A 57,671-nucleotide genomic window follows, 5' to 3' on the forward strand; every position below is an offset into this window, starting at 1 on the left:
GTGTGTCGGTTGCGGTTGCAGATGGGTTACCGGCGATATCAATCACCTGTGCGGTGACATCAACATCGGTTGCGCCAGCGGTCACAGGGACTTCAACATCAAAGCCATTATCCAGCATGTCTTGAGTGACAGGGCCGTTAAATAATTCAGTGCCGTTGCCGTCGGTGACAATCAAGGTGTCGCCCACTTGGGTGCCCGTCGCTAAGGTCACGGTCGCGGTCACAGTGCCGTCAGTACCAATTTCATCGCTGTTAAAGATACCGTCAGTGCCCATGCCGCTGAACTCAACAAGCGGTGCTGGTGACGTTATGTCAATAATTCCATCATCAGTATCAGTGGCAGAATTACCAGCAGGATCTGTAACTTCAGCAACGACTGTATAGTCGCCTTCAGCTAGCGGATCTCTTACGTCAACCTCGTAGGTTCCATCTGGCTGAACCGTTGTTGTTATCGTTTGTTCGTTACCTTCACTATCCGTAATAATTAACGTAACAGTACTGCCAACAGGTGCGTCAGTCGTACCAGTAATAGTTGGTGTTGTGTCATTTGTGAGAGCTGGTGCATCAACGGTAATAACTGGTGGAGTGGTATCTAAAATTGCAGAGTCGCTTCCTTCAGGTGATGTATTACCAGTAGAATCAACGATTACAGCAACAACTTCAATTTCTTCACCTTCACCAGGTGCAGGTAAATCGAGATTTACACTCCCAGTATCAATATCTTCTTGTGTTAATACAATTTCAATGCCATTGACAATAAGGGTATCACCGGCTTGAGCACCGGTGTTGTCCAAGCCGATAGTAACGTTTATTTCTGTCGCGCCATTGAGTTCTTCATTACTAATAAAACCATCATCATTAGTATCTGTATTAATAATAACGGTAGGAGCGCCGTCAGCAACTGGCGTGACTTCAATGGTTAACGTAGCAGTGATACCAGTATGGGTGGTGTAAGTGATCACTGGTACGCTGCCGTTCCAGTTTTCATTTGGTGTGAAGGTGTATGAACCGTCAGCGTTTAACACGATCACGCCATTTTCTAAGGTGACTTCAGTGCCAGCATCATAGCTTTGGCCGTTAACTTCGAAGCTCACTACGCTTAAATCTGAATCGACATCGCTGTCATTATCTAACACGTTACCGGTGGCAACGGTATCTTCAACAATGGTATTGCTGTCATTAACTAATACTGACGCATTATCAAGCGGCGTGACTTCAATCGTCAATGTCGCGGTAATACCAGTATTGGTGGTGTAAGTGATCACTGGTACGCTGCCGTTCCAGTTTTCATTTGGTGTGAAGGTGTATGAACCGTCAGCGTTTAACACGATCACGCCATTTTCTAGGGTAACTTCGGTGCCAGCATCATAGCTTTGGCCGTTAACTTCGAAGCTCACAACACTTAAATCTGAATCGACATCGCTGTCATTATCTAATACGTTACCGGTGGCAACGGTATCTTCAACAATGGTATTGCTGTCATTAACTAATACTGACGCATCATCAAGCGGCGTGACTTCAATCGTCAATGTCGCGGTAATACCAGTATTGGTGGTGTAAGTGATCACTGGTACGCTGCCGTTCCAGTTTTCATTTGGTGTGAAGGTGTATGAACCGTCAGCGTTTAACACGATCACGCCATTTTCTAGGGTAACTTCGGTGCCAGCATCATAGCTTTGGCCGTTAACTTCGAAGCTCACAACACTTAAATCTGAATCGACATCGCTGTCATTATCTAACACGTTACCGGTGGCAACGGTATCTTCAACAATGGTATTGCTGTCATTAACTAATACTGACGCATCATCAAGCGGCGTGACTTCAATGGTTAATGTCGCGGTAATACCAGTATTGGTGGTGTAAGTGATCACTGGTACGCTGCCGTTCCAGTTTTCATTTGGCGTGAAAGTATAAGAACCATCAGCATTTAACACGAGCACACCATTTTCGAGGGTGACTTCAGTGCCTGCTGGATAGGTTTCGCCGTTAACTTCGAAGCTCACTACGCTTAAATCTGAATCGACATCGCTGTCGTTATCTAACACGTTACCGGTGGCAACGGTATCTTCAACAATGGTATTGCTGTCATTCACTAATATCGACGCATCATCAAGCGGCGTGACTTCAATGGTTAATGTCGCAGTAATACCAGTGTTGGTGGTGTAAGTGATCACAGGAACAGTGCCGTTCCAGTTTTCATTTGGAGTGAAAGTATAAGAACCATCAGTATTTAACACGATCACGCCATTTTCTAAGGTAACTTCGGTGCCAGCATCATAGCTTTGGCCGTTAACTTCAAAGCTTACGACACTTAAATCTGAATCGACATCGCTGTCGTTATCTAACACGTTACCGGTGGCAACGGTATCTTCAACAATGGTATTGCTGTCATTCACTAATATCGACGCATCATCAAGCGGCGTGACTTCAATGGTTAACGTAGCAGTGATACCAGTATTGGTGGTGTAAGTGATCACTGGTACGCTGCCGTTCCAGTTTTCATTTGGTGTGAAGGTGTATGAACCGTCAGCGTTTAACACGATCACGCCATTTTCTAGGGTAACTTCGGTGCCAGCATCATAGCTTTGGCCGTTAACTTCGAAGCTCACAACACTTAAATCTGAATCGACATCGCTGTCGTTATCTAACACGTTACCGGTGGCAACGGTATCTTCAACAATGGTATTGCTGTCATTAACTAATACGGACGCATCATCAAGCGGCGTGACTTCAATGGTTAATGTCGCGGTAATACCTGTGTTGGTCGTGTAAGTGATCACAGGAACAGTGCCGTTCCAGTTTTCATTTGGCGTGAAAGTATAAGAACCATCAGCATTTAACACGAGCACACCATTTTCGAGGGTGACTTCAGTGCCTGCTGGATAGATTTCGCCGTTAACTTCGAAGCTCACTACGCTCAATGCTGAATCAGCATCAGTGTCATTACTTAATACATTACCTGAAGCAATTTGGTCTTCGCCAACCGTTATTGCATCGTTGACTAAAATTGATGGAGAATCGTTTTCGCCTACACCTTCTTCCTGAATTACAGCTGTTGGGGCAGCCGCTTGTCCAGTTGTATCATAACCATTGTCAGCAAGTGTTTCGCTTCCATCACGTGATACTGCAACATAGCCAAAATCACCCTGGTTGGCAGTTGGGGCGCCAGCAGCGGTTTCAGGTAGTTCTGTTGTTGGATCTTCGCCTGAAGCGATAAGATCTTGTAGCGCTTCAATTTCATCTAAAGCTGTTTGATCTAAAACCTGATCCTCTGCGTTAAGAGCATTGGTAATCGTTTCATCTGTAGGCATATCTTCACTATTGAAAATAGTGCCATCATCAAAAGTAATGACGAAGTTTATGCTTTCGTCACTAGTCACAGTCGCTCCGGTTGGCACAATTTGGCCTAACTTAAGCTCAGTTGTTTGGTTATTGATGGTCATGACTACTTTGCCTTCAGAGGCAGAAAGTATCCCGTTTTGTGATGTTTTAATCGATTCCATTTGAAGCTCCCAACAGCTTTGATATTCAGGTAATTAATACGTAAGTATGCGTGATCTTGGTCAAAGTATTATGAATTTTAAATTAAAAATAATTTAACCGTAATCTAACAATTCTACCATGAATTAGGTATGTGGTCAATTTTTTGACGTCACGGTATGATTGCGTAACTAGTTGATTATTAGTTTATTAAATAGATATTTGTAATGATTAATATTGTAGAGTTTATCAGGGGTTAATGCTTTTACACGGTAAACGTCTTATCGGCACACATGAAATTTTCTGAATAAAAAACCCGCAAGGTAGCGGGTTTGATAACTATCTCGAAGTAAATTCATACTAAAGCATTACATAGAGATTGCTGCTTTACGGTAGCTTTGTGCTGCAGGAGTGTTTTCGCCTAATTGTTCTTGGATTTGTGCTAGTGCTAACCAGGCTTGATGTGACGGTGCAATTCTGCATACGTTTTGCCAATGGATTTTGGCTTGTTTAGCATCACGCTGTTGCATGGCCAGTTTTGCTAAGCACGTTTGATAGTCGGCATCATTCTCATGAGTGCTTTCAAGACGCTCGAGCAACTTACGTATTTCGCTATCATCTGCGCTGACTAAATCTGGCAAGGCGTTAAATAAGAGTGAGGTGGGCTGAGCTTTAAGTTGTTTGCTCAGTAGTTTTAAGGCTTTATCTTGGTGTTTAAATAGATTTAAACCATGAGCATAAGCCACTATCAATTCATCCTGTTTACGCTCAGCTTTACTTAACCAGTGCCAGCATTTTTCCAATTCAGCCTCAGACTCTTGGGCTGCATTGGTTAATAAAATTGCATTGGTTTGTGTCGCTAATCCTAGTTGCTCGCTATCGTTCAGTATTTTACGTTTCGCCACAATAGGGAGCAGTAGTTTAAGTGCTTGCCAGTCTTGTTGTTGTTGATACAAATCCACTGCTAGCCTTAAAACAGGGGCGCTACTTTTGCTGGTTGGGCTGAGCCTATCAACTATAGTTCTGGCCTTAACTAGATCACCTTGCTTAATAAAATAGCGTGCACGAGAGGTCTCTACCGCCGTTTTGGCAATAGGATTTTTCTCTGCTTGCGTTAAGTAGTGGTCGCGCGCTGTGGTTTTACCTTGATAGTGCGCCGCTCGAGCGGCAGCAAACAAGTTTAATAACGGTATTTCACCTTGCTGGGCACCTTTAGCCATTGCTGTTTCTGCTGCTGGCCAATCTTCTTCTGCGATAGCTAAAGCGCCAATAAGAGTCTGTTTTTTAGCCGTTTTTTGTCGCCATTTAGCGGGTAGGTAACGACTGCTTAAAATAATATTAAGCAGTAATACTAATAACCATTCCACTAATTGCAGTGCAAAATAAAAGAAAATTAACCCCACAACAGCGGCAACTAAACTGGTTTCAATTTGATATTCGCCAATCGCAATATAGACATAACCGCTTTGGCCAATAATGAGCGGACTGACACATAATCCAATTAAGATAAGCAACACATACACTAAGGTTTTAATCATTGTGCAAGTTCCTCCACTGGCATGATTTCACCATAGGTAACCAGCTGCTGAAGTAATGGAGATGCCTGGAATTTATTAAGAGTGATTTTCTCAACCTTTACTCTTGCAAGCTTATCTAATGCTTCAACTGTTTCCTTGGTTTTTGCATCTGTTAAATCAAAATATTGCTGTAACCATTTGTCAGCTAATGCAATAGATTGCTGATAATTAACGTGGTCAAATCGGTATAAAGACAGTTGTGCTTGAAGTAATTTATTACGGATGTTTTCCACTAAATACCACTGTTGTTCAGGGGATAAAAGTGGCTCTAAATCTGTGGTTCGTTTGCGAATAGTGACAAAGCCGTCCGTTAAATCATGCCAAGTGCGCACAAGGTTTTGTTGCCAATCGTCGATTGAATCTGTCATTGGCGGAGTCTCTGAATTTTCTTGGAAGTTCTCATTAACTCGGTTTAACGGCAGTAAGGTTAAGCCATTAATCACAGTGTCTAATTCGAAAATAGTATTGGTAATGTCGGTGGTTTTTAATGATTTTACTTTGTTAATGTCATCGGCAAGGGCTTTACGTAAGACCGTTAACGCTGGGTCTTTCATGGCACTAATACGTTCATCTGCAGACTGTAATAGGCCCATAGCGGTTTGCGGGTCGTTTTCTAACCACAATTTTCTGCCGGCCATGCGCACTAGGTATTCAGCTTCAGAGGCCATCCAATGATTAGGGCTACGCTGGGCGATAACTGCTACACGCTCTTGTAATAATTTATTTGATTGCTGAAGTTCAGCAAGCTTTGCATAAGCTTTAGTGTCATTAAGTTGTTGTTGCTCTAATGTCGAGAAGCGTTTGTTGCTTGTCATCTCAACTTGCTGTACTTCATACTTTAATGATTGATTTTGTTTAGCTTGTGCAGTAATTGTTTGCTCTAACTGAACTTGACCACTGTCTTGTTTATCGAGTTGCAGATAAATCCAATAACAAGCCACGATAGCTGCAATGCCAATAATTAAACTCAATAATACGCCAAGCCTTATCCACCAAGAGCTGGCTTTGGTTTTACGGCGTTGATTGTTCATTTGGGTATCGTTATTCTGAGCGTTTTTATTTTTTTTGTCAGTTGACGATGGATTGGGGGTATTGCCTTTTTTGGCCACAGCCGGCTTCTCAACAGGGCTTGGTGTTGGAGAAATGACTTTCTCGTCCTGATTTGCTGGCGAATTTGGATCTTTTTTATTGTTTTCCATGAACAGTCCTTGAAAGCAAAAATACAACCAATAAAAGCAATATTAATTAATGCATGTCGATGCTACATAACAATATCATAACAAATTTAAGCCCAAGCTCGTAAGTGTTGCTTGAGTATTTGCTCCATTTGCATTGGTAATATGGCTTAATCCCATTGCTTTTGCTTGCATTTCGACACGATTACTAGGGACTATGATATGACATGCGCGTAGCCATGCAAATGATTCTTTTGGTACAAGGTCGACTAAGTTGGATAATATTTCACCGCTAGTGACCACAATGGTATCAATACCAAATGATTTCCATTGCTGGCAAATGTCATGTCCATTAAGCGCGGGTGCGATGCGTTGATACACTTGCCAGTAGTCAACTTGGGCACCGCGTGCGGTTAGTTGCGCGGCCAATTCCTCTCGGCCACCGACGCCACGTACAATAACGAAGGTTTGATTTTCGACATTTTGCAGTTGCGGTAAAGACAATAACCCTTCGCTGTCTTGGCTTGTATCGGGTGAGGTATAGGCATGAATGTTAAACTGCGCAAGGCTGTCTGCGGTCGCTTGGCCTACAGCAAAGTAATGGCAGTGTTGTGGAAACTGTTGTCGTAGTTTTTGTGCGGAAAAATCGACTGCATTAGTACTAATAAACAGTAAGTTGTCGGTATGTTTTAAGCTTGAGGAGTCGAGTTCCTCAGTGGTTTCGGCAACCACTAAAAGGGGAGTAACAAAGTAGGCAACATCGCTAAGCGAGAGTTGCTCCTCCATTGCTTGATTGCGCCCGAGCGGGCGCGTTAGCAAGACTTTCATCGTCTGTTATCTTGATGAGCAAAAATTAGCTGGCATAAACAGCATCTAAAATAGTTTTAGCACCGCGACTTAATAAGTCATCTGCCAAAGCTTGGCCCAAACTGACCGCATCAGTTTTAAGACCCGACACTGTGCCAGTAATAATTTGGCTGCCATCAGGGTTACCCACTAATCCGCGTAGGGTTAACTTGTCACCTTCAATTTCAGCAAAAGCGCCAATAGGTACCTGGCATCCGCCTTCTAAGCGGGTGTTCATCGCGCGCTCTGCAAGCACTCGGTAGCGAGTTTCTAAGTGTTCAAGTGGGGCTAATAGCGCCTTAACACGTGCGTCATCAGTACGACATTCAATACCGACTGCACCTTGGCCATTTGCTGGTAATGATTCTTCAGCAGAAATAAAGCTCGCAATACGGTCATTAAGTTTTAAACGAATAAGCCCAGCAGCAGCAAGAATAATGGCATCATAGTCGCCACTGTCGAGTTTGGCTAAGCGCGTACCTACATTGCCACGCAAGTCTTTAATGACTAAATCTGGGCGTGCAGCACGAATTTGACATTGACGACGTAAGCTTGATGTTCCGACTACAGCGCCTTGTGGTAATTCGCTGATTGTTTTGTAGCTATTTGAAACAAATGCATCGCGAGGGTCTTCACGTTCACAAATCACTTGTAAACCCAAACCGTCTGGGAAATCAACCGGCACGTCTTTCATAGAATGCACCGCAATATCGGCACGATTTTCTAGCATAGCGACTTCAAGCTCTTTAACAAACAAGCCTTTGCCACCCACTTTAGCCAATGGCGTATCTAAAATAACATCGCCTTTTGTGCTCATAGGTAGCAGCTCAACCCGCAAACCAGGGTGAATACGTTCTAGCTCAGCTTGCACAAATTCTGCTTGCCACATAGCCAGTGGACTTTTACGTGTTGCAATACGAATTACATTTTCAGACATAGTAGTAGATCCAAGTCAGATAGCCTTAGTTAAGCTAATGCTATCATTGCCCACGCTTTGATGTAACAAATCGATGCTAATTGTTTGAAGTCTGTAGCGCTTATTTACCTTGTTTACATGCATTTAGTGCGAGACAAATTGACACTTAACGCTACAACGATCACAGTTTTGGTAAAATTGTGATGTTCAATCTACTGTAGTTAGTGATAAATTCGAATTATCAAAATTAAAATTGTTAACTCGCAATGTATACATTTAACGTACAGTTATAAGGAAGTAAGCTTTGACTATCGTCACAGCATGTCATCAACAGGAATTAGCACAGCAATTAAATCGTATTCGAGTGGCTCGAGTGCTCAGTGTGCTGCCTCAAATGCAACAAGCATTATTTCATCTCATTCCATTGATGTTGCAAGTTAATCATCCTGATTTGCCTGGCATACTTAACCCTAAAACACCTTGCGGTATCGATTTTTTCTCATTACCAGATCACGCTATTGAAGCTTGTCATGCAATGTCATTGGACGTTCCTGCTGTTATTGAGGCGCACTCAACTGCTTTTGAAGGTGTTTACGCCATGGGCAGTACGGCTAGTTTTGGCCAAAACCCCAAGAGTGATATTGATGTGTGGCTGGTGCATAAAAGTCATCTTACACATGCTGAACTCGCTCTGCTTAATGATAAAAATAAATTGCTGACAGACTGGTTTGCTGGTTTTGATTTTGAGGTCAATTTTTACCTTGTTCATCCGATGCAATTTCGTGACTCTAGTGCATTTGAAAGTAGCCAATCATTAGGTTTGGAGCACAGTGGCACCAGCCAGCATTGGTTATTGCTAGAAGAGTTTTATCGTTCACATATTTGTTTAGCAGGTAAAACCGTTGCGTGGTGGCCAAGCGCCACCCAACAAATAACCGAGCAATATCCGCATTTACTTTATTTAGGTGATATTAACTCTCTCCCTGCAGCAGAATATTTTGGTGCATCATTATGGCAGTTATATAAAGGCTTAAATAAACCACACAAAGCATTATTAAAGGTTTTGTTATTAGAAACCTACGCGTCGGAATATCCCAACACCACGCTCATTACTCAACAACTTTGGCAGTTGTGCGAGCAGCAAAACTTTAGCTGCGATAACGATGCTTACTTATTGCTCTATTATCGCATTGAACGTTATTTACTGACTCAAGAGGACGACAATCGTTTAGAGATTGTTAGGCGGTGTTTTTACCTTAAATCTGGGGTCATGCTGTCACAGCAACCCATCTCAGAAGAACGTGATTGGCGCATTAATAAAATGCGTCATTTAGTCAGCCAGTGGGGCTGGAGTCCAGGCCTTATTGCCACGTTAGATAGCAGCCCTTATTGGCATTCAGGGCAATTAAAATGGTTTAACCAGCAATTAAGCGAATTATTATTAACGAGTTATAAAAACCTGTTGCAGTTTGCCTCTAAGCAAGCGTTAAGCGACCGTATGCGTGTTGAAGAACTGGGTTTACTTGCGCGTAAGTTGCACTCATCGTTTAGTGATGATGACCATATTTTACAACCGCTTAATCGGTTATGGAGCTTATCGACGGCAGAGAAGGTGTTGGTGGTACGTTATTGTGATGCCGCCTCGCGTTTTTACTTATATCGTCAAGCTCAAACCCAAAGTTTAGAGTCGTTAACGGATGCTCGAGCGTCTTTTGTTGGTACCAATGCTAACCAAGTGATCCATGACGCTGACAATGTTTGTAGCCTTGTAGCTTGGTCTGTTTTGAACGGGCTTGCCACGCTAGATACCCAATGGGCTCAAGTCGGCAGAGGTTCTCACCGTGCTGACAAATTGGCGTATTTGAGTCATAAATTAATCCCGATGTTAAATAATGTGCCTATGGTGTCTAAGCGGCATTTATGTGAGCCATGGTTTTATCAAAAAATTATATTCGTGGTGAATGTTGATGATGACCCAACCGTAAAATGGCAGGGACAAGAATTGATGTTCGATTACATCGACTTGAATGTCTTGTCATTTGGGCGTGATAAAATCAACATGCTGTCTTCTGTTGCTGTGGTGTGTTTAAACAGCTGGGGAGAGTGGCAAAGTCACCGTTTTAATGGCGATACTGCATTATTGGAAGCTATCTCGTTTGTGATTTTAGGCCTAAAACGCTCAGATGATAAAGTCGATTTGTCTGTAATAAGTTGCTCTGCAAAACTAAAGCAGCCAATATTTAACCAGCTTAAAGTCTTGTTGTTACGTTGCTATGGCTTGATGAAAAAGGTGAGCCAAACAAGCACGTTAATGCACCAAATCACCATTGGTGAAAACAGATATGGGATGTACTTTAATTCATTGGGCATGATGTATCGTAAAATTGATACTGCAGTAAAAAAAGATCTGGTTGAAAACTTGGTCTTGGCAAGGCCTGAGCTCATCGATGACCCTTACGCCAGCGTACCTTCGATTATTCAACAGTTTGTTGCCACAGGCGCTAAGCAATATTTTTTGCGTGAACGTAATGACATACTCGATGTGTTTATCGTTGATGAGAATAACCAACTAACACAACTGCAATATCCGCATACAAGCATGAAAGAGTTTGTCGGTAAAGAAAGTCACTTATATGTGTTTAACGAGAAAAAACAGCGTTTACCGGTATTTAATATGCCGCAGTTTTTTAAACTGACTCGCATAGAAGGTGTGTTGCAGGTATTACCGTTTGGATTGTCTGATGACGAAATGGGCTCAGCTTTTTAGGTGTGATTAACGTTGCTGATGTGGATGAAAAATATATGGGCTCAGTGTAAGTGCTAAGCCCATTTATTGGATTTTTAAGATTTAATATCTAACTCAATACCGCTTTGCTTTTTGATGGCATCAATCACAAAGGGCATAAACTCTAGGCCGTTACGAGTGTCTAGCCATTTACCATCAGTGTAATTGAAGTGGAAACCGCCAAACTTTGTCGCAATCCAAATCTCATGAAGCGGCTCTTGTTTGTTGATCACTATCTGTGAGCCATCTTCAAATGCCAGTTGTAACACGTTACCGCTCGCATCAATATCGACATCGGCATCTTGGTCGTCAATTGCTCGTTCGACTGCGTTGTCAATCTCGCCAAACATTTCATCTGCTAATCGATGAAACTCAGTATCTGTCATAGTCATGCATTTCTGTCCTTTGCTTTCTGCGTTATGAATGCGATTATAAGACCATTATTCACTAGATGCACAGATGTTGAGAAAAATGAGACTGCTTTTATTTATTATGCTTGCTAGCCTATTCGTAACCGCATGTGGTCAAAAAGGGGTTTTATACAAAACACCGGAACCTGTGGCCAACAAAGTTGCTTCGCAACCAGTAAGCACCAATGTGCCTGATAAAGCAGAAACGACTGAACAACAACCCTCAATATCACAACAAGAATAGCTTTTATAAGGACCTGCATTTTGGATTACTTTTCATATCAAAGTGATGCTTTATTCGCCGAAGAATGCGATGTAGCACAGCTAGCAAAGAAACATGGCACCCCGTTATATATTTATTCTCGCGCCACGTTAGAGCGCCATTGGCATGCATTTAACAATGCAGTAGCCGATCATCCTCATCTTATTTGCTACGCAGTAAAGGCTAATTCAAATTTAGCAGTATTAAATGTGCTGGCTCGTTTAGGCAGTGGTTTTGATATTGTGTCTGGTGGTGAGCTGTCTCGCGTATTGCAAGCTGGCGGCGATCCTAAAAAAGTGGTGTTCTCTGGTGTGGGTAAAACCGTTGCCGAAATGGAGCAAGCGCTGCAATTGGGCATTTATTGTTTTAACGTTGAGTCTAGCGCGGAGCTTGAACAGCTTAATGCCGTCGCTGAACGTTTAGGTAAAGTCGCGCCAGTGTCGCTGCGAATTAACCCAGACGTTGATGCTGGCACGCATCCTTACATTTCAACAGGTCTTAAAGAAAACAAATTCGGTATCGCGATGGAAGAAGCCGAAACCGTGTTTGCCCGTGCAGCGTCACTCGCGCACTTACAGGTAAAAGGGGTCGATTGCCATATTGGTTCTCAGCTAACCGAAATTAAGCCGTTTTTAGATGCTATGGACCGCATGCTAGCGTTAATCGATCGTTTAGCGAGTCAAGGTATTGTAATTGAACACTTCGACGTTGGTGGCGGCTTAGGTGTGACTTATAACAGCGAAACGCCTCCACATCCAGACGCTTATGCTGCGGCTTTGCTTGAACGTTTAGACGGTCGTTCGTTGAAGTTAATTTTTGAGCCTGGACGTGCCATTGCTGCTAACGCAGGTATTTTTGTTACTCAAGTGCTGTATTTGAAAGAAAACAGCGACAAACGTTTTGCAATTGTTGATGGCGCCATGAACGATCTTATTCGCCCATCACTTTACAGTGCTTGGCAAAATATTATTCCTGTACAACAAACAGATGCAGACAAGTTTGCTTATGATATTGTAGGGCCAGTATGTGAAACCGGTGATTTTTTAGGTAAAGACAGGCAGTTAGCGGTAAAAGCGGGTGATTTATTAGCCGTCCGTTCAAGTGGGGCTTATGGCTTTGCGATGTCATCTAATTATAATTCACGCCCACGAGTGGCCGAAATTATGGTTGATGGCGCTAAAGATGTGGTGGTGCGTCAGCGTGAAACCTTAGAGCAACTTTGGCAAGGCGAACACCTACTTCCGTAAATTCACTTGTTGTCGGTATAACGTTTTATAAGGAAACTTTCGTGATCCATTTCACCAAAATGCATGGGCTAGGTAACGATTTTATGGTCGTTGATGGCGTAACACAGAACGTGTTTTTTTCGCCTGAGCAAATTCGACGTCTTGCCGATCGTAATTTTGGGATTGGTTTTGATCAATTGTTATTGGTTGAGCCGCCTTATGATCCGGATCTCGATTTTCATTATCGTATTTTTAATGCCGACGGCAGCGAAGTTGAGCAGTGTGGTAACGGTGCCCGCTGCTTTGCTCGGTTTGTGCGAAACAAAGGCTTGACCCAAAAAAATAAAATTCGCGTGAGCACCAGTTCGGGCAAAATTACTTTACGTATTGAACGAGATGGCCATATCACCGTCAATATGGGCGTGCCCGTCACTGAGCCAAGCCAGATACCCTTTAAAGCCAAAAGAAGTGAAAAAACTTATTTGCTGCAAACGCCAATGCAAACGTACTTATGTGGTGCAATCTCAATGGGTAATCCTCATTGTGTCATTGAAGTGGAAGATGTCGACGCGGTCAATGTTGACGAAATTGGTCGCAGCTTGACCCGCCATGAACGTTTTCCAAAAGGCGTCAATGTGGGCTTTATGCAAATAGTAACGCCTAGCCATATCAAATTACGCGTGTATGAGCGTGGTGCAGCAGAAACGTTAGCCTGCGGAACCGGTGCCTGTGCAGCGGCAGCGATAGGGCAATTACAAGATAAACTCGATAAGCAAGTTAGGGTAGACCTACCGGGCGGCAGTTTAGTGATAAATTGGGAAGGCGAGGGCAAACCATTATGGATGACTGGCCCCGCTGAACACGTATACGATGGGCATATTCAACTATGAGTGACATTACCTCAGAAGCAGTAACTAAAAATGACATCAATGTCGACAGCGTGAGCAGTGCCAACGCGAAAGACATTAATACTCTCGGCCATGATTTAGGTGCAGAAATGCTCAGTAACATACAGGAACTTCCTTTTGATGAAGTGCTAATCCGCGAGTATTTATTGGATAATCCTGACTTTTTTAATCGCTATCCTGAACTGCTTATCGCGATGCGTGTGCCGCATGCAGAGCGCGGCGCGGTGTCGTTGGTTGAGCGTCGTCAAGAATTACTGCGACAACGCGTGAGCGAGCTAGAAGAAGAAATTACTTCGTTGATGAAAATTGCCACTCACAATGAAAAAATATTCAATTTTAATAATGAGTTATCCTTTAAGTTGCTGGCAAGTAAAGACTTAGGCGAGCTGCGACAAGCTTTGTCTGAAGGCTTAAAAGGTGAGTTTGGTTTTAGTCATGTCAGGTTGATTACGGTGCATGATATTGATAGCGAATTAGCCAATATTTGGCGTCATCGTTTGCAAAGTGGTTATTATTTTGGCCGCTTAACTCAGTCTGAATCATCGCGCTTATTTGGCCGCGAAGTTGGCTCTGTGGCCTTAACTAAGTTGTCTGATAACAACGGCCAGGTGATTTTTGCCATTGCCAGCAAAGACCCGACTCATTTCCATCCAGACATGGACTCATTGTTATTTAGCCAGCTACGCCATCTGTTAGACCATATATTACCGCAATTATAATTGAGGGCTCGCGCCATGAAGCAAACCGACTGGCAGGCGGTATTTAGCCAATATTTGACTTCTGAGCGGCAGTTATCGGCATACACAGTGCGTAATTATTTATTTGAATTACGCCGTGTCGCCACTCAATTGGGCGAAGATGCCGCCTTGATTAGCGTAACTCGAGAGCAGCTGCAATCTGTTATCGCAGGCTTACATCGTAAAGGGCTAAGTCCGCGCTCTTTGTCTTTGTGTTTGTCTGCGCTTAAACAGTTTTTCGACTTTTTACTCCACGAAGGTGCGGTAAAGGTTAATCCTGCCCATACGCTTAGCGCTCCTAAGCAAAACAAACCCTTGCCCAAAAATATGGATGTCGATGCGGTGAGTCATTTGTTGTCAATTGATGGCACCGACCCTTTAAGCCTGCGCGACAAAGCCATGATGGAGTTGTTTTACTCAAGCGGTTTACGTTTAGCGGAGCTCGCGAGCCTAGATTGTGCAGACATTAAGTTTGATCAAAGTGAAGTTAAAGTGACGGGTAAAGGCAGCAAGCAGCGCGTTGTGCCCATTGGCCAAGTTGCGCTATTAGCGATACAAACGTGGCTTGGATGCCGTGAACAATTACCTCTGGCAGAGGCTGGTGATGCTTTGTTTGTGAGCAGCCAAGGGAAACGTTTATCGCATCGAAGCATTCAAGCGCGTATGGCTAAATGGGGCCAAGAGCAGGCCATGTCAGTAAAAGTTCATCCGCATAAGTTGCGTCATTCGTTTGCAACTCATATGCTTGAATCAAGTCAAGATTTACGCGCTGTACAAGAGTTGCTGGGTCACGCAAACTTGTCGACCACACAAATTTATACCAGTTTAGACTTTCAACACCTTGCTAAAGTGTACGACGGCGCGCATCCAAGAGCGAAAAAAGATAGGGGAAAATAATGACATATCAACAACCAGCTGCTTCTATTACCCAGTATCAACGCCTACACCCTTTTAAAGCCATTAGTTTCGATTTAGATGACACCCTTTATAATAATCTTCCTTATGTTGTCCATGCGAGTGAACAATTATTTGAATTGATCAATCGTCGTTATCCGGCTACAACGGCGTGGAACAGCAACCAGTGGCAACAGCTTAAGCACCATTTATTTGCCTTAAAACCCGAACTTGCGCACGACACCAGTGCCGCGCGTTATGCCATGTTGCATCAGGGTTTATTGCATTTTGGTTACTCTGAAATAGACGCCAGTCAGGGTGCACAAGTGGGCATGGATTGTTTTCATCATCATCGCAGTGACTTTACTATCGCGCCTGAGGTGTTGGCCGTGTTGCAAACACTCGGGCAACACTATCCGTTAATTGGGATCACCAATGGCAATGTAGACGCCAAGCGCATTGGCTTACATGATGTGATGCAATTTGTACTGCACCCAGGCAACGGCATTAAAATGAAACCGCACAGTGATATGTTTACGTTAGCTTGCAAGCAGCTTGCGATTACACCTGCACAATTGCTGCATATAGGCGATCATCCATCGTCGGATGTTGCAGGGGCTAAAATGGCAGGGTGTCAGAGTGTTTGGCTTAACCCATGTATGCAACAACGGCACAAAAAAGCGCAAACAGTGTTACCGCATGTTGAAATTAATCAATTAGATTTACTGCTTGAATTACTCTAATTTACTGCTTGAATGACTTTAGCGTGCTGATTAAACAACCTTAATTTACGCTTATTAGAGCGTCAAAGCGATGTCGTAATGAATGATTTATTAATCTAATGCTTTGTGATTATTTGTGGTTCGTTGGCTTAAGGTGATTTCTGCTTTGAGACTCATTTGTTCAACTTGCTCACGGCTGGCATGCATATCGGCATCGCCTACGCGGAAATACGTGCCGCTGTAGGGATCGGTGCCAACATAAATGGGTCTGAGTTTTACATCAACACTCGGCACGTGAATACGGATGAGTTTTTTTGCCAAGATTTCGATTATTTGCACATCGGTTGGCGCTAAAATGTTGTGACTGATTTTTTTAGGGTCATTTAGAATGGTCCAAATTTCACTCAACATTGGCATAGGATTCACTATCCCTTCGATAGTAAATTGCCCTTGTTGTTCTTTCACGCCTAAAATGATCTCGCCGCCCAACGTGTTAGCAAATGCACTGTAGCTTTCCCACATGCCTTCGGGCAGTTTACCGTTGCCATCACGGCCGCCGGCTAATTTAAATTCTACCTGCGCAGACTCTTGTAAGTTGGCAATATCGTCTAAGGCAAATGTTGGGTAATGGTGAGGCGACATAAAGACTCCCTTGTTGCGATACTACGTGTTAATAATATTACTTTAAGAAGTTTCGCTAAAAAAAGGAAGTAAATCCGCAAGGGAGAGCACGGAGTTACTTCTTAAAATATACCGTTGGGGCTCGGTATAAAGCGGATAAAAAATACGTGAGTAGATTTGTTAAGCCACACTAGGCCACAACAGTGACCTCATTGTCTGCTTTGATTAATGGCGCAAGATTATATAGCCAGTGCTTTTGGGAAAAGCAGCGTATTCTCAACATCAATATGATTTTGTAAATCGGCATCAAACTCTGCCAATGTGCGATAACAGGTTTGCCACGTATTACATGCACCGGCAGGTGGCGTGTAATTATTCGTTAGACTTCTGATGGTATGTAATATCTGGTCGGCATTATCGTGCTCATGCAGCATCATATTAATGGGATTGCTAATGTGACCAAAACAGCCATGAGCAGGTTCGCCTAAGCTGAGTGATTTTATGGCTGGAAATAAAATGCGTTCTTCTTTCATTAAGTGTGGCATTAATTCGGCAATAAGTGCGTTAACAGCTTGTGCCAGTGGTTTGATTTCGCTGTGATCATCCCCATGTGCTCTAACCATTTTTTCAGTATATTCGGCTAATAATGGCGCCGTGTCGCGGATGTACTGATGGTGAGTCGCTTCAATATAATCAATTAAATCGATTAGCGATAACTGCTGTAATGCGGGTGACGCGTGTTCAGTTAACATCGTTTTTCCAAAGGTACACATAAGTTACATGTATATTATGTGCATCTTTAGAGGTTCTCAAATGTTAAAGTCAAAGTTGCTAGCTAACTCACATAAGCACGTTATTAATCGACAGCGCAGGTTTCATTGGCATTGAGTGTGGTTGTTAATACGTGGTTACTCACATTTTGCTTTACAAGCATACCGCCAACACGCAGCAAAGTAGTTTGCCAACACAGTAACCCGCGATGATCCATACTCGGTTGCGCTAAGGCTTGTGGCGTTAACCATTGCTTACTGACGAGGTCAAAACGATATTGTTGACCACTGGGTTCACTCGGCTGACCGTTATAACCAATACCTGAATAATTGTACGGGTTATCACTGCCCCCTAAAAAGACGATTTGACCGCCTTTTGGCGTCATAATACCAGTTGCTGCCATTCGGTAATGTGCTGTTGGCGCATGTGATTGGGTTTCGGTTTGCTTCGCAACTGATGAGTAGTGCGGCAATAATTGCCAATCAATGCGTAAGTGATTTTCAGGGCTGATTTCCCCAAATAAACACACTGGTGATGCCTGGTAACTACGACGTGCATTGATATTAGGCTGCACTTTGACCCCATCACACAGCACTAACTGATTACCGACTATGCCTACCGCTTGGCCAAACACCGCAGGTGCAGGGATTGGACTGGCTTGTGCCCACGTGTTGGTTTGGGTGTCATACACTTGGACTAAATTGACGTTACCGTCGTTGTGCCAGCCGCCAAACAGATAAATATAGCGTTGTTGGTATGTGGCGGCAGTGGTGTCATCTACAGCCACAGGCATGTCAGCAATACGCTGATAGCTGTTGGTACTGATGGAGTATTGATAGTTGTCTACAGTGCTTATTTCATCATGATTTTCTGCAACAGTATAACCGCCAAATACATATGCATGCTCTTTTATACCCACTGCAATAGCCGCTAAGCGACCAGAAAGCGGCGCCACATGCGGTACCGCTTTTATCGATTGCCAATGAGGATTGGTATTATCGATGGCTAATGCCCAGGCGAGATTATGTACATCTTGATAATCTTTATCTTTTCCTAGACCCATAAAGCTCAGTAAATACGTTTGTTTATTAGCATGCACCATGGCAACTGCGTTATTACTCACCGCCTGTGGTAAAGGTGCGATGTTGGTTGCAGCAAAAGTGGGTGTCGCGCCGAATAGAAATCCTAACAATATTAATATCGTACTATGACGTGGTGATGTAGTTGTTATATCACCAATATTGGAGATTGAAAGCTTAATCGAAAGGCGCAGGTGCGAAAAGATAAACTCGATTAAACGAGGCATGTATAAATCCTTCATATGTACTTTATTAGCTTGATAATAGTGTAAACCAAGTTACGGTTTAACACCTATTTCTATGTGTATTCAAATGGTTTTCAATATGAAATGGGGAGTTTATTGAGATTGTAATAGCGAGATTACAGGTGCTATTTCATTTATGTTGGTAAAAATAATAACAAGTAACATTTGTATATGAACTTGTATTTAGGCCGTCTCTGTTAAGAGAGTTTTTAGACAGTGTTAATCCTTCAAAAGTTGAAATTAGTATACCAAACATTACATTTACAACAGTTTTAAATACAATGCTTAAGTGTTTGGTTCCTTGTGTAATTAAAAACAAAACGGGCTTATCATTGCTGATAAGCCCGTTTCATTACAATCACTTAGACGTTAAGTCTTAGTTCATGCCGTACAATCACTTTTAGTGTTTTTCGTTGTTTGCCTTACTTTTCCTAAGTTTACATAATGTATTTCAAAACATAGGCTTACATCATATTTTTGTTGTATGTTGTTTATCTATGTTTAGGGTTAGACTATCAAGTGTGTGCCCCCATGCGTGCCCCCCTGAGAGGAAATATGAGTGGTAAAGGAAAACTAACTGATACAGCTTTGAAGCGGCTACAGAAGCAAGCTATCACCAAAGAAGTGAGCCAAAGTGATGGTCAAGGCTTGAGTGTGCGAGCAAGACCTTCTGGAAATGATGAGCTAAATAATGTGAGTTGGCTTTTCCGATATCGAGTAGGTGATAGGAGCACAAACCCCACCAAGCTGGTATTGGGTAGTTACCCTGATTTGTCATTGGCAAAGGCGCGTAAGAAGCGTGATGAATGTCGGGCATGGCTGGCAGATGGTAAAGATCCCAAATTTGAAATCGTTCTCGCCCTTGATAAAACAATCAAACCGATAACCGTTGCCGATGCGCTTAACTTCTGGATTGATGAATACGCCATTGAAAAAAGGACTAATGCGCTTAAACATAGGCAGCAATTCAATAAATGGTTAGTACCAGAGTTAGGCCATTTACCCCTTGCCAGCATCCAAAAGCCTCACTGGATTAAAACAATTCGCAAGCGCTCAAAACAGTATCCTGTGGCGGCTGGCTACGTGCTTAGGAACTTACAGCAAGCCCTTAAGTTTTGTAATAAACGAGGCTATGAGATAGACCGCAGCGTGTTTGATATTGATTTTGATGACATAGATGCCAAGAAACAAAATAAACGCTCACAGCGGCTGGTGGAGGATGATAGCTGGCAAAGGTTAGAGGACTTAGTTAAGTGGCTTGATGAGGGCAGAATGATGCCTTATTACCGCCATTTAACCTTGTTGTTAATTTCGTTTGGTTGTCGCTCTCAAGAGTTAAGGCTTGCCGAAACCAAAGAATTTAACTTTGAAACTCAAGTGTGGACGGTTCCCGCAGCACATAACAAAACCCGCGATAAAGACCAAGCTAAAGGCCAAAGCGGTGAGATTAAGCGTCCAATACCTACAGCGCTACTGCCTATGCTGAAAGCATTATGTGATCAGCATAAAGGCGGCTATTTGCTAGGTGAGTTGAAAAATGCCGAAGCGGTGAGTGGTTGGGGGCGAACGATTTATAAATTACTAGGCCATGAGGAATCATGGAGCCTGCACGATTTAAGGCGCACTGTTGCCACTGGCTTGAATGATATGGGCATAGCGCCCCATGTGGTCGAAGCTTTGTTAGGTCACTCACTACAGGGCGTGGCAGGTATTTATAATCGCAGTCAGTATTTACCTGAAAAGCTTGATGCGTTGAACAAGTGGCAAGATAGGTTAGAGTTGTTGCGCGGTGACACCAATAACATAGTTGTTTTAGGGAGAAGGAATGACTTCAAAGGCTAAAGCAGGTACTGAGATTATTGAAATACTTGAAGAGAACAGGCAGCTTTTAGAGAACTGGGCAAAGGTTGTAACTCGATGGGGGAGTGTCGAGGCTTTGGCCGAATATCAAAAACACGCTTGCACTTTTCCTACTACAACTTTTGAATCAGCAGTAATGTGGAATAAAGGCGTTGCTGAGCAACTAATTGTTTTTATTGAAAAGTTAGACTCAGTAAAACGGCAGTCAAGACCTGCAACAAAGCGTAAAAGTTATTACAAAACTTGGTATCTTTATATTCAGAATGATAAAAGCCCTACTAAAACAGCTAAAAAATTAGGTCTCTTTCATTCTGATCAAACTCCAAATACAAAAGAAATCAGAGATAGGTTAAAAATAATTTGGGAAGACATGAAGGCCGCTTATCCTGAACATAATTTTTCTAGTAATTACATGATAGATATGAAATTGGAAGGAGAATCTGAAATTTTGAATGCAACATTTAAACATTTAGAGACTCACTTAGAGGGATCACTTGATAGTTTAGATAAGTGAAATTTAACGGGGGGAAATTGATATTGTTTTTCCCCCATTTTCAGATTTTCAACCATTGATATTATCAACCTACTATAAACAAAGATGAAGGTTGATTAATATGTTTTTACAAAGTGAAAAACTTGTAGATTTTAAATATGTAAAGCAGATGACGAGTTTATCTAGAACTCGAATTTGGCAACTTGAAAAAGCAGGCCAGTTTCCAAGAGGTAGAAGATTAACTCAACGCTGCTGTCGTTGGCTAGAGTCAGAAGTGCAAGCTTGGGTTCGTGGTGAATGGGAGGGCGTGTAATGAACTTCATCCAAACATTACTGAAAACCAATGCTCAGCGTTTTACAGCGAAAGAATATCAAGCATTGATGACGATAGCGGCTAGTGGCGGTTACGACTACCGCAAAGCATATGAAACGCAAGATCATCGAATACCTTACTTACCTTCATTTGCACAACGTGTTGAACCCAAACTGGCTGCAATAGGGCTATCTATTGACTCAAGACCTGCCAATGATGGTTCAAGGCGGAAGATTTACTCTATCGTCACCTTAAAAGAAAACGCCCCTGACCAGTAAGCCAAGGGCATTTCGTAAACTTGCTGGTGGTGTGAAGTTTGGCGATCAAGCGCCACCAGCGTTTAAAGAGTAAGCCTATTATGTGTGCATATCAAGCAGAAAACTCATCTAGCAAAGTCACTCAAATGTTAGCGCCTACTATCGCTAAAAGCATTGCTAGTATTGAAGTGAACAAGGTTAAACAACCCTCACCACTTTGTTACCCCCATAATGTGAGTGAGCACTATCGGTGCAATGTCTTACTAGCAAAGGATTGTAATCAAGTGGAATGGGCTATTTTTGCTCGGTTATTAATAATATCTATTACAGCGGTATTCTTTAAATGAAATACATAAGCTATCAAGAGTGGATAGAGCATGGTGGACAAGTTTATGAGGTACAGGCAAAGCCATCAGGCATTCATACGCAGCCGTTTAAGACTTTCCTTGATGAGTTCAATTGGATGATCAATACCCATTCCAAGGTGTTTTTATTTAGGTTTGATTTGAGGTTTGCCGATGATAACGTTTGCTTAGATAACTCAAAACCAATGAGGATATTGTTTAGAAGGTTAGTGCAGCGACTTGGGAGGCATTACAAAACAAAGGATATTGCTTATACATGGTCAAGAGAGCAAGAAAAAGCCAAGAAGCAGCATTATCATTGTATTTTAATGATGGACGGGAACCGAATTAGACTGGCTCATAAATTGTGTGAAAAAATCAGGGAAATATGGCTACAAATTTCAGGCGGCAGCCCGTATTGGTCTGAGGAGTATCACTTCCATCGTTCGGACTTAAATACGCAATCTGAAGCTATTCGTCATTGTTCGTACATTTTCAAGGCTAGAGGTAAAGGTTACAAGCCTCAATATGCTAAAGATTATGGTCATTCAAATTTAAGGAAAAAAGCAAAATGATGACATACACAAAGATACTGCTAGTGAGCGTTTTATCCATGAGTGCTTATGCAGAGGATAATCAAATTGTGGCTCTATGCGATAGCGTGAGCGCTCAAGCGTTAGTGGCTGCTAGGCTTATGGCAAGTGGTGCCCCTTTTATCGAGACGGTACAGCGAGACGATGATTCTGAATGGCGTTATCTAGTGGGTAAGGTTTATCGGCATCAATCCTTAGTCACTAGCGTAAGCGAAAAGAATAAAGAGGAATATGCTAAAGGGTTTGCTCAGCGTGAATTACTTAGATGCCATAAGGAAAATCAACTTCCCTAAAATAAGTGCCAATATTAAAGGTATTTCGTATGAGTGGATGCTTTGCAAGTGCGCGAACTAGGCGCTACATAGAGGGTAAAGAGCGTATTGATGCTAAGGCATTTAAAGCCTGCATAACCGATTTTGGCAGCAAGTTTACCTTTAACTCTGACAAATACCCAAACCAGTTTACCATTTCTAAACATGATGATTATGCCGCTATCGCGTGGTTTGAATCTGCTAAGTACCCATTATTTCCTGTTCCACTGATTTGGGATAATACCCGCTACCCACGATTAATTTTTATCTGCCCATGTTGCGAACTCAAGCGGCTTTATCTTTACGGTGTGCCTAACGGTTGGGCGTGCCGTCATTGCATAGGCTTGCATTACTCGGTTCAATCAATGGGGACAGAGGAAAGACTCCGTAAGCGGATCAGGAAGATAAGGCGCAATATTTGGGGGAATGATGCCTCTATGGATACGTTTGAAATGTCTTATCCATTTGGTAAGCCAAAGGGAGTTAGATTTGATAAATTTAACAACGAGGTACAGTTGCTAAATAGCCTAGAGGTTAGGTATTTGAGGCTAGCTGAAAAAAGGTTTTTAACCTTAGATGTGAAAATTTCGAAATTAGCGGCTAAGGTTTTCGGTTGATTCTAACCGTTAAATTAAAGCCAAATAAAAAACTAACTCAAGGAATTAGAATGGCTGACTATCTCTATCAGTATGCAACGCTCGAAAAACACATAAAAAATTACATTAAGACAAAGCAATATGAACTGGCGTGGACTAAAACTTTCAACCTTGATGAAATAGCACTGAAGCATGTTGCTACCTTTATTAAACCACCACTAGATTGGGTTCTTTGTTTTACAAACAATGGTTCTGAGTATCGGGCTGTAATTTTATCAAAAGAAGGGAAGCACATAGACGCACTGTTCAACGGGACATTAAGAGCGTTGGTTGAACATAGACCAATCGCTAAATATGAGCAAAAGATGATGGTCTACTTTCGTAAAGCAAAGTTGAAATGCACTGAAGCTTCATTCTTAGAAATGTTTGAGCAATCAAAAAAGAGTCGCGATATTAAAGTATTTGAGAAATTGTTTCGTGAGTTGATAGGCAGATAGAGTTTTTTGGATGACTATTTCTAATGAATGAAATTAAGGTGTGTGCCCCCATGCGTGCCCCTATAAAACAAAACGGGCTTATCATTGCTGATAAGCCCGTTTCATTACAATCACTTAGACGTTAAGTCTTAGTTCATGCCGTATTTCTTTAATTTCTTACGTAAAGTACCACGGTTGATACCTAACATATTAGCAGCGCGCGTTTGGTTGCCACGAGTGTGTTGCATAATGATGTCTAGTAAAGGAGCTTCAACTTCGCTCAATACCATTTCATATACTTCAGAAGCTTCCTGACCGTCTAACTGAGAGAAGAAGTTAGTTACGGCACGTTTAACTGCGTCACGTAATAACTGCGGCTTGATAGTGCCGTTTGCTGTTTCGATTTTGCCTACGGTAAGCTGGTGAACTTCTGTGTTAGTTGTCTGATCAAACATTCTATTCTGCTCTTTATTAAATTCTAAACTAATTCATCAAAATAACATTCCACTAGGGAATGTTGCTGGGCAGCGGTTTCAAGCCGATTGAAGTCAGCACGAAATTGGCGCTGTTCCTCATGGTTTAGGTACCACCCGACGTGCTTTCTAGCAAATCGGACACCTTTGTATTCGCCATATAAGTCGTAAAGTTTGTTAAGGTGTTCAAGCATCACTGCGCGTTGCTCGTCCGCCTTAATTGGCGCTAACTTTTTACCTGTTTCCAGATAATGTAGGATTTCTTTAAAAATCCAGGGCCTTCCTTGTGCACCTCTTCCTATCATCAGGGCATCGGCGCCGGTGTAGTCAAGCACAAACTTGGCTTTTTCCGGAGTGTCAATGTCCCCATTGGCGACAACAGGAATTGAGACATTCTGTTTGATTGCTTTAATCGTGTCGTACTCGGCAAAACCTTTGTACATGCATTGTCTTGTGCGGCCGTGAACAGCTAACGAAACAATGCCACTTTGTTCGGCAATCTTGGCTATTTCAACACCATTACGATGTTCAGGTTCCCAACCTGTTCGAATCTTTAACGTTACTGGCACATCAACAGCAGATACCACGGCTTGTAAAATCTCTTTTACTAAATCGGGGCTTTGCATGAGTGCTGAGCCAGCAAACTTTTTATTCACTTTCTTGGCGGGGCAGCCCATATTGATGTCAATGATGTGCGCGCCTTGTTCAACGTTGAACCGTGCGGCATTGGCCATTAACTCAGGATCTGCACCTGCTATTTGTACGGAGCGAACACCTTCTTCACCAGAATGCATCATGCGCTGGCGGCTTTTATCGCTGTCCCAAACTTCAGGATTTGATGAAAGCATTTCTGATACCGCTAAGGCAGCGCCGTAGCGTAAACAGAGATTTCGAAAGGCCTGATCGGTGACACCTGCCATTGGTGCCACAATCAGCTGATTAGACAGTTGATACGGGCCAATTTGCATTGCGAACTTCACCTTGCTCTTCAAAGGGGCGCTATAGTAGCCCTTTTTGGCGGTCATGAAAAGGTCAATAAATGACCTAGACGCAACTTTTTTGCTTGACTTTTATTGGCTGTCACATCTTTGACTAATAATTGGCATTTTTACATGGTGCTTGAGGGCTGGTGCGAGCTGTAGGTCAACTTTTTTATTGACGCTGGGAGTTTTGAGGGTTGTTAATAAGCTGTAAAAAAATATTCAGTGGGTTATTTTGGTGATAAAACAACCCACTGTTAGCTTAATGTTGAGGCGAGTTCGGTATTATTTACGTATACCGCTGAGTCGACTCCAGTCTTCTTTATGGCAAGCTGGATCCATATCAAACCATTGGCTGTAAAAGTCTGATACATCTTGCGCTTGTTCTTGTAATAAACCCGATAAAGCCAGTTTACCACCGGTTTTGACTTTTTCGGCTATCAGCGGTGCGAGCTCTTTTAATGGACCCGCTAAAATGTTGGCGACCAGTACATCGGCTTGTAAGTTAGCGGGTTGGTCTTCTGGTAAATATAACGCTAATTGATCGACAACGTCATTTCGTTCAGCATTTGCGGTTGAGGCATCAATGGCTTGGTAGTCAATATCAACACCGGTCACTTTTTTAGCACCCAGTTTGATGGCCGCAATAGCTAAAATACCTGAACCACAACCAAAATCGATCACTTCTTTGTTGGTTAAGTCGAGACTGTCTAACCACTCTAAACATAACGCAGTAGTTGGGTGGGTACCCGTACCAAAGGCAAGACCGGGATCAAGAATAACGTTAACGGCTGTTGGATCTGGTATTTCACGCCAGCTTGGACATATCCACAAGCGTTGGCCAAATTTAATAGGGTGGAAGCTGTCCATCCATTCACGTACCCAGTCTTTCTCTTCAACTTGCTCAATTTTATGGGTAAATCCTTTACCTAAAAATGGCATCGTTTCTAAAAATTCGATAGTCGGTGCTAAATCTGTTTCTGCATCAAACAAAGCGATTAAGATGGTGTCCTGCCATAACGGAGTCTCACCCAATTTAGGCTCAAAAATAGGCTCGTCTTGGCCATCTTCATAAGTAATGGAAACTGAACCGTGATCCATTAATAAGTCACCAAGCATGTCTGCGTGGTCGCGATGGGTGTGAATGCGCAATTGGATCCAAGCCATGGAATGTTCCTAATCGATAAAATTAATACAAGTATTGTTGGGCGCCATTATACCCAAACCGCCTACATTTGTGCGTTTTCGTCGACACTTTATCGTGCTTATTTGTAAAACTTGCCCTGTGGGAGTTTCACCGTGTACCTCTGATTTTGAAATTAAGGGCGTTGTTACGCTAATTTATAAGGTGTCTACATTACCGCGCCTTGTATTAAAAACACGCTGAAGCTTTGAAATATGCATATTCAAGTTGATTGGGTATATGTGATCGGCTTCTAACAAACCAGTAAATATAGGTGAGCGCAGTCACGGATTGTTTTGTGCTCAGTGCAGTTGTTGCCGAACTCTTGCTATGGTCAATGTCTCTCATTGTGTCAGCACAGGATGTAATAATTTATGGCCGCGAACCCTTTGCCAGCAAAAGCTGTCTTGAGTAGCACTAATGTAAAAGGATTTAGTCATCCTATTTGGGCTGCTAGGGCAGATAGATTACAAAGTGCGACTGGCGTGTTGCTAGGGCTTTTTTTAATTATGCATCTGCACTTTGAGTCGAGTATTTTATTCGGCAAGGAGGCATTTTATCAGGTTGCACAGTTTCTTGAAGGCGGTATTTTCAGCGAAACTGGCCATGGATTCCCTATCCTGACCCAAATATTTTCTGCATTTATGCTGCTGATTGTGATTGTTCATGCGGTATTTGCTTTACGGCGCTTTCCTACACAAATTGGCCAGTGGCGAGCCCTGCGCCAACAGATGCAGTTTCTACCTCATGAAGATACTAAGATTTGGTTTTGGCAAATGGTCAGTGGTTTTTTACTGTTTTTCTTAGTGCCAGTTCACCTTTTTGCCATGATGACGAATCCTGAGATTGGCCCACACTTATCGGCTGAACGCGTGGTGCATCAAAATGTGTGGATGTTATATGTACTGCTATTACCCGCTGTTACCGTACATGCCATTTTTGGTTTATATCGCGTATCGATTAAATGGAGATTAACAACCCAACGCTTTGCGTTATTAAAGTTAGCGAAAGTGCTTTTGGCGTATTTAATGGTGCTGGGCGTAGCAAGTTTAGTGGCATATATCATTATTGGTCGCTCATTGAGCTTACCTGTGGTGCCTTTTGTACCTGGTTTGTAATAAGGATATGTTGTGAAAATTATATATACCGATTCCTTAGTGGTTGGGGCAGGACTTGCAGGCCTTAGGGTTGCTATAGCGTCTAAAGAACGCGGTCTCGACACTATTGTATTATCACTTATTCCGGCTAAACGCTCCCACTCAGTGGCGGCTCAGGGTGGTATGCAAGCCAGTTTAGCCAATACCGTTAGCGGTATGGGCGACAATGAAGATGTGCATTTTCAAGACACCGTAAAAGGCTCTGACTGGGGCTGCGACCAACAGGTGGCAAGAATGTTTACGCATTGTGCGCCAAAAGCCGTACGCGAGTTAGCGCATTGGGGCGTACCATGGAGCCGTGTCACCGAAGGTGACCGTGAGGTCATTGTTAATGCACAAAAAGTCACCTTAACCGAGGCAAAAGAGGCTCACGGGTTAATTAATGCCCGTGATTTTGGCGGTACTCAAAAGTGGCGAACGTGCTACACAGCCGATGGCACAGGGCATTCATTATTATATGCCGTCGATAATCGCGCTATTTCTATGGGCATTCCGGTCCATGAGCGCATGGAAGCCTTGAAAATTATCCATGATGGTAAGCGTTGTCATGGTGTGATTGCTCGCTGTTTAATTACCGGTGAAATACGTGCATATGTGGCTAAATCGACAACCATGGCGACAGGGGGATATGGTCGCATTTATGAAGTGTCGACCAATGCCATTATTTGCGAAGGGATTGGGCAAGCATTGGCGCTGGAAACGGGCGTGGCCACATTAGGCAATATGGAAGCGGTACAGTTTCACCCAACAGCTATTGTCCCAGTAGGGATTTTAACCACAGAAGGATGTCGAGGTGATGGGGGAGTATTGCGTGATAAAGACGGCCACCGCTTTATGCCTGACTACGAGCCCGATAAAAAAGAGTTGGCATCACGCGACGTAGTCTCACGACGTATGACTGAACACATGCGCAAAGGCAAAGGCGTGAATAGTCCTTACGGTCCGCATTTATGGCTAGATATTACTTTGTTAGGGCAAAAGCACATTGATACTAATTTGCGTGAAGTCAAAGAGATTTGTCAGCACTTTTTAGGCATTGACCCTGTGACAGAGTGGATCCCTGTGAGGCCCACCCAGCATTACTCTATGGGCGGGATCCGCACTAAGCATAATGGCGAAAGCCCGCAGTTATCTGGACTCTTTAGTGTCGGTGAAGCCGCGTGTTGGGATATGCACGGCTTTAATCGCTTAGGCGGTAATTCTTTAGCCGAGGCCGTGGTTGGCGGGATGATCATTGGTCAATATGTTGCTGACTTTTGTGAACAAACTACTTTGAGTATTGATACTCAATTAATTGAAGGTTTTGGCCAACAAATTGAGGCAGAAATACACCAGTTAATTGACGGTAATGGCACTGAAAAAGCCATTACGTTGAAGCAACAAATGCAAAAGATAATGATGGATTATGTGGGGATCTTCCGCAATGGTACTCAACTGGAGCAAGCGGTAAAAGAGCTTAGCGAATTATTGCTGCGCTCACGAAACATTGGCTTAACGTGTAAGAAACGTCATGCAAACCCCGAACTAGTTGATGCATTAAGAGTCAAGAGAATGCTCAAAGTTGCCTTAACCGTAGCGAGTGGTGCTAATGCCCGTACCGAAAGCCGTGGCGCGCATTCACGTGAAGATTTTCCTGAGCGAAATGATAAAGACTGGCTTAATAGAACCTTGAGCTCTTGGCCAGATGATGCAGCATTAACGCCGACACTCTCTTATGAAGCAATCGATGTCATGAGCATGGAGTTACCACCAGGCTACCGAGGCTACGGTACCAATAACGCCATTGCTCACCCAGATACCCAAAAGCGCCAACAACAAATTGAACAAATACTGGCAGGGCTTACTGAGCCACACGATCGCCATGCAAAACAAGCGGCGTTGATGTCATATGAACTTCCCGAGCAATTTATGCCTGCTAATCAAAGGCTGTTTGATAACGTTGATGTTAAAGGAGATCAAGCCAAATGAGCCAAGCCCGTGAATTGACGTTTTCGATTTTTCGTTACGATCCGCAAGACCCTAACGATAAACCGCAAATGGTCCGTTATGTCATTACCGAAACCCCAGGTATGACAGTATTTATTGCATTAAATCAATTACGCGATAAACAAGACCCATCGCTGCAATTTGATTTTGTTTGTCGTGCGGGTATTTGTGGTAGTTGCGCCATGGTCATTAATGGTAAGCCAACGTTGGCTTGTCGCACGCTGACAGCCAATTTCCCTACTGCAGAAATTCGGTTAATGCCATTACCTGGGTTTGAGCTAATTGGCGACTTATCGGTTAATACCGGTAAGTTTATGCGTGAATTAGCAGAACGTTTACAGTTATGGTTACAGCCAAGCGATACCGAGATGGACATTCATCGCATTGAAGCGCCTATGGCGCCAGAAGAAGCCGCTAAGCTTTATGAGCTTGAGCGCTGCGTTGAATGCGGTGTGTGTGTGTCGGCGTGTGCAACTAAGCAAATGCGTGATACGTTTGTGGGTGCTGTAGGGTTGATGAAAATAGCCCGTTTTGAGTTAGACAGCCGTGACAGTCGCAGTAGTGAAGATTTTTATCATGTGATTGGTAATCAAGACGGCGTGTTTGGTTGTATGACGTTACTGGGCTGCCAAGATGCTTGCCCTAAAGATTTACCTCATATGCAGCAAATTGCTTACCTTCGCCGAAAAATGACCATCAGCGTGACTAATTTATAATAGAATTAATGGATATTAATCCAGGCTAATATTTTTTATGACCAATAAAATAGCCGTTTACTGAGTTTGTAAATTCAGTAAGCGGCTATTTTCATTTTAGGGCGTTATACAGTATTGTTGGCTTGTAGATTCTAATCTGCAATGATTCGCGACATATAGCGATAAAAAAGGAGTTTAACAATGCAAGCTCAGTTTACTGTTCAAATCGGTTCATTTCATAAAATTAGTAAAATCCCTAACGCCTGGTCAAATGATGATTATTTACATCTTATGGCATTAATGGGCCTTGATGATGGCTTAGAAGGCATGGATTCTGCTGAGTTGCGAGAAATGTGCATGATGTCGCTTAATGACTTGGGCGACGTCGAAGCTGCGAAGATTGTGTTGAGTCATTTGTTTATTGACGACGTTACCGAAGGCAAAATAGACCAACTTGCAAATGACATGGTAGGCGACAGAATGTGGGAAGAGTATTCTGATTGCCTGTTCCATGAACGCTTTTTCAGTGCTTACGCCTTATTGCGTGAAGCCTTTAATGGTGTGTTTGCCCAGCCTACAGGGGTTGAGTTTAGCGTTAACATAACCGCTAAAGATGCCGATGATTTAACCCTGTTCGATGAATCGTTGCATGCCGCAATGGTGCGACTATTATCTGCAGGCTTAAGTCCTGATGCCTTAATGCACCGTTTGTACGAAGATCAAATTAAAGGCACCCATTTTCCTGAGTCAGAAGGAATTTTATGGCAACTTGAGCTTGTAGCAAGTGAAGGTTTATCGCGCCAATATAAAATGGTCAGCTCGGCATTTTGGTTTGAGCAATTTGCCAATGTTGAACAGTTTGATGCTAATAGCCATGCCGACACTGTTGATGAAGATGAATAGATTCAATATTAGCGTTCGCTGAATAATAAATTATTGCTTTTAGCTAACGGTGTTTTATACCATTGCACGTTAATAAATGATCTGAGTAGCCACTTATTAATGCGCATTGGTATTACCATAAAAAGCACAAAAAAATGCCGCTAATTTAGCGGCATTTTTTTACGATTGTTTTGCGTACAAGTTAATATTACTTGGCGCGCTTCATCGCAGTAAAGAATTCTTCATTGGTTTTGGTCATAGCCAATTTATCAATTAAGAATTCCATTGCAGAAACTTCATCCATTGGATGGAGGATTTTACGTAAAATCCACATTTTCTGAAGTTCTTCAGTTGTTGTCAGCTTCTCTTCACGACGAGTTCCAGAGCGGTTAAAGTCAATCGCTGGGAATACACGCTTTTCAGCAGCTTTACGAGAAAGGTGTAACTCTTGGTTACCAGTACCTTTAAATTCTTCGTAAATCACTTCATCCATTTTCGAGCCAGTATCAACTAACGCGGTAGCGATAATGGTTAAGCTGCCACCGTGTTCAATGTTACGTGCAGCACCAAAGAAACGCTTCGGACGGTGCAGGGCGTTAGCATCAACACCACCGGTTAATACCTTACCCGATGATGGGATTACGGTGTTGTATGCACGTGCCAAACGAGTGATAGAGTCTAGCAAAATCACTACGTCTTTTTTGTGCTCAACTAAGCGTTTAGCTTTTTCGATAACCATCTCAGCAACTTGAACGTGACGGCTTGCTGGTTCATCAAAGGTAGAAGCAATAACTTCGCCTTTAACCATGCGCTGCATTTCGGTTACTTCTTCAGGACGTTCATCGATAAGCAATACCATCAACACCACATCTGGGTTGTTGTAAGTAATACTTTGGGCAATGCTTTGCAGTAATAATGTTTTACCCGCTTTAGGCGGAGCAACAATCAAACCACGCTGACCTTTACCGATAGGAGAACACAGATCAAGTATACGAGAGGTGATGTCTTCTGTTGAACCGTTACCGCGTTCCATGCGAAGGCGTTCTTCGGCATGTAATGGCGTTAAGTTTTCAAACAAGATTTTATTACGAGAGCTTTCTGGCTTATCAAAGTTAACTTCACTGACTTTTAACAGTGCAAAGTATCTTTCGCCTTCTTTAGGCGGTCTGATTTTACCAAAAATACTGTCTCCAGTACGCATGTTAAAGCGACGAATTTGACTTGGAGAAACATAAATATCGTCAGGACCCGCAAGGTATGAGCCATCTGAACTTCTTAAAAATCCAAATCCGTCTTGGAGGATTTCTAATACACCGCCACCGAAGATGTCTTCTCCGCTTTTAGCGTGAGCTTTCAAAATTGAGAAGATGATATCTTGCTTACGAGTACGAGCCATGTTTTCCAGCTTCATGCTTTCAGCAAGCGAAACTAGATCCGAAATGGGCGTGTCTTTTAATTCTGTTAAATTCATGTATGGGAGTCTTGTATTGCGCGACGAAGCTTACCGCAATCAATCAGTAAGGTTGAAAAGAAATTTTATGATTGATAAACGAGAAGAAGTTAATTGAAAAAAATCTGATGAATAAATTAGCACTTTATAGATGGGGCGTCCAGAAATTTAGGTTTAATTTGATCTAAAAACGGCACAAATTGTTTAAAAGTTGTGCCGTTTAACATTTTTAGCTTACTTGATGCTTAGATCTGAGCGTCAATAAACTCTTTTAATTGTGTCTTAGAAAGCGCGCCAACCTTAGTTGCTACTAATTCGCCGCCTTTAAACATAAGCAATGTAGGAATACCACGTACGCCGTACTTTGCTGGTGAAACGTTATTTTGGTCAACGTTTAATTTAGCCACAACCAACTTGCCAGCATACTCTTCAGCAACATCGTTTAAGATTGGGGCAATCATTTTACAAGGACCACACCACTCAGCCCAGAAGTCTACTAAAATAGGCGTTTCAGACTTTAGTACGTCGTTTTCAAAGCTGTCATCGCTTAGGTATACAATTTTATCGCTCATGTTGTTCTCCAGATTTGGTTCCATTGCTAGTTTATTAATGGCTTACCATGTATATTGGGTCTGTTAAATAGCTTTTCAAGAGACCGTTTTAATAATGTAGCTATTTCAAACGATCGAATCTTTTTTTGCAACCCCTACAGGTATGCTTGTGCTATGAGCCAAACACATTTATCGACCCAAAAATTCGCCGACTTCCTTTTAAAGCCCGAAGTACTCGCGGCATTAAATGAAAACGGGTTTGAGTTTTGCACGCCAATTCAGGCGTTATCTTTACCGATTTTACTGAAAGCAAAAGACATCGCCGGACAAGCCCAAACCGGTACCGGTAAAACCATGGCGTTTTTAGTTGCCACGTTTAACCATTTGCTTACCGTTGCAGCGCCAGAGGGCCGCAAAGCAACCGAACCACGCGCTATTATCATGGCGCCAACCCGTGAGTTGGCAATACAAATCGCCAAAGATGCTAATTTACTTGCTAAACATACAGGCCTTAAAGTCGGTATTGTTTACGGTGGTGAAAGCTACGAAACACAGCGAGAAGTACTAGACAAAGGTGTTGATATTTTAATCGGCACCACCGGGCGTATTATTGATTATGTTCGTCAAGGTGTGATCAGTTTAAATCACATTCAAGCGGTTGTGCTTGATGAAGCTGACCGCATGTTCGACTTAGGCTTTATTAAAGACATTCGCTTTTTATTCCGCAGAATGCCTGATGCTCAGTCACGATTAAATATGTTGTTTTCTGCCACTTTGTCAATGAAAGTGCAGGAATTAGCTTATGATCACATGAACGATCCGGAAAAAGTTGAAATCGAACCGTTAGAAAAAACCTCTAAGAATATTAAAGAGGAAATTTTCTACCCGTCGATGGAAGACAAAATGCGCTTACTGCTAAGCCTAATTGAAGAAGACTGGCCAGACAAAGCTATCGTGTTTTCGAACACGAAACACTGCTGTGAAAAGCTATGGTCTTATTTAGAAGGTGATGGTCATCGTGTCGGTTTGTTAACTGGCGATGTACCGCAAAAGAAACGAATTCGTATTCTTGAACAATTTACTACCGGTGATTTAGATATTTTAGTCGCAACAGATGTTGCTGCTCGCGGATTGCATATCTCTGATGTGTCACACGTGTATAACTATGATTTACCTGATGATTGTGAAGATTATGTGCATCGTATTGGCCGTACTGGCCGCGCGGGTAAAACTGGTGTGTCAATCAGTTTTGCGTGTGAAGAATACGCGCTAAACTTACCCGCTATTGAAACTTATATAAACCATTCAATTCCGGTGTCAAACTACGATCAAGATGGATTATTGGATGATATTCCTGCGCCAGTGCGTATCCATCGCAAACATCCTACATCACGTACCCGTGATGGTGGTGCAAGCAAAGGCGCACATCGTAGCGGTGGCGCTAGCCGTCCGCCACGTCCTAGGACTCGCAGACCATAGTCAATGCCATTGTCAAACGTATCTCAACCTTATGCGGCGATAACATTAGGCTCGAACAGTTTTAATATGTTGGTGGCTAATACAGTAGGTAATAAACCTACTGTTATCGCTAAATATAAACGTAAAGTCCGCCTTGCAGAAGGCATAGGCGACGATGGCATATTGTCTGAAGACGTTATTTTGCGTGGTTTAGATTGTTTGTCTATGTTTGCCTCAATGCTTAAACAGCACCATATTGCGACTGAAAATGTTGCGGTATTTGCAACTGCAACATTGCGGGTGATCAGTAACGCCGATGAGTTTCATCGACGCGCATTGCCGATTTTACAGCATGAAATTGAAGTGATTTCAGGCTTGCGAGAAGCTGAATTGATCTATCAAGGCATGGTCGCTACGACACAAGGTGACGGTCGTCGCTTAGTGATTGATATTGGCGGAGCTAGCACAGAGTTTATTATTGGTGATGGCTGTAACGTTCTGTTTAAAACCAGTGTGCCCATGGGGTGCGTGTTGTTTAATCAACGTTTTTTTACTCAGTATCCTTTACAACATGTCGATTTTACTCAAGCGATTGAATATGTCGGCACGATGTTAGCCGAATATCGAGAACAACTATTAACCCTTGGTTGGCAGAATGTTCTTGGTGCATCTGGTGCGGTGCAATCTGTGGTGTCGGTGTTACAACATCGACAATGCGCTGAAATTATCACTGTCGATATTTTAAACAGCTTTCGTGATGATATTTTGTCACAACAGGATGCAAGCTTGAGTGGTATTACGGGATTAACTGCTGAGCAGGCACCGACTTTTGCGGCTGGTGTAGCGATTCTTATCGCCTTATTCGAATGCTTATCGATTGAAAGCTTATACCTTGCTGGCGGCGCGTTACGTGAAGGTGTATTACAACTCTTGGCCGATCGCATTGCCAATGCTTAGCAAATAAGCTTTTGTATATACCACATAAAAATAGGTCGCCTAGGCGACCTATTTTTTTATTTAAATGTTTACATCATTAAGATCATCATTAAACAAATTGAATTGAGATTATTTTAGGATCTCGACAAGATCAGACTCTAAAGTGGCTTTTGGACGCTCAACAATACGGCCTAATTCATTACCTTGCTGCTTAACAATAAAGGTAGGGATACGGCTAAATGCATACTTAGCGGCTAATCCTTCAGGGTCTTGTTTAGCCCGGTCAACGCCAATGTATTCCACTTGAATATTAGGATTACCAGCGGCTTCAAGTACTCGCATAAAATGCGGCGTTTCACGGTGACAGTCAGGACACCAAGTGCCGATAATCACCACAATTTGGGTGGGTACATCAATCGAGCTAAGTACAGCAACAGCTTGCGCATCAACTTGATAATTAGCAAAGCCATCAGCGTAGCCTGGTAATGTGCTGGTGAGCGTTTGTGGTTCAATTACGCCGGTTAAAATCACTTCTTGTTTCTCCTCGCTGCATGTCGCAATAAAGCCTTGCTGCTCTTCTTCAAATCCGCATCCAGAATTAGCCGATACGGTCATTGGTAACATTTGAACACTGAAAAAGAGTGCGGTAGTGGCCAATAATGTTTTAACGTTATTGTGCATGATAATGCCTCGCTTAAGAAGGGAATACTTAGAAATATGCTTGTGTGTATTCAATCATGCTAATAAGGATCTGTTAAGGCTAAGATGGTTTTGATGCTAAGTAGATCACTAAAAAATAAAGCCAATCATAAGGTGATTGGCTTTATTTTTAATAATTGCAACTAAATTGAACAATTGATACTAATTGTGTTCTTTTAGCCATTGCGCTGCACGTTTAGCAAAGTAAGTTAAAATGCCGTCGGCACCAGCGCGTTTAAAGCAAAGTAGTGACTCCATTACAATGGCTTTTTCTGCTAACCAACCGTTTTGGATTGCTGCCATGTGCATGGCATATTCACCACTGACTTGATAAGCAAATGTTGGCACAGCAAGTTCTGTTTTGACACGGCGTACAATGTCTAAATAAGGCATGCCGGGCTTTACCATTACCATGTCAGCCCCTTCTTGGATATCTAGAGCGACTTCATGCAATGCTTCATCACTATTTGCAGGGTCCATTTGATAGCTATGTTTATTGCCACCTTTTAAGTTGCCTGCTGAGCCGACTGCATCACGGAAAGGTCCGTAGTAGCTTGAAGAGTATTTAGCTGAATAAGCCATGATTTGGGTGTTCACAAACCCCTTTTCTTCTAATGCTTGGCGGATAGCACCAATACGGCCGTCCATCATATCTGATGGTGCAACAATGTCGGCGCCAGCTTCTGCGTGAGATAAGGCTTGCTTAACTAATATTTCAGTCGTGATGTCGTTAAGGATATAACCGGTATCATCGATAATGCCATCTTGGCCATGGGTGGTGAATGGGTCTAACGCGACGTCAGTCATAATCCCTAGCTGTGGGAAAGCTTGTTTTAGTTCGCGAACGGCACGTTGAACTAAGCCATCTGGATTGTATGACTCTTCGGCTAATAAGCTTTTCTTGTCCACTGGCGTTACGGGAAATAAAGCAATGAGTGGAATCCCTAACTCAACTAATTCAGCGGCTTCTTTTAATAATAAATCAATCGAGTAGCGCTCAACACCTGGCATAGAGGCGACTTTTTCTGAGCGCTGAAACCCTTCTAGTACAAACATCGGGTATATCAGATCATTGACCGTTAGGGTGTTTTCAGACATCAAACGACGACTAAAGTCATGTTTACGCATGCGGCGCATTCTGCGCTGTGGGAAGGCACTAGTAATAATATTCAATTTCGACTCCTGGGTTAAATCTGGTCTGCTTTGAGTGCGTAATAGCACACTTTATTTCTGCCACTGCGTTTAGCTTGATACAGTGCTTTATCTGCTTGTTCAAGTAATAACATTGGATGCTCATCACTGTCGATGATATCGGCACTAACACCAATACTGACGGTTAATGGGATATGTTGACCGTTATGAGTAATGTCTTGTTCACTGATTGCTTGGCGAATTTGCTCGGCAACTAATAGGGCTCCTTCGCTATCAGTGCTAGGTAGAATGATAGCAAACTCTTCACCGCCAAAACGTGATACGAGATCGGTTGGCCGTTTTAAAAATTCAGTCAGTGTGTGGGCTATCATTTTGATTGAGTAGTCACCGGTAAGGTGACCATATTGATCGTTAATATTTTTAAATTTATCGATATCAATCATTAATAATGCCATCGGGGTTTGTTGTCTACGGCTAATACGGCCTTCTGCGATTAAGCGGCGATCAAATGCACTACGATTTTTTACACCGGTGAGACTGTCGATGGTGTTTTGCTCAGTCAGTTTTTGATTCACTTCATGCAGTTCACGCAAGGTAACCTCTAATTCTAGAGTGCGTTCTTGAACCATCTGTTCAAGTTTTTCACTGTTCTCCGCTTCCGCCTGCAATGCTTCTTCACGGACTTCTCTGATCCGTTGTGCTTGTTCGAGTGTTTGTTGCTGAATTTTAAACTTAGCTTTGCGTTCATCGCTGTAACGTAATGCGAGTACCGCAGCCATAGTGAAGACCTCAAACATCAGGCCTATCATGGTGGGTATTTGCGGCGCGATATCCAGTTTGATCATACCAATATATAACAGTCCAGTAAGAATGCAGCCTATTAATAAAGCCAGACGGCCTAAAGCATATAAAGTGGCATTACGTTGGCCTACAAAAGCTTGAATGAGTGAGAATGTGACGAGAATGGTGCTCACAGTTAATACAACAAACACCATAATATAAAGTGCCGAGCTGTAATTAATAAAGGGCATTATTACCGCTAAAGAAAACGAGATAACAGCCATGACCCGGCAAATCCGCAGCATCTTTAAGTTGTGATATTTGAGCTGTAATGCTTTTTCAGTAAACATTAATGAGAATCCCAACGTTAGCGGGATGATAATGGTAAATATGTACTGCTGCATAATGGGCCATTGCGGCCATAAATAGCGAAATGACACGCCGTATATACTTGCTGTGAGTATGGTGAGTCCAACAACATAACCGCAGTAGTAGCTATAACTGTATGAGTTAGAGGCTATTGCAATAAACAAACTAAATAAGCTAATGGCGATTAGCAGGCCTATTTGCAGGCCAATATATAAATTTTTGGTTTCTGTTAATTGAGTTAAGTCGTTCGACGACCATAAAACAAGCGGCAAGCTAATGCTGCCAAGGCTGTCAATTTTGATATAAAACTTGTGAGTATCACCGGGCTGTAATTCGATAGGATATAAAAAAATATTACTCAAAAGGGGTCGCTGTTTAAACGGTAATGAGTCACCCATTTGTTGTGCACTAACAAGCTCACCGTTAATAAAGTGGTATATGACCACGCTGTCAAGGAGTGGGTTATCTAGCGCTATTATTCGTGAGAGGTAATCGTCTGGGTTGTATATGCTGAATGTGACCCAATAATTTTCTACGCCAATACGCTGCGGCTGATCCTCTTCAAATTTCTTCCATGTACTTTCAGGTTGCTCTAACAGCTTGGTCAATTGACTGATATTTTTACTTTTATTGATGTAAATCCAATCTTGTAAATCAATTTTAGTAATAGAATCTGAGGTTAGCCGGAGTGGAACAGTTTGTAAGGTATTGGCCCAACTGAGTTGGCTTACAAGGAGCAAGCAGAGCCCTAAAAACAGACTGAAACAGTATGTTAGTTTTGATGGTAAACCCGCAAGGTTAAGAATGTTCATCATTCCTCAATCCTATGCTGAGTAATAGGTAACCCAAAAAAATCACAGCTGTTTTGAAAACAATATTGCGCCAGTTCAGTTTCAGATTGCTGGCGGAGTTGTGCCATAACTTGAACGATATAGGGTAAATATTGCGGTAAGTTTTTGCTAGATTTGGGCTTAGGGCGCATGCTGCGAGGTAATAAATATGGACTATCAGTTTCAGCCATAATGCGGTTATTAGGGATAAGCGGCACTAACTGTGCGAGCTCTTGTCCACGGCGCTCATCACATATCCACCCCGTTATACCAATGTATAAATCGGCGGCTAAACAAGCTTCTAGTTCATCTTGAGTGCCTGTAAAACAATGAAGTAAGCCTTTAGGTAAGGCGCTTCTATATTCATTTACAATGGCAATAAAGTCTTGATGAGCATCGCGGCAGTGCATTAATACCGGCATATTAAGCTCGCAGGCCAAAGCTAACTGCGCGGAAAATGCTTGTCTTTGGGCCTGTCTCGGCGAAAAGTCACGGTTATAGTCAAGGCCGCATTCACCTATGGCAACAACACTCGGCTGTAAGGCCAATTGTTTCAGTTTATCGCAGCTTTGTGCGTTCCAGCTCGATGCTTGATGAGGGTGGACACCCGCAGTGCTAAACAGTTGCAGTGGGTATTGTTGACTAACCGCGCAGGCTTCAGCACTTTCATCTAAATCGCTACCAATAACAATTAACGGCGAAACATGGTGTTTCGCCGCATCATTAATGATCGAGTCAATGTCGTGTTTTAACCTTTCGCTGAGCAGGTTAACCGCGATGTCGATATATTGAGTCATAGGAAGTGAATAGCCTGGGCTATTTTAGTCGTTTAACTCGGGTCGTGGCATTTCGATCATCACTGCCCATTAAAAATGAGTTTAACGCACCCTTTTCAATAAATAATTTAGCACCCTTTTTAACTTTAAAGCGTTCAGCGCTTGTTTGTTTCCAAATCTGCCCGTTATCAAAGGTAATTATTAACTTGTTAAAAGGTCCTTTATTTACTTCAGAAGCAATAAAATAAAGGCGATCAACTTCATCTTCAATAACTCTTTTATGTAAACCAAAATCTTCTACTCTAAGTTCTGGTTCCACTTTGGTTGTTGTAATGGGTGACGCTGGAGTTGTTTGAGTTACAACAGGTGCTTGGACTATTTCTGTTGCTTCAACCGCTGTTGGCGTTATTTGGCGTTGGGTGATTGGTTTTACATTGGCCGCGAGTTGGTCATAACAACTTAAGCGTTCAGCATTATTGGATTTGACAGCACAAACCGACAGTTGATCGACGAGTTGAGTATTGGCTTGTGCATTAACTGACATCAATAAGATACCAGTGGCAATTAAACATAAACGCATTGTTTCTTCCTTATTATTTGTCTAGCAAAAAAATGGCCAATTAAGGCCATTTTTATTTAGCTATCAGCGTGCTCGTTCTCTGGCACGTCATCTTCTTCTTTTTTACTGTAAAAACGTGCAGCAATCAAGCCACCTTCAAACAATAACAGCATTGGTATCGCTAGCATAGTCTGAGAAATAATATCGGGTGGTGTTAACAACATACCAATCACAAACGCACCTACCACAATATAAGGACGTTTTTGACGCAGTTCATCTGGTGTCGTGACGCCAGCCCAACATAATAGAACTACGGCCACTGGAATTTCAAAGGCTAAACCAAAGGCAAAAAATAACTTCAGAATAAAGCTTAAGTAACTGCTGATATCCGTTGCGACTTGCACACCTTCAGGAGCAACACTGGTGAAGAAACCAAATACAACCGGAAACACAATGTAATAAGCAAATGCGATACCCAAATAAAATAGCAAGGTGCTACTCGTCAGTAGTGGAATCACTAAACGCTTTTCATGCTTATATAATCCCGGTGCTACAAATGACCAAATTTGATAAAGCACATAAGGAATCGCAATAAAAAATGCGAGTACTAATGTCAGTTTAAAAGGCGCAAAAAACGGTGCCGCTACGTCTGTTGCAATCATGCTGCCCGTTTCAGGCAGTGAGCGCATTAACGGTAGTGCGATATAGTGATAAATATCATTTGCCCAATACACAATCGTAATGAATACGAGTAACACACTGCCAATGGCTTTGAGCAATTTGTTGCGTAATTCAAGCAAATGGCTGATAAGCGGTTGCTGTTGTGACATGAATTATCCGTTTGATTTAGGAAGTGAACTGTTTTCGGATGTTTTTTCGGCTGCTTTTTCCGTTGTTGTATTCGATGCCGCTGGTGTTTCGGTGGTCGATGCAACAGGTGAAACATCTTCGACCTTGTAAGGTCTATTGACTGATTCTGCAGCTTGTTTTAACTGTTCTATCGACTCTTTTAATTCAGGCGATAAATTGGCTAAGCCTTTGCTCTCTGCTTTTTTTAAGTCAGAGTGTAGTTGCTCAATTTTTAGTTCTTGTTCGAGTTCATCTTTAACAGAGTTAGCCATACGCTTTAGGGCGCGGATCCAACCTGTCACTGAACGTACCGCAACCGGTAGTCTTTCGGGGCCGAGTACCACAAGCCCCAAAACACCAATCAGCAGCAGCTCCATAAAGCCGATACCGTCAAACATAATAAATTACGCCTGTTTATCTTTAGATTCAGGTTGCTTTTCAGCGGCCTGTTGCGAAGTCGCTGCTGTCTGGTCTGTTTCGAGATCTTTGTCTTCTATCGATTTCTTTTCGTCTTCTGGAGACATGGCATTTTTAAAGCCTTTAACTGCTCCACCTAAATCACCGCCCAATGAGCGTAATTTTTTAGTACCAAATAATAAAATGACAATTAACGCAACGATTAGAAGCTGCCAAATACTGATGCCGCCCATGAAGATTATCCTCTTTAAATAAAAAATGGTTTTTGTAAAACGTTATCTTAGGAGTACACAATACCATCCAATTCTTTAAGTATTATGACTGTCTAATAAATTAGTGCTAGCTAAAATTTACGATTCTTTGGCCTAGATCGCCATCCAACTGCCCAAATCAATACACCAACACCAATGCAGGTGTATGCAGGCCATAGTGTAGCGTTTTGAGATAATAAAATTGTGCCACAGATCAACAATATTGCAGATGTGATCAGCAGGTAATTACTCTTGTGGGATTTTTGTTGATAGCGCAGATACTTATCTAACATCTGTTGCTGGGTGCCGAGTAGTTTTCGTCCCAGTTTTAAGTTGTCGTAAATCAGCTCTGGGAACTCAGGTAATTTGTCTGCCCAAAATGGTGCATTAGACTTTACTTTGTTGAACATGGCTTTAGGGCCAACTTGTTCAGACATCCAATTTTCAAGAAACGGTTTGGCTGTTTGCCATAAGTCGAGTTGCGGGTATAACTGACGACCTAACCCTTCAATGTAAAGAAGGGTTTTTTCCAGTAATACCAGTTGTGGTTGCACTACAATGTCAAAATGGCGTGCGGTGCGAAACAGTTCCAGCAATACATGGCCAAACGAAATTTCGTCTAATGGCTTATTAAACATCGGCTCACACACTACTTTTACGGCCTGTTCAAAGGCAATGATATCGGTGTGTTCAGATACCCAGCCAGACTCAATATACAGCTGTGCGATGCGATGATAGTCACGATTGAAAAAGGCTAAAAAATTCTCCGCAAGATAGCGTTTATCGACTTCCGTTAGCGTGCCCATAATTCCGCAGTCTAAGCCGATATAAAATGGGTCGTCAGGGTGTTCACGGCTGATAAAAATGTTACCAGGGTGCATGTCGGCATGGAAAAAGTTATCGCGAAACACTTGAGTGAAAAACAGCTCTACACCACGTTCTGCCAATAGTTTAAAATTAGTGCCTTGAGCTCGCAGCGCTTCGGTGTCGGATACTGGAATACCGTAAATCCGCTCCATGACCATTAAGCGCTCGTAGCTGTGTTCTTCGTAAACAAAAGGCACATAAAGCGCATTTGAATCGATAAAGTTATTACGCAGTTTTATCGCATTAAGTGCTTCAAGTTTAAGGTTGAGCTCGCCTAAAATGGTGGTTTGGTAATCTTCAATAACTTCAGCAGGGCGAAGGCGATTGCCTTCACCGAGTATTGCCTCAAGCAGATTGGCGGTTTGAGTCATCAATTGCAAATCCGCTAAGATTTGCTGCTCCACATTAGGGCGCAGTACCTTGAGTACCACGTCTTTACCGTTGGATTTTAAAATGGCAGTGTGCACTTGCGAGATAGACGCTGATGCTAACGGGGTATCATCAAAATCATCAAAATAGGTGTCGATAGGTGCGCCAAGTTCGGCTTCTATTGCCTCTCGAGCCAAGGCCGAATCAAACGGCGGCACCCTGTCTTGTAGCATGGCGAGTTGATAAGCCCATTCATCGTCGAGTAAATCTCGACGAGTCGATAGCATTTGCCCCAGCTTGATATAAACCGGACCTAACTCTTGCATGGCTAATTTTAAACGTTCGGCAGGGGACTTGGTTTTGTGTTTGTTACGCACCCAAAATAAGCCGTTACGTAAAATGGAAAAATACCAAGGCTTTTTGTGTCGAGGAATGAGGTCATCTAAGCCATAATGCAATATGGTTTTAATGACATGGTAACCACGCCTGATACTTGCAAATGTCATTGAATTATTTGCTCTCTTAATTTGGCTATTTTAGCTTCGATACGTTCAGTTTGGCTCACCAGCTCTTCGAGATTATCACGAAAATGTAGCATCTCAATTTTATGCGGTGCTAGGCGATACTCTTCTGTTGTCAATTGGCTGATATGCGAGCGAGTTTTGTGCATGACTTGCTTCATCTCTTGACCGAATTGCTTTATGCCAGTGACTAACTTATGAGTTGGAGCATCACCAATATAGCGTGACAAAGGTTCAGCAAAATCGAAATGAATATTGTGTAAGTAGTGGCTAAGGGTTTGCAAAAGCTGGATATCACCGTCGAGACTGAGCTTATCTTGTTTAATCAACTCAGTTAAATTGGCCCCTTCGGTTAATTGGTAAAGAGTTGATGCATCGGCATTAACGGTCACCGCGACATCACCTTCGTAATAACTCATGACCTGAATTTGCTTGGCAAAGATGAGGTAAATAGGCCAGCTTAACTGGCTTAACTGAATACAAATCACCTTGCCATGCAATGATTTCTGACGGGCATAATCATCTTTAGCGTTTGGCGGTAATCGATTAAAACCGGTTTCGATAGCCGCGCACACTAACAAAGCAAACTGATTGGGTACCATTAGAACTTATAACCTTTGTGCAATGCCACAACACCATCGGTCATGTTGGTGTAGTCAACTTGTTCAAATCCAGCATCAACCATCATCTGTTTAAGGGTTTCTTGATCAGGATGCATGCGAATTGACTCTGCTAGGTATTCATAACTGTCGGCATCTTTGGTGATTAATGCGCCCATTTTAGGTAACACCTTAAAGCTATACATGTCGTAAACTTTACGCATTAATTCATGCTTAGGCGTTGAAAATTCAAGCACTAACAGTTTGCCACCTGGCTTTAACACTCGGTGCATTGAACGCAAAGCAGCGTCTTTATCGGTGACATTACGCAAACCAAAGGCAATGGTAATAATGTCGAAGTGGTTATCTGGAAACGGCAATGCTTCAGCATTGGCTTGCACATAACTGACGTTATTCACTATGCCTTTATCGCGCAGTTTAGTACGGCCCACTTTAAGCATCGAATCGTTAATATCAGCCAGTACCACCTGGCCGCGATCGCCGACTAGATTCGAAAATTTAGCGGTTAAATCACCAGTACCACCAGCGAGATCTAATACCTTCATTCCTGGGCGCGCTGCTGCCGTTTCAATCGTGTGACGCTTCCAAAAGCGGTGAATACCAAAAGACATCACGTCATTCATAATGTCGTATTTAGCCGCGACAGAGTGAAACACATCCGCGACTAAATCAGCCTTTTTATCCGCTTCGACGGTTTTATATCCAAAATGAGTGTTCTTTGGTTCGCCCTCAGACATCGGTATATTCCTATAATGTGCGATTATTCATTGCGAGTGTAAGTAATAGCGAGTGTAAGTCATTGCGAATGATTGCTGAAACACTGTAGTGCTAGAGTGTGACAACAATCAATTAGTTGTCATGCATACACGTTCAGTGGTTCACATCATCTTAACACGCCGCAATGCTCTCGCGTCGATTAACCCTGATTAACGTCGCTATCAAAGGCTAAAAAATTGCCCTGCATTAGAGCATAAAATTAGCCTTTAATGAATAGCTTCAGGGGATTCTAATTCAAGCGCGCTAGTCGCCCTTGAATATAAGCGTAAATTAACTCACTAAGGCCTTGGCCAACATCTCGATAACCCGCGATTTGCCCCGAGTGATGGCATGCTGGTGCAGCTTCAGCAAAATGCACATAACTGCATGGGCAATGTTTGGCGATATAGTGGACATAATGGCAGGCATCGAGTAGCGGAATACCGGCAAATGTGGCGGCGCTGCTTGGCATATTGGCAATCGCGTCAACATCGATTTCTAATGCTACCGGTAATTGGGTTTGATTTAACCCTTTGGCAATGTGTTTTAACGCTGTTTCGAGTGGCAGCTCACGGCGTACCCAAATTTGTTGAAAACTATGCCATGTGGCCCCAAAAAGGCTTAATTGCTCAAGTGTTGCTTCGGTGTTTTTCAGTTCATGCAATCCTAAAATATGATAGTGGTCTAGCGCGCCGCTTGCGGCAGCATAACTAAACCCGTTACCGCTATGGCGTCCTTCTCGCGGTCTGAAATCACTGTGAGGGTCTAGATTTACCGCTGCAACCGGTAAGCCGTTATAGGCTTTGGTGGCCATTAATAAACCATATGCATTGTTGTGACCGCCGCCAATCACTATGGGTTCTAATCCGGCTTGCAATATATGGGTTGTTGCTTCGATGACTAATTGGTCTAGCTCTGCCGTTGCTTGGCGAAGCTCATCAATACTGGCTGTTGATTCTGGTGACGAGGCGAGGCTAATCTGCCCGAGGATGACGCATTCATTTCCGTCTAAAAACCGATTAGATTGCAAATTAACAAATTGGCTGACACTCGCATTAAAGGCATCGTTGGCGCCACCTCGGCCTAGATTAGCCCGAGGACCAACATCTTCGGCTATTGCAAGAATGGCAAAGCGGGCGCCGTGCGACGCAGCATATTGTGCATTTTGCTCAAGCGATAGATCCGCGTTAGCCAGTAACACTCGTTGGCCTAATTTAGTCTCATTGGCTCTGGTATTGAGCAATTCCTGACAATGTTGTTCAGTAAATGCAGTAAACATAATGTGCCTCACTGTAAAATAGTCCTGAAATCGGCATAAAAAAACCAGCATAGCTGGTTTTTTAAAGTAGTTGTCGACCAGCTAAAACAAAGTGTTTAGCAACGACTTGATAGCCGTTAGGTATTATTCAATATCTAAAGGTTCTGGAGATAAAATCACGCCAGTATTATCAGCATAGATATGGTCACCAGGTAAGAACGTCACACCGCCAAAGTTAACCGGAATTTCAACTTCACCTACACCGTTACCTTCTGCGCCAACAGGAATAGATGCAATGGCTTGAATACCAATATCTAGTTCTTCAAGTGCATCAACATCGCGCACAGAACCATAAATAATAATGCCTTCCCAGTTGTTTGCGACAGCAAGCTCAGCAATTCTACCGTCTAGAAGTGCACGTCTTAATGATCCACCGCCGTCAACTAACAGTACTTTGCCTTCGCCATCTTCTTCTAAAGCGTCAGCAATCAGGCCGTTATCTTCAAAACACTTAATGGTACTGATTGAGCCACCGAAAGAGCTGCAACCACCGTAGTTACTGAACATTGGTTCTACGACATCAACTACATCAATATACATGTCGCAAAGTTCTGAGGTGTTGTATTCCATATTTAACTCCTGTTAGGCAGCAAGGGGAATTGCTGGGTCAAGCAAAGATAAATGAATTATATGAGCTTTTTACGAAAATAAAAGCCTTATCAATCACGCGATTGTTGTAAATCAACATTTTGTGTAAATGCTTGAAATGAGCTGATTAACCTAAATACAGAACAAGGATCAATTTTGGAAGTAATTTTCTTTCAATTTGAACCAATTAGTCGATATATGTTGATTTAGGTCATCCTAATACGTTTTTTAATTACATTTCTGCTCAACATTTTGTTAGCATATTACGTAGATTATTAATGTTAGTTTAAATTTTTTGCTAGCTTTAGGGGCACGGATCCCCCGTTACGCTTACGGAAGGCAGAGAGCCTGAAATTGAGGTTCTTATGGAAAATATCGATTTGATTGAAGTCTTAGGGTATGCAGCATCAGTTATGGTTGCGATTTCTTTGATGATGAAAGACATCGTCTTTTTAAGATGTTTAAATTTTCTTGGTTGTTCTTTCTTTGTTGCTTACGGGTATTCAATCGAAGCGTGGCCAGTGGCGGGCATGAATGCCTTCGTTGCCTGTATTAACATTTATCACTTAGCTAAAATTTACCGTAATAAGCAGTTGCAAACTCAAACTGCCTAGATTGCTGTTTAGCGAAGTGAGTCGCACTCACTTAAGTCGCACTAACTAAGTCAGACTAAGTCGATAATAAAACCTCTCAAGCTTCTGTTTGAGAGGTTTTTTGTTTTAATCACCTCATTCAAAGCCATTGTTAATATGGATCACGATTTACCGTTCACTATTTCACTGTCATAAAACTTTAGGCTAACTGTCACTTCGCATTCATTGCGGCTCTTTATTATTTGACTTATTAACAAATAAATAACCTTGCTCGGGTTGAAGATGTCCCAGCGTTTGGCATGGAGTCAAGCATGAAGATAAGTATCAGTGAGTTAGATAAATATTGGTTTTATTGGATAGTGCAATTTAGTCGAGACAATCAATTAAGCCAGGCGGCTAAGCGGGTGTCGGCAACTGGCGATGGTCAGTACTATGTTTACTGTTCTGTCGCATTATTATTTTTTCATCCTCATGGTCAACCATTTTTCAATTTAGTGCTCGGCAGTTTTATTGTCGAATTTCCGCTGTATTTATTGCTAAAAAATAGCATTCGACGTCATCGTCCCTGTCATGCATTGGCCAATTTTGATTCATGTTTTGAACCGTCAGACAAATTCAGCTTACCGTCTGGGCACACTGCAGGAGCATTTCTGTTCGCTAGTGTGGTGAATGTGATTTTTCCATCGCTAGCTCCTATTGTCTTTGCTTGGGCGTGTTTTGTGGGGGCATCACGAATTGGCCTTGGCGTGCATTATCCGTTAGATATTATTGCTGGTGCAGGACTAGGAATGGGCTCGGTTATGCTGGTTGAGCAATTAATGTTGTAACTGAATATGGATATTAAGTGCTGTTTTACAGCACCTATTCACTCAACCACAGAGGATATTAAGGCGATATGAAAATTTTGTACGGGGTTCAAGGCACGGGGAATGGTCATATTAGTCGTGCGCGAGTGATGGCTAAAGCCCTTGGCCAACATAATATTGATGTCGATTTTTTATTTTCTGGTCGCCCATCTGAGCAGTACTTTGATATGCAATGTTTTGGCGATTACCAAACACGTAACGGCATGACATTCATGACTGAAAATGGTCGGGTTAATGTGTCTAAAACCGCCAAGCAAAATCTAGTGACTAATATTTTTTCTGAAATTAAACAATTAGAGTTAACGGGTTATGACCTGGTATTAAATGATTTTGAACCTATTACGGCTTGGGCTGCACGTCAGCAAAATGTGCCGTCGATTGCCATTAGTCATCAAGCTGCATTGCAATACGATGTACCGAAGCAAGGCACAAATTGGTTTAATGAACTGCTCCTAAACCGTTTTGCGCCAGTGGACATTTCACTTGGCTGTCATTGGCATCATTTTGGGTTTCCTATATTACCGCCTTTAGTTGAGGTGTCTGCGAGTTGTGGCGATCATAGCCACCAAATACTAGTGTATTTACCGTTTGAGGATCCCGACCTGATTGCCGAGTTTTTAGCACCGTTCGACCAGTATCAATTTTTTGTTTATCACAGCACTAAACCGCTAAAAGGTATTGGGGCGCATATTCATTGGCATGGTTTTAACCGAGAAGGGTTTAAGCAACATATGTCGCAATGTGGTGGTGTGATTGGTAATGCAGGCTTTGAATTAGCCAGTGAGGCGATGACGTTAGGTAAAAAGCTGCTGGTTAAACCATTGATGGGGCAATTTGAGCAACTCGCTAATGTCGCTGCACTGCAATTATTGGCCGCTGCCGAGAGTATGGACAGTTTAGATTCTGTAATATTAAAGCGCTGGCTTAAATCGTCGTCGCCTAAGCCCATTGCGTATCCGCAAGTGGGTAACGCGTTAGTTGATTGGTTAAAAAAGGGCGATTGGCATCAGCCTGAAATACTCTGCCAAGACTTATGGTCGCAAGTTGAATTGCCCGAAAACTGGCATAAAAAACAATAGACTCTTTTGACAGAGAGCAAAAATTATAAACAGAAAGCAAAAAAGTGCGAGTATTTGTACTTTTTATCTAGGCTGAATAAGGCGACTGCGTCATGTTGATTACGAGTGGCGGTTGTGTAGCACTTCTAATAGCTGATCTTCTAACTCGAAACGTGATTCCAGGGCTTGAGCCAATTTCGATAGATCGGTGTCTAACTGATACAAGATGTTTTCGTCGGCGGCTTCGGTGTATTTATCGTTAAAGTCCAAGGCTGTATCGGTACTGTCACTAATTAGCGGCAATAAACCTTTGGCTGTATCTGTGCTTGACTCGCCAAATTTCTCACAAGCTTTTACTACGTTGTTGTAAACCTCAAAGTGGCCTTCAGACACATAGTCGACTAATTGATCGCAAAAGTCTTTAACTTGTTCAAGGCTTGGTAGCGACTTTTCTGTCCGAGAATAGGGTGCGAGACCTGCAACAATAAAATACTGGATCAATAATTTTCTGCGGTGATTAAGCCACTGATCGATTAATTTGTTGGCGCCGCCCCAGCGTTTTTCTGCTTTTTCTAATTTTGTTAGCATGTGTTTTCTCTAATCAGCAACCTTTATATAACACCTAATGTATTGGACAAAGTGTATTGTGATCAACTGTTTTATTTATATTTTCAGGACCAACCAGCTAGAGGTGGTGAATATAGAGGGCGGGGGAGAATAGAGAATAAAAAACCCCGTGATGGCAAGCCATCACGGGGTAACGAAGTTTTCAAAGGCTCGATTTATCGGGCTTCTTGATTGTTCTTGCTAGCGCACACTTTTTATACCAAACGACTCACTGTGGCGCAACGTTTAATCCAATAATTTGCGATTTACGCGTCAGTATTGTGTATTTTGTGAGCAGGGAAGTGGATATGTTAAAAAAATAGTCATCAGATTTAGGAATAGCTCACATATCTCTTGCATGGGTGGTTACATTAATCGCGTAAGTGCTAAACTACCGCCCAGCAGAAATCATAACAGTCTAGGAAGAAAGCCCACATGGCAGAATTAAAGAATGATCGTTATTTACGTGCGTTGCTAAAGCAGCCAGTTGATGTCACTCCTGTATGGATGATGCGCCAAGCAGGCCGTTATTTACCAGAATACAAAGCCACTCGAGCGCAGGCAGGCGACTTTATGTCTTTGTGCCGCAATGCTGAATTGGCTTGTGAAGTAACGTTACAACCGTTACGTCGTTATGATTTAGATGCTGCGATTTTATTCTCAGATATTTTGACGGTACCCGATGCGATGGGTCTTGGATTGTATTTTGAAGAGGGCGAAGGTCCACGTTTTCAACGTCCAACAGATACGATAGATGCCATCAAAAAGCTTTGCATCCCAGATCCAGAAGACGAATTAGGTTACGTAATGCGTGCAGTGAGCACCATTCGTCGTGAACTTAATGGCGCTGTACCGTTAATTGGCTTTTCAGGTTCACCTTGGACATTAGCCACTTATATGGTTGAAGGCGGTTCAAGCAAAACGTTTGAAAAAATCAAACGTATGGCATATGCAGAACCTGCAGCACTTCACATGTTACTAGACAAGTTGGCCGACTCAGTTGTGTTATACCTTAACGCTCAGGTGGCTAACGGCGCACAATCGTTAATGATTTTCGACTCGTGGGGCGGTGCATTATCGCATCACGCTTACCGCGAATTCTCATTACGTTATATGCAAAAAATTGTTGATGGTTTAACCCGTTTTGCCGATGGCCGTAAAGTGCCAGTGACCTTGTTCACTAAAGGTGGCGGATTATGGTTAGAGTCTATGGCTGAAACCGGTTGTGATGCACTTGGTTTAGATTGGACTGTTGATATTGGTGATGCTCGTCGTCGTGTAGGTCATAAAGTGGCATTACAAGGCAACATGGACCCATCAATGTTGTATGCATCGCCTGAGCGTATTCATCAGGAAGTGGATCAAATTCTTGCAAGCTACGGTGAAGGTACCGGCCATGTATTTAACTTAGGCCATGGTATTCATCAACATGTTGACCCTGAACATGCTGGTGCATTTATCAATTCTGTGCATGAGTTATCGGGTAAATACCACAAGTAATTGAGTGGTATGAGCTAACAAAAGCGAACCTTCGGGTTCGCTTTTTTGTTTTATAATAGCCGTTTGTTGTATTGGTCTCTTTGTGCGATCTAACGAGTTGCATCCCACATTATTCACTTCTGTCTATTCGTTTTATGTTTGAACCTTTTCATTTATCTATTGGCTAATATCGACGCTGTATCTGCAATTAAAATGTGATTTTTAAAAGTTGAATTTTTGCTGTTTTTTTGAGTAATAAAGGCATATTGTTAATCATATAGGTGAGTGAAAAACACACAGGTTATAATGGGTTGGCTAATTATTGATCTGGATCAAGTGCAAGATGGTTTTAGCATTTAATTTGCAATAGTTGATTCAATTTTTGATGTTAGCGACTAAAGATTCAGTTATTGGTTTTTTTTCTAACCTTGAAGTGAATGGTTTAGTGAATGTTAAATCACAATCATAAACGGTGTAAATGGAGGTTTATATGAAATGTAACATAGGTAAAACCGATCGGATGATAAGGATATTTCTTGGAGCATGTATTATTGCAGTTGGCTTTTATAATCAGTCTTGGTGGGGAGTCGTCGGGATTATTCCATTGTTCACCGCAACGTTTGGCTGGTGCCCTGCTTATGTACCTTTTGGCATATCAACTTGCGAAACTAAGAAATAAACTTAAGACTTTAAATATTATTGTGGGGTATGCCGTCAAAGGATGACTTGTACCCTTCAAATTTAACCATTGATATGTAGGGTGTGCACAGCTAACTTTGTGCGTTGTATATATTGGTTGTTGAGGCTAGGTGTTAATTAGCTTGAATGTAGGAGTGTTGATGTGGGATCAAAGATATAACCAAGCAGGCTTTGTATATGGCGTTGAGCCTAATGATTTTTTAAAGTCTGAGTGTTCTCGTATTCCTAAAGGTGGTCGAGTACTGTGCTTAGCTGAAGGTGAAGGCCGAAATGCGGTGTTTTTAGCGAAGCAAGGCTACAAGGTTACCGCTGTCGATCAATCTGCAGTCGGCCTTAAAAAAGCACAAGCCCTTGCAGTAGAATGTGGTGTAGAGATAACAACCGTGGTTGCCGATTTAAGTCATTATGATTTAGGGCAAAATATTTGGGATGGTATCGTCTCAATCTCTGCACATGTTCCGCCTTCATTACGTAAAGATCTCCACCGCCAAGCGGTAAGTGCACTGAAAATTAACGGTGTGTTTATTTTAGAAGCCTTTACAGAGCGCCATATTTATATGACAGGCATAGGCGGACCGCCTCCGTCGAGCAAAGAGTTATTTATGTCTTTGGAAGCATTAGAATCCGAGCTTAACGGGCTCGAATTTTTGATTGGTATTGAAGTCGAAAGGCATATCTCTGAAGGTAAATATCATCAGGGAGACAGTGCTGTAGTGCAAATCGTGGGTTGCAAAGCGGCTTAATGTTTTTCGGAGTTGTGGCGATTTTCACTAATATTTTTTTATGGGTATGACCTACGGCCGCTAACGCCGTGGCGCTTCGCCCACACCAGACCAAGAGGAAACCAACGGCGGTTCCCTCTTGGATCTCCCAGCCGTCATATCAAAATTATCTCATGCAATTTAAGTAATAGATGCGATAATTTCGCGTCGTGGTTGAATCCATCTTTTAACCGTGTTTGTAGTCTGCTTCTGCCCATCTTCTAATAAAAAATGAAAATACTAACGATTCCGATGGTACATCCTGTAACGCGAAAGCTAGTCAGACAACCACGTCTGGACTCACGCTATAACCAATGTAGGAATATTTCTCCTAGCCCATCAGTAGAAACAAAGAAAGAAATGCTCACCAAAAAACATCATAGAGTCCCATGATGTTTTTTATTGGGTTTTCACTTGTAGAAAGCCATGATGCTAAATCGAAGAGAGTCGAATGACAGGTGCAGATGAGTCAGCGAGTATCCAAAACAGGGATGTTTTGGTTAAGCCCACATGGAGGTGCTTGCGGCGTCTCGCTGAATTATCTGCACGATAGCCTGCTGCAGGCAATTAGTTATCATGACGCTTAATGATAGATAAACCTTAGTCAGTACCAATTTTAGATATGAAGAAATCGTTATTCATTTGCGATTCAAAAATGAGATTAACTTTGTGTCACCAGCTCTATCTTAAACTCACTTCCCACCCCTGGTTGGCTGTCGATTTCAATTTTGCACTTTAATAACCCCAATAATTGCCTGACGATGGCGAGTCCGACGCCGAGTTGTGGCAGGCTTTGATTAGGCTCAAAAGACAGCGTGGTCATCGACAATTGTTTGAGGGCGTCGACTTCATGTTTGTGCATGCCTGCGCCGGTATCACGCACGGTTAACCATTGCTGGTTATTGTGGAGTACATTGATGATTTGAATCTTGCCGCCGGCGGGAGTGTAGCGCAGCGCGTTGTCGACTAAGTTATTGAGTATGCGGCGCATTAACGTGGGGTCGGTATAAATTTGGCTTGTATGGTTGATGTCAAAATCCAGCTGAACCCCGAGTTTTTTAGCCCGTGGAGTAAAAGTTTGTTCAATCTCGCTAAGCAATTCACTTAAGTTGACTTGTTGTAATTGGGCGTCGATTTGACCATTTTCTAATGCGGCTAATTCTAATAGCTGTGCCAATAACTGTTGTAAGGTTTGGCCAGAGTTGGCCGCATATTGGATCAATGCCTCGTCGCGCTCATTTTCAGGCAAAATAAGCCAGGTGTCGATATAGCCTAACAGTGCAGTAAGCGGGGTTTTTAAGTCATGCGACAGGTGCAATAAAAAGTCATGTTTAGCTTGTTGTTGGCGTTTAACTTGCTGTTGTTGCAGTTGGATTTCTTGCAGTAAATGATTGATATGATGACTTAGCTGGCTTATTTCTAAACTGCCGCGATAACGCTGCGGTAGCATCAGATTGTCTGACATAGGGTTATCTTTTAGCTCGGTTAAATCCTGGGCTAACTTTTGGACCGGACGAGTAAAATAGCGCAATAAAATCACAAAGAGCACTAAGGCAAAAATGATCCAAAATCCGATAGTGGCGCCCCATATTTTTGGTTGGTTTTCGGCATTAATCAGTGCTTGCCAGCTGTCGTAATCTTCGCCACCAATAATCACGTACAAATAGCCGCTGTGAAGTCCATCTACGTTAATTAATTTACTCACCGAAAATATCTTTTGGGTGTCTTCACTGCGCGGATCTGTGCCAAGCACAGGCAGGTTTTCGCCGGCTAAAAATTGCTGAATGATATTAGTATCAACACGGTGGGTTTTAATTTTTTCGTCTTTGGCATCATAAGCAATCACTTGGCCATTTGGATCTAGAGTGTAAATTTCAAAACTTGGGCCTAACAGCATAAAGTCATGAAAGGCTTCTTTAAGCGCTGCATCAGAGGTGATGCCTTGCGACAGCAAAGGATTGATGTGGGCCATGTGTTCAGCCAATTCGCGATGCAGTGATTGTTGTATTTGGTTGCGGCTAAACTCATGGTTGAGTTGCAACCATTGCCATAAGGCGACAAATAACAATAATGCAATGAGTGTAGCGGTTAGAAATAGTCGGTTAAATAGGCGATTCATTAGTGGGTTTGCACCTCTGGTGGTGAAAATTTATAGCCTACGCCCCATACGGTTTTCACTAAGTCATGTTCGGGTGAACACTGCGACAATTTATTGCGTAATCGATTGATATGACTATTAACAGTGTGCTCGTAACCGTCATAGTTGTAACCCCACACGGCTTCGAGTAATTGCATTCGGCTGAAAACTTGTAGCGGATGTTTGGCTAAAAACAGCAGTAAATCAAACTCGCGGGCGGTGAGGGTGAGCGCTTTGTTAAATGCGGTGACTTCGCGGGTGCTGGAGTTAATGGTAACGCTATTAAATTCAATTTGTTGGGTTTGCTCTTGATGGGCTTTACCGCGTCTTAGTAAGGCTTTTACACGGGCGCGCAGTTCTAATACGCTAAAAGGCTTCACCAGATAATCATCGGCTCCGGCCTCAAGGCCTAATACGACATCTGCTTCTGAGTCTTTGGCGGTTAACAGCATCAGCGGCACTTCCTTACCTGCTTGGCGTAATTGCTCACACAACATTATGCCATCACCATCGGGGAGCATGCGGTCCATTAATATGAGGTCGAGCTTTTTATGCTCGATAATGTGCATGGCTTGCTTCAAGGTAGTGGCGTGATCGACGCTGTAGTTGAGTGCTTTGAGGTTAAGTATGATTAATTTAGCCAGGTCTTGTTCGTCTTCAACGAGCAAAATATGTTGCGGACAAACATGGCCGTTATGTTTAGCGGTTCCATTCATGGTGACTTCCTCAAAGCAAATCCAGTAGTTGCATTAATACTTAGACCTGCTTTAAGGAGAATAAATTTCAACCTGGTTAACATTTATTCAGTCGACACGAGCGATTAAGCTTATTCAGTCCGCATAATAGTGACGGCTAACACGGGGTTATCAAAACGATGTGATGCATCCAGTACCGAATCGGCTAAACCGTCGTACATTGAAATAACACCTGGATGAATATGGACAAAGTCGACATCATCACGCGCAGCATTAAAGCCTTCGCCGCCATCAGCGGGTCCTGGCATAGTGCCTTTGGCTTCGCTGTTGGCTTCAGTGCCTGCATCATAAGCCATAAACTTCATCGCGGTTGTTGCATCGATTTGCATACCGGCAATGGCATAACTGTTAATGCCAGTAAAGGCATCGTTAGTGTTAACCAGCATGGTCGCTAAGCTAATACTCGCCACATCGGCTTCATCTAAGGTCAAGGTTAGGGTTTCTGACATACCAGGCATTAATAAGCCTGTGCCGTTAACGCTGCTATTGATCACGCCTAGCGCGGCTATATCGGCAGTATCACCACCTTCAGCCATTTTCTCTATCGCTTCGCTGGCCATTTCACCGGCGTTCCATAACATCGCATCGCTAGCATGAGCGGCTAAAATTACCGGCGACATGGGTTGATTAGCGGTTAAGTTAGTCACTGTCACCGTGAAGGTTTGCATCACAGGGGCTGGCGGAGTCTCGTCAACGGTATCGTTGTCGTCATTACCACACGCGGTTAATAGGGTGGCTGTTGCCAGCATGGCGAGTAAACTGGGCTTTAATGTAAAGTCAGTGAGTTTCATGGGCTACCTCCTTATTTTACTGTCACCACAACTTTGGCTACAGGGTTCAACCAGCGATGTACGCGGCTGTCTAGGTCACTCATGCCACCAGCAGGGTCCATGTCACCTAAAACGCCTGGATGGGTATGTACATTACTGTTTTCAGAATTGTCCATTACACCCGTACCATTGGCTCCGCCGTCACCACCAGGAGCTGCAGGGATGCCCGGTACGCCTGACATGCCGCCACCATTAATGATTTCATCATTGGCTTCGGTGCCAGCATCATAAGCATTTACGTACATAGTATAAGTGCCCGCTTCTGTTGGTATTTCCCAACCATCTAGCCCAACAAAAGCATCGTTAGTAGGTAACACCATCGCAACAATCGATAAATGGGTATTATCGCCAGTATCCAGCATCACTTCGCTCACGCTTGCACCGGCGGCCAGTAATCCCATTGCTGGGTTGGCTGATGTGACTCCCGCATTACCGGTAACGGCAGCATCTAAATCGGCAATGTCACCACCTTCAGCCATTTTCTGCAATGCTGCAGAGGCTTCGGTACCTACTTGAAAC

The 57,671-nt window shown here is 42.7% G+C and carries 59 protein-coding genes (1 of these 59 running past the window's edge); 27 read left to right on the forward strand and 32 right to left on the reverse strand.

Going from position 1 to position 57,671, the window contains the following annotated elements:
* The 5 genes from ACROAE_RS17815 to hemC form a co-directional block, all read right to left on the reverse strand.
* Positions 1-3,502, reverse strand: a 3,502-nt coding sequence (locus ACROAE_RS17815; RefSeq protein WP_432404489.1) for a retention module-containing protein, incomplete at its 3' end; no start/stop codon positions are given.
* Between the two features lie 345 nt (positions 3,503-3,847).
* Positions 3,848-5,017 carry a heme biosynthesis HemY N-terminal domain-containing protein gene (locus ACROAE_RS17820; RefSeq protein ID WP_432404492.1) on the reverse strand — a complete coding sequence of 390 codons (1,170 nt, stop codon included), beginning with the start codon at positions 5,015-5,017 and terminating at the stop codon, positions 3,848-3,850.
* Complete coding sequence (locus tag ACROAE_RS17825) at positions 5,014-6,255, reverse strand: uroporphyrinogen-III C-methyltransferase (RefSeq protein ID WP_432404496.1); 1,242 nt, start codon at positions 6,253-6,255, stop codon at positions 5,014-5,016. The genes ACROAE_RS17820 and ACROAE_RS17825 overlap by 4 nt, the downstream gene beginning before the upstream one ends.
* A 75-nt stretch (positions 6,256-6,330) precedes the next feature.
* Complete coding sequence (locus ACROAE_RS17830; protein ID WP_432404499.1) at positions 6,331-7,059, reverse strand: uroporphyrinogen-III synthase; 729 nt, start codon at positions 7,057-7,059, stop codon at positions 6,331-6,333.
* 25 nt (positions 7,060-7,084) lie between these two features.
* A complete protein-coding gene (gene hemC / locus ACROAE_RS17835) occupies positions 7,085-8,014 on the reverse strand; it encodes a hydroxymethylbilane synthase (protein WP_432404502.1) in 930 nt (309 codons plus the stop codon).
* 283 nt (positions 8,015-8,297) lie between these two features.
* Between hemC and ACROAE_RS17840 the strand changes: the two genes are divergently transcribed.
* Entirely contained in the window at positions 8,298-10,760 is a 2,463-nt protein-coding gene (locus ACROAE_RS17840; RefSeq protein ID WP_432404505.1) for a class I adenylate cyclase, read from the forward strand.
* Between the two features lie 74 nt (positions 10,761-10,834).
* Here the strand turns inward: ACROAE_RS17840 and cyaY are convergent, their stop codons facing one another.
* Positions 10,835-11,170: an iron donor protein CyaY gene (gene cyaY, locus ACROAE_RS17845; RefSeq protein WP_432404508.1), complete on the reverse strand. Its 336-nt coding sequence runs from the start codon at positions 11,168-11,170 to the stop codon at positions 10,835-10,837.
* Positions 11,171-11,249: 79 nt separating this feature from the next.
* On the opposite strand from cyaY, the gene lptM reads away from it, so the two are divergent.
* The 6 genes from lptM to ACROAE_RS17875 all read left to right on the forward strand — a co-directional run bounded on the left by lptM (position 11,250) and on the right by ACROAE_RS17875 (position 15,958).
* Positions 11,250-11,432: an LPS translocon maturation chaperone LptM gene (gene lptM / locus ACROAE_RS17850; protein WP_432404511.1), complete on the forward strand. Its 183-nt coding sequence runs from the start codon at positions 11,250-11,252 to the stop codon at positions 11,430-11,432.
* Between the two features lie 20 nt (positions 11,433-11,452).
* Positions 11,453-12,697: a diaminopimelate decarboxylase gene (lysA, locus tag ACROAE_RS17855; RefSeq protein ID WP_432404514.1), complete on the forward strand. Its 1,245-nt coding sequence runs from the start codon at positions 11,453-11,455 to the stop codon at positions 12,695-12,697.
* A gap of 41 nt (positions 12,698-12,738) precedes the next feature.
* Positions 12,739-13,566: a diaminopimelate epimerase gene (dapF, locus tag ACROAE_RS17860; RefSeq protein ID WP_432404518.1), complete on the forward strand. Its 828-nt coding sequence runs from the start codon at positions 12,739-12,741 to the stop codon at positions 13,564-13,566.
* A gap of 107 nt (positions 13,567-13,673) precedes the next feature.
* Positions 13,674-14,303 (forward strand): DUF484 family protein, encoded by a 630-nt coding sequence (locus ACROAE_RS17865; protein ID WP_432404716.1) that lies wholly within the window; start codon positions 13,674-13,676, stop codon positions 14,301-14,303.
* Between the two features lie 15 nt (positions 14,304-14,318).
* Positions 14,319-15,218, forward strand: coding sequence for a tyrosine recombinase XerC (xerC, locus tag ACROAE_RS17870; RefSeq protein ID WP_432404521.1), 900 nt, complete (start codon positions 14,319-14,321; stop codon positions 15,216-15,218).
* Complete coding sequence (locus ACROAE_RS17875) at positions 15,218-15,958, forward strand: HAD-IA family hydrolase (RefSeq protein WP_432404524.1); 741 nt, start codon at positions 15,218-15,220, stop codon at positions 15,956-15,958. The genes xerC and ACROAE_RS17875 overlap by 1 nt, the downstream gene beginning before the upstream one ends.
* 90 nt (positions 15,959-16,048) lie before the next feature.
* Here the strand turns inward: ACROAE_RS17875 and ACROAE_RS17880 are convergent, their stop codons facing one another.
* From ACROAE_RS17880 to ACROAE_RS17890, 3 genes are all read right to left on the reverse strand, one after another.
* The gene (locus tag ACROAE_RS17880) at positions 16,049-16,579 is read right to left on the reverse strand and encodes an AlbA family DNA-binding domain-containing protein (protein WP_432404527.1); all 531 of its coding nucleotides are present in this window, start codon (positions 16,577-16,579) and stop codon (positions 16,049-16,051) included.
* 218 nt (positions 16,580-16,797) lie between these two features.
* The gene (locus tag ACROAE_RS17885) at positions 16,798-17,310 is read right to left on the reverse strand and encodes a hemerythrin domain-containing protein (protein WP_432404530.1); all 513 of its coding nucleotides are present in this window, start codon (positions 17,308-17,310) and stop codon (positions 16,798-16,800) included.
* A gap of 104 nt (positions 17,311-17,414) precedes the next feature.
* Entirely contained in the window at positions 17,415-18,635 is a 1,221-nt protein-coding gene (locus ACROAE_RS17890; protein WP_432404535.1) for a Kelch repeat-containing protein, read from the reverse strand.
* A 573-nt stretch (positions 18,636-19,208) separates the two neighbouring features.
* Between ACROAE_RS17890 and ACROAE_RS17895 the strand changes: the two genes are divergently transcribed.
* The 8 genes from ACROAE_RS17895 to ACROAE_RS17930 all read left to right on the forward strand — a co-directional run bounded on the left by ACROAE_RS17895 (position 19,209) and on the right by ACROAE_RS17930 (position 23,917).
* Positions 19,209-20,495: a tyrosine-type recombinase/integrase gene (locus tag ACROAE_RS17895; protein ID WP_432404538.1), complete on the forward strand. Its 1,287-nt coding sequence runs from the start codon at positions 19,209-19,211 to the stop codon at positions 20,493-20,495.
* The gene (locus ACROAE_RS17900; protein WP_432404540.1) at positions 20,479-21,027 is read left to right on the forward strand and encodes a hypothetical protein; all 549 of its coding nucleotides are present in this window, start codon (positions 20,479-20,481) and stop codon (positions 21,025-21,027) included. The genes ACROAE_RS17895 and ACROAE_RS17900 overlap by 17 nt, the downstream gene beginning before the upstream one ends.
* Before the next feature lie 100 nt (positions 21,028-21,127).
* On the forward strand, positions 21,128-21,319 hold the full coding sequence (locus ACROAE_RS17905; RefSeq protein ID WP_432404543.1) for a helix-turn-helix transcriptional regulator: 192 nt from the start codon (positions 21,128-21,130) through the stop codon (positions 21,317-21,319).
* Complete coding sequence (locus ACROAE_RS17910; RefSeq protein WP_432404546.1) at positions 21,319-21,597, forward strand: hypothetical protein; 279 nt, start codon at positions 21,319-21,321, stop codon at positions 21,595-21,597. The genes ACROAE_RS17905 and ACROAE_RS17910 overlap by 1 nt, the downstream gene beginning before the upstream one ends.
* 322 nt (positions 21,598-21,919) lie before the next feature.
* The gene (locus ACROAE_RS17915) at positions 21,920-22,495 is read left to right on the forward strand and encodes a YagK/YfjJ domain-containing protein (RefSeq protein WP_432404549.1); all 576 of its coding nucleotides are present in this window, start codon (positions 21,920-21,922) and stop codon (positions 22,493-22,495) included.
* The gene (locus tag ACROAE_RS17920) at positions 22,492-22,806 is read left to right on the forward strand and encodes a hypothetical protein (protein ID WP_432404552.1); all 315 of its coding nucleotides are present in this window, start codon (positions 22,492-22,494) and stop codon (positions 22,804-22,806) included. Before ACROAE_RS17915 ends, ACROAE_RS17920 begins: the two co-directional genes overlap by 4 nt.
* A gap of 29 nt (positions 22,807-22,835) precedes the next feature.
* The gene (locus ACROAE_RS17925; protein WP_432404555.1) at positions 22,836-23,441 is read left to right on the forward strand and encodes a hypothetical protein; all 606 of its coding nucleotides are present in this window, start codon (positions 22,836-22,838) and stop codon (positions 23,439-23,441) included.
* A gap of 50 nt (positions 23,442-23,491) precedes the next feature.
* Complete coding sequence (locus ACROAE_RS17930) at positions 23,492-23,917, forward strand: hypothetical protein (RefSeq protein ID WP_432404558.1); 426 nt, start codon at positions 23,492-23,494, stop codon at positions 23,915-23,917.
* 128 nt (positions 23,918-24,045) lie between these two features.
* On the opposite strand, the gene fis is transcribed toward ACROAE_RS17930, so the two are convergent.
* From fis to prmA, 3 genes are all read right to left on the reverse strand, one after another.
* The gene (fis, locus tag ACROAE_RS17935; protein ID WP_011494902.1) at positions 24,046-24,351 is read right to left on the reverse strand and encodes a DNA-binding transcriptional regulator Fis; all 306 of its coding nucleotides are present in this window, start codon (positions 24,349-24,351) and stop codon (positions 24,046-24,048) included.
* Between the two features lie 23 nt (positions 24,352-24,374).
* Complete coding sequence (gene dusB, locus ACROAE_RS17940) at positions 24,375-25,337, reverse strand: tRNA dihydrouridine synthase DusB (RefSeq protein WP_432404719.1); 963 nt, start codon at positions 25,335-25,337, stop codon at positions 24,375-24,377.
* Positions 25,338-25,634: 297 nt separating this feature from the next.
* The gene (prmA, locus tag ACROAE_RS17945) at positions 25,635-26,516 is read right to left on the reverse strand and encodes a 50S ribosomal protein L11 methyltransferase (protein ID WP_432404565.1); all 882 of its coding nucleotides are present in this window, start codon (positions 26,514-26,516) and stop codon (positions 25,635-25,637) included.
* 390 nt (positions 26,517-26,906) lie between these two features.
* Here prmA and ACROAE_RS17950 point away from each other — a divergent pair, with 390 nt between their 5' ends.
* From ACROAE_RS17950 to ACROAE_RS17965, 4 genes are all read left to right on the forward strand, one after another.
* The gene (locus ACROAE_RS17950) at positions 26,907-27,650 is read left to right on the forward strand and encodes a fumarate reductase cytochrome b subunit (protein ID WP_432404568.1); all 744 of its coding nucleotides are present in this window, start codon (positions 26,907-26,909) and stop codon (positions 27,648-27,650) included.
* A gap of 12 nt (positions 27,651-27,662) precedes the next feature.
* Positions 27,663-29,657, forward strand: coding sequence for a fumarate reductase flavoprotein subunit (locus tag ACROAE_RS17955; RefSeq protein WP_432404570.1), 1,995 nt, complete (start codon positions 27,663-27,665; stop codon positions 29,655-29,657).
* On the forward strand, positions 29,654-30,391 hold the full coding sequence (locus ACROAE_RS17960; RefSeq protein ID WP_432404573.1) for a fumarate reductase iron-sulfur subunit: 738 nt from the start codon (positions 29,654-29,656) through the stop codon (positions 30,389-30,391). Before ACROAE_RS17955 ends, ACROAE_RS17960 begins: the two co-directional genes overlap by 4 nt.
* 180 nt (positions 30,392-30,571) lie before the next feature.
* Positions 30,572-31,273 carry a hypothetical protein gene (locus ACROAE_RS17965; protein ID WP_432404576.1) on the forward strand — a complete coding sequence of 234 codons (702 nt, stop codon included), beginning with the start codon at positions 30,572-30,574 and terminating at the stop codon, positions 31,271-31,273.
* Between the two features lie 187 nt (positions 31,274-31,460).
* On the opposite strand, the gene rho is transcribed toward ACROAE_RS17965, so the two are convergent.
* Complete coding sequence (gene rho, locus ACROAE_RS17970) at positions 31,461-32,723, reverse strand: transcription termination factor Rho (protein WP_432404579.1); 1,263 nt, start codon at positions 32,721-32,723, stop codon at positions 31,461-31,463.
* Positions 32,724-32,947: 224 nt separating this feature from the next.
* Positions 32,948-33,274, reverse strand: a complete 327-nt coding sequence (gene trxA / locus ACROAE_RS17975) for a thioredoxin TrxA (RefSeq protein ID WP_432404582.1) — start codon at positions 33,272-33,274, stop codon at positions 32,948-32,950.
* A gap of 153 nt (positions 33,275-33,427) precedes the next feature.
* On the opposite strand from trxA, the gene rhlB reads away from it, so the two are divergent.
* Together rhlB and ACROAE_RS17985 are read left to right on the forward strand one after the other, a co-directional pair.
* Positions 33,428-34,732 carry an ATP-dependent RNA helicase RhlB gene (rhlB, locus tag ACROAE_RS17980; protein WP_432404586.1) on the forward strand — a complete coding sequence of 435 codons (1,305 nt, stop codon included), beginning with the start codon at positions 33,428-33,430 and terminating at the stop codon, positions 34,730-34,732.
* A 3-nt stretch (positions 34,733-34,735) separates the two neighbouring features.
* Positions 34,736-35,668 (forward strand): exopolyphosphatase, encoded by a 933-nt coding sequence (locus ACROAE_RS17985; RefSeq protein WP_432404589.1) that lies wholly within the window; start codon positions 34,736-34,738, stop codon positions 35,666-35,668.
* Between the two features lie 108 nt (positions 35,669-35,776).
* Here ACROAE_RS17985 and ACROAE_RS17990 read toward each other — a convergent pair whose 3' ends face one another.
* The 13 genes from ACROAE_RS17990 to rraA form a co-directional block, all read right to left on the reverse strand.
* Positions 35,777-36,328 carry a thioredoxin family protein gene (locus ACROAE_RS17990; protein ID WP_432404592.1) on the reverse strand — a complete coding sequence of 184 codons (552 nt, stop codon included), beginning with the start codon at positions 36,326-36,328 and terminating at the stop codon, positions 35,777-35,779.
* A 180-nt stretch (positions 36,329-36,508) separates the two neighbouring features.
* A complete protein-coding gene (hemB, locus tag ACROAE_RS17995) occupies positions 36,509-37,519 on the reverse strand; it encodes a porphobilinogen synthase (RefSeq protein ID WP_432404594.1) in 1,011 nt (336 codons plus the stop codon).
* 14 nt (positions 37,520-37,533) lie between these two features.
* Entirely contained in the window at positions 37,534-39,459 is a 1,926-nt protein-coding gene (locus ACROAE_RS18000) for a sensor domain-containing diguanylate cyclase (protein ID WP_432404723.1), read from the reverse strand.
* Positions 39,459-40,274: a TatD family hydrolase gene (locus tag ACROAE_RS18005; protein WP_432404597.1), complete on the reverse strand. Its 816-nt coding sequence runs from the start codon at positions 40,272-40,274 to the stop codon at positions 39,459-39,461. The genes ACROAE_RS18000 and ACROAE_RS18005 overlap by 1 nt, the downstream gene beginning before the upstream one ends.
* A gap of 19 nt (positions 40,275-40,293) precedes the next feature.
* Complete coding sequence (locus ACROAE_RS18010) at positions 40,294-40,833, reverse strand: hypothetical protein (protein WP_432404600.1); 540 nt, start codon at positions 40,831-40,833, stop codon at positions 40,294-40,296.
* 56 nt (positions 40,834-40,889) lie between these two features.
* Complete coding sequence (gene tatC, locus ACROAE_RS18015; protein WP_432404603.1) at positions 40,890-41,642, reverse strand: twin-arginine translocase subunit TatC; 753 nt, start codon at positions 41,640-41,642, stop codon at positions 40,890-40,892.
* A gap of 3 nt (positions 41,643-41,645) precedes the next feature.
* Positions 41,646-42,059 (reverse strand): Sec-independent protein translocase protein TatB, encoded by a 414-nt coding sequence (gene tatB, locus ACROAE_RS18020; RefSeq protein ID WP_432404608.1) that lies wholly within the window; start codon positions 42,057-42,059, stop codon positions 41,646-41,648.
* 6 nt (positions 42,060-42,065) lie between these two features.
* Positions 42,066-42,311: a Sec-independent protein translocase subunit TatA gene (tatA, locus tag ACROAE_RS18025; RefSeq protein ID WP_432404611.1), complete on the reverse strand. Its 246-nt coding sequence runs from the start codon at positions 42,309-42,311 to the stop codon at positions 42,066-42,068.
* Positions 42,312-42,421: 110 nt separating this feature from the next.
* Complete coding sequence (gene ubiB, locus ACROAE_RS18030) at positions 42,422-44,071, reverse strand: ubiquinone biosynthesis regulatory protein kinase UbiB (RefSeq protein WP_432404615.1); 1,650 nt, start codon at positions 44,069-44,071, stop codon at positions 42,422-42,424.
* A complete protein-coding gene (locus ACROAE_RS18035; protein WP_432404620.1) occupies positions 44,068-44,688 on the reverse strand; it encodes a ubiquinone biosynthesis accessory factor UbiJ in 621 nt (206 codons plus the stop codon). The genes ubiB and ACROAE_RS18035 overlap by 4 nt, the downstream gene beginning before the upstream one ends.
* Complete coding sequence (gene ubiE / locus ACROAE_RS18040; RefSeq protein ID WP_432404623.1) at positions 44,688-45,443, reverse strand: bifunctional demethylmenaquinone methyltransferase/2-methoxy-6-polyprenyl-1,4-benzoquinol methylase UbiE; 756 nt, start codon at positions 45,441-45,443, stop codon at positions 44,688-44,690. Before ubiE ends, ACROAE_RS18035 begins: the two co-directional genes overlap by 1 nt.
* A gap of 269 nt (positions 45,444-45,712) precedes the next feature.
* On the reverse strand, positions 45,713-46,741 hold the full coding sequence (locus tag ACROAE_RS18045; RefSeq protein ID WP_432404626.1) for a formimidoylglutamase: 1,029 nt from the start codon (positions 46,739-46,741) through the stop codon (positions 45,713-45,715).
* A gap of 123 nt (positions 46,742-46,864) precedes the next feature.
* The gene (gene rraA / locus ACROAE_RS18050; protein WP_188957327.1) at positions 46,865-47,350 is read right to left on the reverse strand and encodes a ribonuclease E activity regulator RraA; all 486 of its coding nucleotides are present in this window, start codon (positions 47,348-47,350) and stop codon (positions 46,865-46,867) included.
* A 383-nt stretch (positions 47,351-47,733) separates the two neighbouring features.
* Here rraA and ACROAE_RS18055 point away from each other — a divergent pair, with 383 nt between their 5' ends.
* From ACROAE_RS18055 to ACROAE_RS18065, 3 genes are all read left to right on the forward strand, one after another.
* Positions 47,734-47,982, forward strand: a complete 249-nt coding sequence (locus ACROAE_RS18055) for a YgjV family protein (protein WP_432404630.1) — start codon at positions 47,734-47,736, stop codon at positions 47,980-47,982.
* Positions 47,983-48,272: 290 nt separating this feature from the next.
* A complete protein-coding gene (locus ACROAE_RS18060; protein WP_432404633.1) occupies positions 48,273-48,788 on the forward strand; it encodes a phosphatase PAP2 family protein in 516 nt (171 codons plus the stop codon).
* Between the two features lie 68 nt (positions 48,789-48,856).
* A complete protein-coding gene (locus ACROAE_RS18065; protein WP_432404636.1) occupies positions 48,857-49,906 on the forward strand; it encodes an MJ1255/VC2487 family glycosyltransferase in 1,050 nt (349 codons plus the stop codon).
* Positions 49,907-50,005: 99 nt separating this feature from the next.
* On the opposite strand, the gene rsd is transcribed toward ACROAE_RS18065, so the two are convergent.
* Positions 50,006-50,473, reverse strand: a complete 468-nt coding sequence (rsd, locus tag ACROAE_RS18070; RefSeq protein WP_432404639.1) for a sigma D regulator — start codon at positions 50,471-50,473, stop codon at positions 50,006-50,008.
* Between the two features lie 453 nt (positions 50,474-50,926).
* Here rsd and hemE point away from each other — a divergent pair, with 453 nt between their 5' ends.
* The 3 genes from hemE (at position 50,927) to ACROAE_RS18085 (ending at position 53,412) form a co-directional block, all read left to right on the forward strand.
* A complete protein-coding gene (gene hemE / locus ACROAE_RS18075) occupies positions 50,927-51,991 on the forward strand; it encodes a uroporphyrinogen decarboxylase (protein WP_432404642.1) in 1,065 nt (354 codons plus the stop codon).
* A 469-nt stretch (positions 51,992-52,460) separates the two neighbouring features.
* A complete protein-coding gene (locus ACROAE_RS18080) occupies positions 52,461-52,649 on the forward strand; it encodes a YgaP family membrane protein (RefSeq protein ID WP_432404645.1) in 189 nt (62 codons plus the stop codon).
* 160 nt (positions 52,650-52,809) lie between these two features.
* Positions 52,810-53,412: a class I SAM-dependent methyltransferase gene (locus ACROAE_RS18085; RefSeq protein WP_432404648.1), complete on the forward strand. Its 603-nt coding sequence runs from the start codon at positions 52,810-52,812 to the stop codon at positions 53,410-53,412.
* A gap of 679 nt (positions 53,413-54,091) precedes the next feature.
* Here ACROAE_RS18085 and ACROAE_RS18090 read toward each other — a convergent pair.
* The 4 genes from ACROAE_RS18090 to ACROAE_RS18105 form a co-directional block, all read right to left on the reverse strand.
* Positions 54,092-55,549: a sensor histidine kinase gene (locus tag ACROAE_RS18090; RefSeq protein ID WP_432404652.1), complete on the reverse strand. Its 1,458-nt coding sequence runs from the start codon at positions 55,547-55,549 to the stop codon at positions 54,092-54,094.
* On the reverse strand, positions 55,549-56,283 hold the full coding sequence (locus tag ACROAE_RS18095) for a response regulator transcription factor (RefSeq protein ID WP_432404655.1): 735 nt from the start codon (positions 56,281-56,283) through the stop codon (positions 55,549-55,551). The genes ACROAE_RS18090 and ACROAE_RS18095 overlap by 1 nt, the downstream gene beginning before the upstream one ends.
* Positions 56,284-56,393: 110 nt before the next feature.
* A complete protein-coding gene (locus ACROAE_RS18100; RefSeq protein ID WP_432404659.1) occupies positions 56,394-57,113 on the reverse strand; it encodes a spondin domain-containing protein in 720 nt (239 codons plus the stop codon).
* An 11-nt stretch (positions 57,114-57,124) separates the two neighbouring features.
* Positions 57,125-57,671, reverse strand: partial view of a spondin domain-containing protein gene (locus ACROAE_RS18105; RefSeq protein ID WP_432404662.1) — the 3' portion only. Its footprint extends 155 nt past the window's final position; 547 of the gene's 702 nt are visible here — the last part of the coding sequence; its start codon lies beyond the right edge, outside the window; it ends in the stop codon at positions 57,125-57,127.

The organism is Shewanella sp. MF05960, from assembly GCF_050849305.1.
Lineage (GTDB): Bacteria > Pseudomonadota > Gammaproteobacteria > Enterobacterales > Shewanellaceae > Shewanella.

Coding starts and splice junctions, on each gene's coding strand:
- ACROAE_RS17820 (WP_432404492.1), bottom strand. CDS start 5,017: ATGATTAAAACCTTAGTGTATGTGTTGCTTATCTTAATTGGATTATGT.
- ACROAE_RS17825 (WP_432404496.1), bottom strand. CDS start 6,255: ATGGAAAACAATAAAAAAGATCCAAATTCGCCAGCAAATCAGGACGAG.
- ACROAE_RS17830 (WP_432404499.1), bottom strand. CDS start 7,059: ATGAAAGTCTTGCTAACGCGCCCGCTCGGGCGCAATCAAGCAATGGAG.
- hemC (WP_432404502.1), bottom strand. CDS start 8,014: ATGTCTGAAAATGTAATTCGTATTGCAACACGTAAAAGTCCACTGGCT.
- cyaY (WP_432404508.1), bottom strand. CDS start 11,170: ATGACTATGACAGATACTGAGTTTCATCGATTAGCAGATGAAATGTTT.
- lptM (WP_432404511.1), top strand. CDS start 11,250: ATGAGACTGCTTTTATTTATTATGCTTGCTAGCCTATTCGTAACCGCA.
- ACROAE_RS17865 (WP_432404716.1), top strand. CDS start 13,674: ATGCTCAGTAACATACAGGAACTTCCTTTTGATGAAGTGCTAATCCGC.
- xerC (WP_432404521.1), top strand. CDS start 14,319: ATGAAGCAAACCGACTGGCAGGCGGTATTTAGCCAATATTTGACTTCT.
- ACROAE_RS17875 (WP_432404524.1), top strand. CDS start 15,218: ATGACATATCAACAACCAGCTGCTTCTATTACCCAGTATCAACGCCTA.
- ACROAE_RS17880 (WP_432404527.1), bottom strand. CDS start 16,579: ATGTCGCCTCACCATTACCCAACATTTGCCTTAGACGATATTGCCAAC.
- ACROAE_RS17885 (WP_432404530.1), bottom strand. CDS start 17,310: ATGTTAACTGAACACGCGTCACCCGCATTACAGCAGTTATCGCTAATC.
- ACROAE_RS17890 (WP_432404535.1), bottom strand. CDS start 18,635: ATGCCTCGTTTAATCGAGTTTATCTTTTCGCACCTGCGCCTTTCGATT.
- ACROAE_RS17895 (WP_432404538.1), top strand. CDS start 19,209: ATGAGTGGTAAAGGAAAACTAACTGATACAGCTTTGAAGCGGCTACAG.
- ACROAE_RS17900 (WP_432404540.1), top strand. CDS start 20,479: ATGACTTCAAAGGCTAAAGCAGGTACTGAGATTATTGAAATACTTGAA.
- ACROAE_RS17905 (WP_432404543.1), top strand. CDS start 21,128: ATGTTTTTACAAAGTGAAAAACTTGTAGATTTTAAATATGTAAAGCAG.
- ACROAE_RS17910 (WP_432404546.1), top strand. CDS start 21,319: ATGAACTTCATCCAAACATTACTGAAAACCAATGCTCAGCGTTTTACA.
- ACROAE_RS17915 (WP_432404549.1), top strand. CDS start 21,920: ATGAAATACATAAGCTATCAAGAGTGGATAGAGCATGGTGGACAAGTT.
- ACROAE_RS17920 (WP_432404552.1), top strand. CDS start 22,492: ATGATGACATACACAAAGATACTGCTAGTGAGCGTTTTATCCATGAGT.
- ACROAE_RS17925 (WP_432404555.1), top strand. CDS start 22,836: ATGAGTGGATGCTTTGCAAGTGCGCGAACTAGGCGCTACATAGAGGGT.
- ACROAE_RS17930 (WP_432404558.1), top strand. CDS start 23,492: ATGGCTGACTATCTCTATCAGTATGCAACGCTCGAAAAACACATAAAA.
- fis (WP_011494902.1), bottom strand. CDS start 24,351: ATGTTTGATCAGACAACTAACACAGAAGTTCACCAGCTTACCGTAGGC.
- dusB (WP_432404719.1), bottom strand. CDS start 25,337: ATGCAAATTGGCCCGTATCAACTGTCTAATCAGCTGATTGTGGCACCA.
- prmA (WP_432404565.1), bottom strand. CDS start 26,516: ATGGCTTGGATCCAATTGCGCATTCACACCCATCGCGACCACGCAGAC.
- ACROAE_RS17950 (WP_432404568.1), top strand. CDS start 26,907: ATGGCCGCGAACCCTTTGCCAGCAAAAGCTGTCTTGAGTAGCACTAAT.
- ACROAE_RS17960 (WP_432404573.1), top strand. CDS start 29,654: ATGAGCCAAGCCCGTGAATTGACGTTTTCGATTTTTCGTTACGATCCG.
- ACROAE_RS17965 (WP_432404576.1), top strand. CDS start 30,572: ATGCAAGCTCAGTTTACTGTTCAAATCGGTTCATTTCATAAAATTAGT.
- rho (WP_432404579.1), bottom strand. CDS start 32,723: ATGAATTTAACAGAATTAAAAGACACGCCCATTTCGGATCTAGTTTCG.
- trxA (WP_432404582.1), bottom strand. CDS start 33,274: ATGAGCGATAAAATTGTATACCTAAGCGATGACAGCTTTGAAAACGAC.
- rhlB (WP_432404586.1), top strand. CDS start 33,428: ATGAGCCAAACACATTTATCGACCCAAAAATTCGCCGACTTCCTTTTA.
- ACROAE_RS17985 (WP_432404589.1), top strand. CDS start 34,736: ATGCCATTGTCAAACGTATCTCAACCTTATGCGGCGATAACATTAGGC.
- ACROAE_RS17990 (WP_432404592.1), bottom strand. CDS start 36,328: ATGCACAATAACGTTAAAACATTATTGGCCACTACCGCACTCTTTTTC.
- ACROAE_RS18000 (WP_432404723.1), bottom strand. CDS start 39,459: ATGAACATTCTTAACCTTGCGGGTTTACCATCAAAACTAACATACTGT.
- ACROAE_RS18005 (WP_432404597.1), bottom strand. CDS start 40,274: ATGACTCAATATATCGACATCGCGGTTAACCTGCTCAGCGAAAGGTTA.
- ACROAE_RS18010 (WP_432404600.1), bottom strand. CDS start 40,833: ATGCGTTTATGTTTAATTGCCACTGGTATCTTATTGATGTCAGTTAAT.
- tatC (WP_432404603.1), bottom strand. CDS start 41,642: ATGTCACAACAGCAACCGCTTATCAGCCATTTGCTTGAATTACGCAAC.
- tatB (WP_432404608.1), bottom strand. CDS start 42,059: ATGTTTGACGGTATCGGCTTTATGGAGCTGCTGCTGATTGGTGTTTTG.
- tatA (WP_432404611.1), bottom strand. CDS start 42,311: ATGGGCGGCATCAGTATTTGGCAGCTTCTAATCGTTGCGTTAATTGTC.
- ubiB (WP_432404615.1), bottom strand. CDS start 44,071: ATGACATTTGCAAGTATCAGGCGTGGTTACCATGTCATTAAAACCATA.
- ACROAE_RS18035 (WP_432404620.1), bottom strand. CDS start 44,688: ATGGTACCCAATCAGTTTGCTTTGTTAGTGTGCGCGGCTATCGAAACC.
- ubiE (WP_432404623.1), bottom strand. CDS start 45,443: ATGTCTGAGGGCGAACCAAAGAACACTCATTTTGGATATAAAACCGTC.
- ACROAE_RS18045 (WP_432404626.1), bottom strand. CDS start 46,741: ATGTTTACTGCATTTACTGAACAACATTGTCAGGAATTGCTCAATACC.
- rraA (WP_188957327.1), bottom strand. CDS start 47,350: ATGGAATACAACACCTCAGAACTTTGCGACATGTATATTGATGTAGTT.
- ACROAE_RS18055 (WP_432404630.1), top strand. CDS start 47,734: ATGGAAAATATCGATTTGATTGAAGTCTTAGGGTATGCAGCATCAGTT.
- ACROAE_RS18060 (WP_432404633.1), top strand. CDS start 48,273: ATGAAGATAAGTATCAGTGAGTTAGATAAATATTGGTTTTATTGGATA.
- ACROAE_RS18065 (WP_432404636.1), top strand. CDS start 48,857: ATGAAAATTTTGTACGGGGTTCAAGGCACGGGGAATGGTCATATTAGT.
- rsd (WP_432404639.1), bottom strand. CDS start 50,473: ATGCTAACAAAATTAGAAAAAGCAGAAAAACGCTGGGGCGGCGCCAAC.
- hemE (WP_432404642.1), top strand. CDS start 50,927: ATGGCAGAATTAAAGAATGATCGTTATTTACGTGCGTTGCTAAAGCAG.
- ACROAE_RS18080 (WP_432404645.1), top strand. CDS start 52,461: ATGAAATGTAACATAGGTAAAACCGATCGGATGATAAGGATATTTCTT.
- ACROAE_RS18085 (WP_432404648.1), top strand. CDS start 52,810: ATGTGGGATCAAAGATATAACCAAGCAGGCTTTGTATATGGCGTTGAG.
- ACROAE_RS18090 (WP_432404652.1), bottom strand. CDS start 55,549: ATGAATCGCCTATTTAACCGACTATTTCTAACCGCTACACTCATTGCA.
- ACROAE_RS18095 (WP_432404655.1), bottom strand. CDS start 56,283: ATGAATGGAACCGCTAAACATAACGGCCATGTTTGTCCGCAACATATT.
- ACROAE_RS18100 (WP_432404659.1), bottom strand. CDS start 57,113: ATGAAACTCACTGACTTTACATTAAAGCCCAGTTTACTCGCCATGCTG.